42 protein-coding genes and 2 tRNA genes (2 of these 44 cut by a window edge) are annotated in these 57,671 nt (G+C 74.2%); 18 read left to right on the top strand and 26 right to left on the bottom strand.

The features are described 5' to 3' along the window. Both xylB and ACSLIC_RS24215 read left to right on the top strand, forming a co-directional pair. A protein-coding gene (gene xylB, locus ACSLIC_RS24220) for a xylulokinase (RefSeq protein ID WP_436739815.1) crosses the window boundary here: on the top strand, positions 1-724 show its 3' portion. Its footprint begins 707 nt before the window's first position; only the last 724 of its 1,431 coding nucleotides appear in the window; the start codon falls outside the window, past its left edge; the stop codon is at positions 722-724. 300 nt (positions 725-1,024) lie between these two features. After that, positions 1,025-1,627 carry an N-acetylmuramoyl-L-alanine amidase gene (locus ACSLIC_RS24215; RefSeq protein ID WP_436739814.1) on the top strand — a complete coding sequence of 201 codons (603 nt, stop codon included), beginning with the start codon at positions 1,025-1,027 and terminating at the stop codon, positions 1,625-1,627. Between the two features lie 52 nt (positions 1,628-1,679). On the opposite strand, the gene ACSLIC_RS24210 is transcribed toward ACSLIC_RS24215, so the two are convergent. From ACSLIC_RS24210 to ACSLIC_RS24185, 6 genes are all read right to left on the bottom strand, one after another. Continuing rightward, positions 1,680-2,879 (bottom strand): cytochrome P450, encoded by a 1,200-nt coding sequence (locus ACSLIC_RS24210; RefSeq protein ID WP_436739813.1) that lies wholly within the window; start codon positions 2,877-2,879, stop codon positions 1,680-1,682. 58 nt (positions 2,880-2,937) lie between these two features. Beyond that, complete coding sequence (locus ACSLIC_RS24205) at positions 2,938-3,993, bottom strand: MDR family NADP-dependent oxidoreductase (RefSeq protein ID WP_436739812.1); 1,056 nt, start codon at positions 3,991-3,993, stop codon at positions 2,938-2,940. After that, positions 3,990-5,663, bottom strand: coding sequence for a phytoene desaturase family protein (locus tag ACSLIC_RS24200; protein ID WP_436740468.1), 1,674 nt, complete (start codon positions 5,661-5,663; stop codon positions 3,990-3,992). Before ACSLIC_RS24200 ends, ACSLIC_RS24205 begins: the two co-directional genes overlap by 4 nt. 50 nt (positions 5,664-5,713) lie before the next feature. After that, complete coding sequence (locus ACSLIC_RS24195; protein WP_436739811.1) at positions 5,714-7,396, bottom strand: phytoene desaturase family protein; 1,683 nt, start codon at positions 7,394-7,396, stop codon at positions 5,714-5,716. After that, positions 7,386-16,808, bottom strand: coding sequence for a non-ribosomal peptide synthetase/type I polyketide synthase (locus ACSLIC_RS24190; RefSeq protein WP_436739810.1), 9,423 nt, complete (start codon positions 16,806-16,808; stop codon positions 7,386-7,388). Before ACSLIC_RS24190 ends, ACSLIC_RS24195 begins: the two co-directional genes overlap by 11 nt. Positions 16,809-16,873: 65 nt before the next feature. Next, positions 16,874-17,722: a sterol desaturase family protein gene (locus ACSLIC_RS24185; protein WP_436739809.1), complete on the bottom strand. Its 849-nt coding sequence runs from the start codon at positions 17,720-17,722 to the stop codon at positions 16,874-16,876. A 1,085-nt stretch (positions 17,723-18,807) separates the two neighbouring features. On the opposite strand from ACSLIC_RS24185, the gene ACSLIC_RS24180 reads away from it, so the two are divergent. Beyond that, positions 18,808-19,692, top strand: coding sequence for a lysozyme (locus ACSLIC_RS24180; protein ID WP_436739808.1), 885 nt, complete (start codon positions 18,808-18,810; stop codon positions 19,690-19,692). A gap of 67 nt (positions 19,693-19,759) precedes the next feature. On the opposite strand, the gene ACSLIC_RS24175 is transcribed toward ACSLIC_RS24180, so the two are convergent. The 4 genes from ACSLIC_RS24175 to ACSLIC_RS24160 form a co-directional block, all read right to left on the bottom strand. Further along, the gene (locus ACSLIC_RS24175) at positions 19,760-22,261 is read right to left on the bottom strand and encodes an SCO7613 C-terminal domain-containing membrane protein (protein ID WP_436739807.1); all 2,502 of its coding nucleotides are present in this window, start codon (positions 22,259-22,261) and stop codon (positions 19,760-19,762) included. A 208-nt stretch (positions 22,262-22,469) separates the two neighbouring features. Continuing rightward, a complete protein-coding gene (locus ACSLIC_RS24170) occupies positions 22,470-23,360 on the bottom strand; it encodes a S1 family peptidase (protein ID WP_436739806.1) in 891 nt (296 codons plus the stop codon). 344 nt (positions 23,361-23,704) lie between these two features. Next, positions 23,705-23,778: transfer RNA gene (locus ACSLIC_RS24165), tRNA-Pro, on the bottom strand. 87 nt (positions 23,779-23,865) lie between these two features. Beyond that, positions 23,866-26,490, bottom strand: a complete 2,625-nt coding sequence (locus tag ACSLIC_RS24160; protein ID WP_436739805.1) for an ATP-binding protein — start codon at positions 26,488-26,490, stop codon at positions 23,866-23,868. Positions 26,491-26,658: 168 nt separating this feature from the next. Here ACSLIC_RS24160 and ACSLIC_RS24155 point away from each other — a divergent pair, with 168 nt between their 5' ends. Beyond that, the gene (locus ACSLIC_RS24155; RefSeq protein WP_436739804.1) at positions 26,659-27,219 is read left to right on the top strand and encodes a DUF309 domain-containing protein; all 561 of its coding nucleotides are present in this window, start codon (positions 26,659-26,661) and stop codon (positions 27,217-27,219) included. A gap of 70 nt (positions 27,220-27,289) precedes the next feature. Continuing rightward, positions 27,290-29,374 carry a DHA2 family efflux MFS transporter permease subunit gene (locus ACSLIC_RS24150; protein WP_436739803.1) on the top strand — a complete coding sequence of 695 codons (2,085 nt, stop codon included), beginning with the start codon at positions 27,290-27,292 and terminating at the stop codon, positions 29,372-29,374. Between the two features lie 78 nt (positions 29,375-29,452). On the opposite strand, the gene ACSLIC_RS24145 is transcribed toward ACSLIC_RS24150, so the two are convergent. From ACSLIC_RS24145 to ACSLIC_RS24130, 4 genes are all read right to left on the bottom strand, one after another. Then, positions 29,453-29,911, bottom strand: a complete 459-nt coding sequence (locus ACSLIC_RS24145) for a MaoC family dehydratase (RefSeq protein WP_436739802.1) — start codon at positions 29,909-29,911, stop codon at positions 29,453-29,455. A 35-nt stretch (positions 29,912-29,946) separates the two neighbouring features. After that, entirely contained in the window at positions 29,947-31,281 is a 1,335-nt protein-coding gene (locus ACSLIC_RS24140; protein ID WP_436739801.1) for an MFS transporter, read from the bottom strand. Between the two features lie 207 nt (positions 31,282-31,488). After that, positions 31,489-32,727 carry an acetyl-CoA C-acetyltransferase gene (locus ACSLIC_RS24135; RefSeq protein ID WP_436739800.1) on the bottom strand — a complete coding sequence of 413 codons (1,239 nt, stop codon included), beginning with the start codon at positions 32,725-32,727 and terminating at the stop codon, positions 31,489-31,491. A gap of 135 nt (positions 32,728-32,862) precedes the next feature. Then, the gene (locus ACSLIC_RS24130) at positions 32,863-33,768 is read right to left on the bottom strand and encodes a LysR family transcriptional regulator (RefSeq protein WP_436739799.1); all 906 of its coding nucleotides are present in this window, start codon (positions 33,766-33,768) and stop codon (positions 32,863-32,865) included. 199 nt (positions 33,769-33,967) lie between these two features. On the opposite strand from ACSLIC_RS24130, the gene ACSLIC_RS24125 reads away from it, so the two are divergent. The 5 genes from ACSLIC_RS24125 (at position 33,968) to ACSLIC_RS24105 (ending at position 40,254) form a co-directional block, all read left to right on the top strand. Further along, positions 33,968-34,885 carry a CoA transferase subunit A gene (locus ACSLIC_RS24125; protein ID WP_436740467.1) on the top strand — a complete coding sequence of 306 codons (918 nt, stop codon included), beginning with the start codon at positions 33,968-33,970 and terminating at the stop codon, positions 34,883-34,885. A 70-nt stretch (positions 34,886-34,955) separates the two neighbouring features. Then, positions 34,956-35,765 (top strand): CoA-transferase subunit beta, encoded by an 810-nt coding sequence (locus tag ACSLIC_RS24120; RefSeq protein ID WP_436739798.1) that lies wholly within the window; start codon positions 34,956-34,958, stop codon positions 35,763-35,765. Between the two features lie 62 nt (positions 35,766-35,827). Beyond that, on the top strand, positions 35,828-37,348 hold the full coding sequence (locus tag ACSLIC_RS24115) for a 3-hydroxyacyl-CoA dehydrogenase NAD-binding domain-containing protein (RefSeq protein WP_436739797.1): 1,521 nt from the start codon (positions 35,828-35,830) through the stop codon (positions 37,346-37,348). Positions 37,349-37,434: 86 nt separating this feature from the next. After that, a complete protein-coding gene (locus ACSLIC_RS24110) occupies positions 37,435-38,595 on the top strand; it encodes an acyl-CoA dehydrogenase family protein (protein ID WP_436739796.1) in 1,161 nt (386 codons plus the stop codon). 378 nt (positions 38,596-38,973) lie between these two features. After that, positions 38,974-40,254 (top strand): YeeE/YedE family protein, encoded by a 1,281-nt coding sequence (locus tag ACSLIC_RS24105; protein WP_436739795.1) that lies wholly within the window; start codon positions 38,974-38,976, stop codon positions 40,252-40,254. Between the two features lie 36 nt (positions 40,255-40,290). Here ACSLIC_RS24105 and ACSLIC_RS24100 read toward each other — a convergent pair whose 3' ends face one another. Then, complete coding sequence (locus tag ACSLIC_RS24100) at positions 40,291-41,313, bottom strand: DUF5937 family protein (RefSeq protein WP_436739794.1); 1,023 nt, start codon at positions 41,311-41,313, stop codon at positions 40,291-40,293. Between the two features lie 396 nt (positions 41,314-41,709). On the opposite strand from ACSLIC_RS24100, the gene ACSLIC_RS24095 reads away from it, so the two are divergent. From ACSLIC_RS24095 to ACSLIC_RS24085, 3 genes are all read left to right on the top strand, one after another. Further along, positions 41,710-43,695, top strand: a complete 1,986-nt coding sequence (locus ACSLIC_RS24095; RefSeq protein WP_436739793.1) for a hypothetical protein — start codon at positions 41,710-41,712, stop codon at positions 43,693-43,695. Between the two features lie 7 nt (positions 43,696-43,702). Further along, on the top strand, positions 43,703-45,187 hold the full coding sequence (locus tag ACSLIC_RS24090; protein WP_436739792.1) for an ABC transporter substrate-binding protein: 1,485 nt from the start codon (positions 43,703-43,705) through the stop codon (positions 45,185-45,187). Between the two features lie 93 nt (positions 45,188-45,280). Then, on the top strand, positions 45,281-46,492 hold the full coding sequence (locus ACSLIC_RS24085; protein WP_436739791.1) for a CaiB/BaiF CoA transferase family protein: 1,212 nt from the start codon (positions 45,281-45,283) through the stop codon (positions 46,490-46,492). 247 nt (positions 46,493-46,739) lie between these two features. On the opposite strand, the gene ACSLIC_RS24080 is transcribed toward ACSLIC_RS24085, so the two are convergent. Beyond that, positions 46,740-47,294, bottom strand: coding sequence for a type 1 glutamine amidotransferase domain-containing protein (locus tag ACSLIC_RS24080; RefSeq protein ID WP_436739790.1), 555 nt, complete (start codon positions 47,292-47,294; stop codon positions 46,740-46,742). A gap of 414 nt (positions 47,295-47,708) precedes the next feature. Between ACSLIC_RS24080 and ACSLIC_RS24075 the strand changes: the two genes are divergently transcribed. Further along, positions 47,709-48,572, top strand: a complete 864-nt coding sequence (locus ACSLIC_RS24075) for a glycoside hydrolase family 16 protein (RefSeq protein ID WP_436739789.1) — start codon at positions 47,709-47,711, stop codon at positions 48,570-48,572. A 172-nt stretch (positions 48,573-48,744) separates the two neighbouring features. Continuing rightward, positions 48,745-49,185 (top strand): helix-turn-helix domain-containing protein, encoded by a 441-nt coding sequence (locus ACSLIC_RS24070; protein WP_436739788.1) that lies wholly within the window; start codon positions 48,745-48,747, stop codon positions 49,183-49,185. A 44-nt stretch (positions 49,186-49,229) separates the two neighbouring features. On the opposite strand, the gene ACSLIC_RS24065 is transcribed toward ACSLIC_RS24070, so the two are convergent. From ACSLIC_RS24065 to ACSLIC_RS24055, 3 genes are all read right to left on the bottom strand, one after another. Then, entirely contained in the window at positions 49,230-49,832 is a 603-nt protein-coding gene (locus ACSLIC_RS24065) for a ClpP family protease (RefSeq protein WP_436739787.1), read from the bottom strand. A 1-nt stretch (position 49,833) separates the two neighbouring features. After that, positions 49,834-50,469 (bottom strand): ATP-dependent Clp protease proteolytic subunit, encoded by a 636-nt coding sequence (locus ACSLIC_RS24060; protein WP_436739786.1) that lies wholly within the window; start codon positions 50,467-50,469, stop codon positions 49,834-49,836. Between the two features lie 299 nt (positions 50,470-50,768). Then, a tRNA-Pro gene (locus tag ACSLIC_RS24055) sits at positions 50,769-50,842 on the bottom strand. 137 nt (positions 50,843-50,979) lie between these two features. Here ACSLIC_RS24055 and ACSLIC_RS24050 point away from each other — a divergent pair. Further along, the gene (locus ACSLIC_RS24050; protein WP_436739785.1) at positions 50,980-51,675 is read left to right on the top strand and encodes a transketolase; all 696 of its coding nucleotides are present in this window, start codon (positions 50,980-50,982) and stop codon (positions 51,673-51,675) included. A gap of 59 nt (positions 51,676-51,734) precedes the next feature. Then, the gene (locus ACSLIC_RS24045) at positions 51,735-52,646 is read left to right on the top strand and encodes a transketolase family protein (protein WP_436739784.1); all 912 of its coding nucleotides are present in this window, start codon (positions 51,735-51,737) and stop codon (positions 52,644-52,646) included. Here ACSLIC_RS24045 and ACSLIC_RS24040 read toward each other — a convergent pair. The 3 genes from ACSLIC_RS24040 to ACSLIC_RS24030 all read right to left on the bottom strand — a co-directional run bounded on the left by ACSLIC_RS24040 (position 52,624) and on the right by ACSLIC_RS24030 (position 55,407). Further along, positions 52,624-53,937 (bottom strand): MFS transporter, encoded by a 1,314-nt coding sequence (locus ACSLIC_RS24040; protein ID WP_436739783.1) that lies wholly within the window; start codon positions 53,935-53,937, stop codon positions 52,624-52,626. The two genes, ACSLIC_RS24045 and ACSLIC_RS24040, sit on opposite strands and share 23 nt — an antisense overlap. Before the next feature lie 120 nt (positions 53,938-54,057). Then, positions 54,058-54,417, bottom strand: a complete 360-nt coding sequence (locus ACSLIC_RS24035) for an MmcQ/YjbR family DNA-binding protein (protein WP_436739782.1) — start codon at positions 54,415-54,417, stop codon at positions 54,058-54,060. Positions 54,418-54,459: 42 nt separating this feature from the next. Then, positions 54,460-55,407, bottom strand: a complete 948-nt coding sequence (locus tag ACSLIC_RS24030) for an alpha/beta fold hydrolase (protein WP_436739781.1) — start codon at positions 55,405-55,407, stop codon at positions 54,460-54,462. Between the two features lie 184 nt (positions 55,408-55,591). Here ACSLIC_RS24030 and ACSLIC_RS24025 point away from each other — a divergent pair, with 184 nt between their 5' ends. Then, positions 55,592-56,116 (top strand): DinB family protein, encoded by a 525-nt coding sequence (locus ACSLIC_RS24025; RefSeq protein ID WP_436739780.1) that lies wholly within the window; start codon positions 55,592-55,594, stop codon positions 56,114-56,116. Positions 56,117-56,125: 9 nt separating this feature from the next. On the opposite strand, the gene ACSLIC_RS24020 is transcribed toward ACSLIC_RS24025, so the two are convergent. The 4 genes in view from ACSLIC_RS24020 to ACSLIC_RS24005 are tightly spaced (at most 3 nt apart) and all read right to left on the bottom strand, a layout consistent with a single transcriptional unit that may run on beyond the window. After that, a complete protein-coding gene (locus tag ACSLIC_RS24020; protein WP_436739779.1) occupies positions 56,126-56,680 on the bottom strand; it encodes a GAF domain-containing protein in 555 nt (184 codons plus the stop codon). Beyond that, positions 56,677-57,270, bottom strand: coding sequence for a GTP-binding protein (locus ACSLIC_RS24015; RefSeq protein ID WP_436739778.1), 594 nt, complete (start codon positions 57,268-57,270; stop codon positions 56,677-56,679). Before ACSLIC_RS24015 ends, ACSLIC_RS24020 begins: the two co-directional genes overlap by 4 nt. After that, on the bottom strand, positions 57,248-57,619 hold the full coding sequence (locus ACSLIC_RS24010) for a DUF742 domain-containing protein (RefSeq protein ID WP_003952099.1): 372 nt from the start codon (positions 57,617-57,619) through the stop codon (positions 57,248-57,250). Before ACSLIC_RS24010 ends, ACSLIC_RS24015 begins: the two co-directional genes overlap by 23 nt. 3 nt (positions 57,620-57,622) lie before the next feature. Further along, on the bottom strand, positions 57,623-57,671 hold the 3' portion of the coding sequence (locus ACSLIC_RS24005; RefSeq protein WP_436739777.1) for a roadblock/LC7 domain-containing protein. 386 nt of this gene lie beyond the right edge of the window; only the last 49 of its 435 coding nucleotides appear in the window; its start codon lies off the right edge, out of view; it ends in the stop codon at positions 57,623-57,625.

Here is a 57,671-nt window from a genome sequence, read left to right as displayed (position 1 = left end):
CGGCGACAACGCGGCGGCCGCGCTCGGCCTCGGGCTGCGCCCCGGCACCCCGGTGCTGAGCCTGGGCACCTCGGGCACGGCCTACGCCGTCTCCACGCGCCGGCCCGCCGATCCGACCGGGACGGTCGCGGGCTTCGCGGACGCCCGAGGCGACTGGCTGCCACTGGCCTGCACCCTCAACTGCACCCAGGCCGTGGACCGCGTCGCCGCCCTCTTCGGCCTGGACCGCGAGGCCGTCGAACCGGGGAGCACGGCCACCTTCCTGCCGTACCTCGACGGCGAGCGCACCCCGGACCTCCCGCACGCCTCGGGCCTGCTGACGGGGCTGAGGCACGACACGACACCGGGCCAGATCCTCCAGGCCGCCTACGACGGCGCCGTGCACTCCCTGCTCGACGCGCTCGGCCTGGTCCTCGACGCCGACGCCGACCCGGCTGAGCCGGTGCTGCTCATCGGCGGCGGCGCCCGGGGCGGTGCCTGGCAGCAGACGGTACGGCGGCTGACCGGCCGCCCGGTCCGGGTGCCGCACGCCGCCGAACTGGTCGCGCTCGGCGCCGCCGCGCAGGCCGCGGGGCTGCTGACCGGGGAGGACCCGGCCGCCGTGGCCCGCCGCTGGGGCACCGCGGACGGCCCGCTGCTCGACCCGCTGCCCCGGGACGAGGCGACGGCCGACCGGATCGCGGGCGCGGTCCGGGACGCGGGGGCGCTCTGGGCCGAGGACTGAGCCCGCCGCCCTGACTGCGTCGAGCGGCAACGTCCCCTGGCGCACCGGCTGTTCGAGGCGGAGGAGTGACGGGTTCGGCGATCGCGCCGTACCCGTCACCGCTCCCCCGTACCCCCTACCGCGCCGTCATCTACGCGCGTACCGTGCTGTCGTCGCCGCACCGACGCGCACGCCCGGCTCGCGGTGGCACCCGCACCCCTCGTACGCACGCCCCGCCCCGGTACCCCATGCCCGGGGCCGGCGGTTCAGCGGGCTGCCGTGCAGGCGGCCCGGTTCCCCCCACCGAGAGGCAGGACCGACGTGGAACGTCCCCGAACCTCCCTTGCCCGCAGAAGACTGCTGAAGGGGGCGGCCGCCCTGCCGGCCGTGCTCCTCGCCGGGTCGGCCGGGCCCGCCTTCGCGAGCCGGGCGCAGACCCGGCAGCGCCCGGACGCCGACTGGGTGCCGGCCGCCCCCGGCAACTACACGGTGGCCAACCGGCCGCGCGAGTACCCGGTGGACTTCGTCGTCATCCACGTGACGCAGGAGACCTACGCCGACACCCTCGGCATCTTCCAGAACCCGGCCAAGCAGGTCTCGGCCCATTACCTCGTGCGCTCCGCCGACGGGCGGGTGGCCCAGTGCGTGCGGGAGGCGGACATCGCCTGGCACGCGGGCAACTGGGACTACAACTCCCGCAGCGTCGGCATCGAGCACGAGGGGTGGGTCGACAAGCCGGAGTACTTCACCGACGCGCTGTACTCCGCCTCGGCCGCGCTCACCGCGGCCGTCTGCGACTCGTACGCCATCCCGAGGACCCGCGCGCACATCATCGGCCACCACGAGGTGCCGGGCGCCACCCACACCGATCCGGGTCCGCTGTGGGACTGGGACCGTTACATCCGGCTCGTCAAGGCCGCCTGAGCGGTCGGCCCGCGGGGTGCGTGCGTCGGCGCGCACCCCGCGGGGCTCCGCGCTACCAGGTGACCAGGAGCTGTTCGGGGCTGCGCGAGGTGCCGGCCGGCCGCCAGCGGACCGGCTGCTCCGGCTCCGCGAGCCGCAGCCCGGGGAAGCGTACGGCCAGCCGGTGCAGGGCCAGGTGGAGTTCGAGCCGGGCCAGCCAGGCGCCCAGGCAGTAGTGCGGTCCGGCGCCGAAGGAGAGCGTGGGCGCCGGGAGCGGGGTGAACAGGGCCTCGGTCTGCCCGGCGGGGAAGACCGCCGGATCACGGTTGGCGGTGACGGAGTCGGCGAGCACCACCGCGCCGGCCGGGATGAGCACGCCGCCGACCTCCGCGTCCTCGGTGGCGCAGCGGGTGCTGCCCGGGTCGTCGCCGAGCGGGATCAGGTGGATCAGGCGCGCGGCGGCCAGTTCCGCCGACGCCTCGTCGGCCAGCCGGGGCCAGACCTCCGGCCGTTCCGCGAGCAGGTAGAGCAGGGAGTTGCCGAGCATCGTCATGGTGCTGTCGTGGCCGCCCGCCACCAGGCCGCACACCAGGCTGACGAGGCGGTCCTCGGGAATGCCGCCCTCGGTGTCGGCGGCCCGGACCAGGCTGCTGACCAGGTCGTCGCCGGGGGCGCGGCGCCGCTGGGCCAGCAGCCCGGCGCCGAAGGCGGAGAACTCCGCGAGCGCCGCGTCCACCTCCTGACGGGGCCGGGTGCCGTCGGAGAAGGCGTGCTCGCTCCAGTGGCGCATCCGGCCGCGCACCGAGGCGTCCAGGCCCATCAGGCGGCTGATCACGGCGACGGGCAGCGGCAGGGTGAACAGGGCCACCGCGTCCACCGGCCCGCCGCGCGCGGCTAGGTCGTCCAGCAGCTGGTCGACGATCGAGGCGATCCAGGGGCGCCACCGGGAGACCGCCCTCGGGGTGAACGCCCGGCGCAGGGTGCGGCGCAGCCGCAGGTGCTCGACGCCGTCCTGGTTGAACATCAGCTCGGGGTCGTCCACCAGCCCGGCCGCCTGGGAGCGGGAGGGGCCGTCCTGGACGTAGAGCCCGGCGCGGCCGAACCGGCTGTCGCTGAGGACCTGCCGCACGTCGGCGTACCGGTCGACCAGCCAGCCGGGGGAACCGTCGGGCAGGGTGCACGGCCGGGGCGGTCCCGGTTCGGCGGGGCCGCGGCGGTGGAGCGGGGCGGGCGGCGGGACGGTCTCGGCACTGGTGGGGATCGCGGCGGTCAAGATACCTCCGGGCGGTGGTCGTACGGGGCGGGGCGGTGGGCGGTGTCCCCGGCGCCGGTCACAGGGCGACCAGGACTTTGCCGAAGTTGCCGGTGCGGTCGTGGTAGAGGCTGGCGTAGGCGTCGGGGATGGCGTCGAACCCCTGGTGCAGGGTGTGGTCGCAGACGACCTCCTCGCGGCGCAGGCGGCCGCCCAGATCGGCGTGGAGGGCCTGCCAGTTGGCCTCGGTGAACCACTCCAGCGAGAAGATCCCGCGGACCGTCGTCCGGGGGAACATGATGTACGGCAGGAGCCGTGGCCCGACCGCCTCGCGGCCCACCTGGGTCGCCCACTGCCAGCAGATGGCGACCTTGCTGCCGACGTTGAGCCGGGCGAAGACCGCGTCGGTGACCGCGCCGCCGAGGTTGTCGAAGTAGTGGTCGACGCCGTCGGGCGCGGCCCGGTCCAGCGCTTCCCGTACCTGGTCCACGCTGTCGCCGTGCCGGTAGCGGACGACCTCGTCGAAGCCGAGCCCGGCCAGGTAGTCCGCCTTCGCCGGGCTGGAGGTGGTGCCGACCACGCGGGCGCCGGCGAGCCGGGCGAGCTGGCCGACCAGGGTGCCGACGGCTCCGGAGGCGCCGCTGACCACGAGGGTCTGGCCCGGCCGGGGGTCCAGGAAGGTGGTCAGGGTGGCCCAGGCGGTCATCCCGGGGCCGCCCATCGCGCTGAGCGCCGTCTGCAGCGGCAGCACCTCGTCGTACCAGTCCCGGCGCAGGCGGCGGTAGGCGGGGAAGACCATCGGGAAGGTGCCGGTCTGCCAGAGCCTGGGGGCGCCGTCGCTGATCACGTGGGACTGCCAGCCGCCGAAGCCCTGCACCAGGTCGCCGGGCCGGTGGGCGGCGCGCGGCCCGGCCGCCAGCACCTCCATGATCGAGTCGGCTCCCATGTGACCGCCGACGGGGGTGTCGAGGGCGATGCCCTGGAGGTAGGGGTCGACCGAGACGTACAGGGTCTTGAGCAGCATCTCGTCGGGGGCGAGGTCGACGGTGACGTCCTCGGTCACCTTCTCGTAGAGCCGCCTGACGTCCGGGGTGCCCTCGACGTGCTCGCGGACCACCCACTTGCTGATCTTCACTGCGGCTCCTTCGGCGCGGGGGCGGGGCCTTCCTGCGGCCCTACGGGGATGACGAGGTGGGTGGGGGGCGGGGCGGAGGTGTCGACGGAGGCGGTGAAGGGCAGGCCGTCGTCCCGGCAGACGAACTGCATGACGTGGCGGCCGGCGGCGGCGGCGCGGATCAGGCCGCCGGTGGTCGCCCAGACGCCGGACTGGTAGAAGTCGGCGAGACCGGGCAGTCCGGGGCCGTGTTTCTTCACCAGTTCCTCCAGCGTCTCGCCGCTCTCCACGAACGGCTGCCAGCCGAGCACCGACCCGTCGTAGTTGCCGGTGTAGCGGACCTGGGTGAGGGGGCTGGAGACGTCGCGTACGGCGATGGACTCCTCCAGGCCGGGGAACCGCTCCTCCAGGAACTTCACGAGCGCGACCCTGGCCCGGCGTTTGGCCGCGTAGTAGCCACGGCCGTGGCGGACGGGGAGGGTGTGCAGTTCCTGTCCGCCCCGGCGGCGGGTGGCCTGCTCGGGGCCCTCGTCCAGGGCGCGCCAGGGGGCGATGTCGCAGAAGTAGGTGGCGTAGACGACGCTCGTGCCCGGCGGGGACAGCTCGGGGTAGTGCCGGTCGCGGAACTGGACGTTGATGCTCGGGTGGCGGATGCCGGTCAGCTCGGCGGCCTGCTCGTCGGTGAGGAGGTAGGTGGTGCAGGGGTCGGCTGCGGGGAAGCTCCGTTTGAGGCCGAGGAAGAGGGTGAAGTAGCCGGGGAAGACCATGCCGGGCTGGTGGAGGGTCTCGGTGTAGAGCCGCCGGTAGTCGTCGTCGAGGTAGCGACCGCCGAGGAACTTGTTCATGGTGGTGGGGCCGTCGGCCGCCGACACCACGATGTCGGCCCGCAGTTCGCGGCCGTCGCTCAGACGCACCCCGGCCGCCCGGTCGTTCTCGACGATCACCTCCTCGACCTTGGTGTTGTAGGCGACCTCGCCGCCGAGCCCGAGGTACCGCCGCTCGATCGACCGCGCGACGCCGAGCGAGCCGCCTTCGGGGACGCCCGCCGAGAGGTTGGCGTGCGAGGCGAGCTGGAAGTGGGTGGGCAGGACGGGGAAGTTGGGGTGCTTCTCGTAGAGGACGAAGTTGAACGCCTGGCGCAGCAGCGGGTCCTTGAACCGGCCCGAGTACTGGGCCATCAGCACCGAGATGGTCTTGCGGACGGCGCCCGCGTACGGGACGAAGGAGGCCAGCATGCGCAGCCGCTCGACACGGCCCATCAGGCCGACCGGCTTGAGGAAGGGGTAGACGGTGAGTGCCTTGCGGAAGGCGCGCAGGTGGCCGCAGAACTCCTTGATCTGCTTGGCGTCGGCGGGTGAGAGAGCGGTGAGGTGGGCCTGGAGGCGGTCGGGGTCGGAGTAGAAGTACACCGCGCGCCCGTCGTGTCCGCGCACGACGTTGAAGACGTCGAAGTGGCGGACCTCCTTGCCCTGGAGGGCGCCCAGCTCCAGCCAGATCTGGTGCATCTCGTTGCCCGGCCCGCTGCCCAGCATCCAGCTGACGCAGGCGTCCAGGGTGTAGTCGCCGCGCTCCCAGGAGGTGCAGCAGCCGCCGGGGATCTCGTGCATCTCCAGGATCTTGGTGCGGTAGCCGTTCATCTGGGCGTAGCAGCCGGTGGAGAGGCCGCCGAGCCCCGCACCGATGATGATCATGGTTTCCCTGCGGTCCGGTCCCGGCCGGGTGGTCCGCTCCCCCGCTGTCGTCATGAACCGCGCCTTTCCTTGGCGTACCAGCGGTCGAGCTGCGGGAGCCGGCCGAGTCGGCCGGGGTGCCAGGGCTCGGTGCCGGTGCTCTCGTGGGCGCGGAACGGCAGGCCCAGTTCCGCGCAGAGGTACTGGACGGCGAAGCGGCCGGTGGAGGCGGCGCGGATCAGGCCGCCCATCCCCACCCACTGCCCGGCCATGGAGAACCCGGCCAGTCCGGGCAGCCGCATCCGGTCCTTGCCGACCAGGCCGGCCGCGAGGTCGTCGGCGTCGGAGAACGCCTTCCAGGCGAGGATCGAGCCGTTGTGGTTGCCGGTGTAGCGCCGGGTGGTGGCCGGGGTGGCGACGTCCACCAGCTCGATCCGGTCCGCGGCGTCGGGCCAGCGGCGGGCGAGGAAATCCCGCACGAAGCCGGCGACGTGGCGCTTCTCCTCGCGGTAGCGCCGGCGGTCGGTGCGGCGCAGTTCGGCCCAGTGGGCGTAGTCGCTGAAGTAGGTGCAGTGCACCACCGACTTGCCGGGCGGGGCGAAGCCCTCGGAGTAGCGGGAGCGCAGCTGGACGACGAGGCTGTCCTGGAGGGCGCCGGGCAGCGCCGCGGCCTCCTCGGTGTCGAGCAGGTACGTGGTGCTGTGCGCGTCCTCCTCGGGGAGGGGGCCCTCGATGCCGACGAAGGCGGAGACCACGGCGGGGAAGAGGGTGCCGGGCTTCTCCAGCAGTTCGTCGTAGAGCTTGTCGACGCGCGGTCCGGTGTACCTTCCGCCGAGCAGGCCGCGGATGGTGGTGTGGCCGTCGCAGGCGGAGACGACGTGCTCGGCGTAGTAGCGGCGGCCGCCGCGCAGTTCGACGCCGATCGCCCGGTCGTTCTCCACCAGGATCTTCTCGGTGCGCGCGCGGTAGCTGACGGTGCCGCCGAGCCCGGTGTACCGCTCCTCGACCGACCGGGCCAGGCCCAGCGAACCGCCTTGCGGGAAGCCCGCGTTGCCGTGGTGGGCGGCGGCCATGTTGAAGAGGTAGGGCAGCACCGGGAAGCCCTCGGGGTCCTGGAAGAAGATGTTGCGGAACGCCTTGCGCAGCAGCGGGTCCTCGAACCGGTCGGCGAACCGGTGCATCGGGGTGGCGGCGGTGCGCCAGAAGAGGCGGAAGGCGGGCAGGACGGTGCGCAGGGTGGCGGCCCGTTCGCGCACCGTCCTGAGGGCGGGGGCGGTGAGGAAGGGGTAGAGGTCGATCTCGGTGAACCGCCGCAGGTCGCGGCAGAAGGAGCGGATCAGGCGGGCGTCGCCCGGGGAGACCTCCAGCAGGTGGGCCTGGAGCCGGTCGGGGTCGTTGTAGAAGACCACCGACCTGCCGGTCTCGTCGGTGACCTTGTTGAACAGCTCGAAGTTGGTGACGGTCTTCCCGTCGAGCGCGCCCAGCTCCCGCCAGACCTGGTGGGCGTCGTTGCCCTCGGCGGTGCCGATCAGCCACTCGATGCAGTAGTCGAAGAGGTAGCCGTCCCGGGACCAGGCGGTGCAGCAGCCGCCGGGGAGCACGTGCTTCTCGAAGATGCGGGTGCGCATGCCGCTCATCTGGGCGTAGCAGCCGGTGGAGAGGCCGGCCATGCCGGCGCCCACGATGATGACGCGCGGCGGGCTGCCCGGCGCGGGCTCGCGCCGGGTCCACTCGGTGTCCTCCTCACGCGGCACGGCCGGCCTCCCCCGTCAGCAGGGCGCGGACCAGGGCGGCGTTGCGCGGGAGGTGGTCGGCGTCGAGCATGTCGGCGTGCTTGCCGGAGCCGCGCAGGACGCGGTGGCCGGTGGTGGAGCTGCCGTGCCAGGCGCCGGGGACGCCGGCCGCGTACAGCTCGGTCTTCTCCTCGTCGGACAGCACGCTCACCGGGGCGCCGACGGTGCCGGTGTTGGGGTTGCGGCCGCAGAAGCCCAGGTACTCGGCGGCGTGTTCCAGCACCGTGCTGGTGACGATCTCCGAACCGGTGTGCTTGTAGAGGTGGCCGCCGAGTTCCGCCTCGAACGCCTTGAGTCCGTCGGCGCCCGGTTCGAACGCCTCGGTGACGCGCCGGGAGTCGAGGATCACCACATGGCCGACGCTCCGGCCGCGGGCCTCCAGTTCGCGGGCCACCTCGAAGGCGAGGTTGCCGCCGAGGGAGTAGCCGAGCAGCCGGCACTCCCCCGTGGGCCGGGCGGCCTCCACCAGATCGGCGTAGCGCGCCACCTTGTCCTCGCCCGGCAGGTAGTTGAAGGCGAGGACGCGGTACTCGGGGAGGTGGGCGGCGAGGCCGCGGTAGACCAGGCCGTGGCCGCCGGCGGGCGGGAAGCAGAAGAGGGGGTCGGGGGCGGCCTCGTTGAAGGTGAGGTGGGGCAGTTCTTCGGCGGTGGTGCCGGTGACGCGTTCCTCGACGGCGGCGGCCATCCCGTGCAGGGTCGTCACCTGGTAGAGGCGGCTGACCGGGACGGTGACGCCGAACTCGGTGCGCAGGTGGTGGAGGAGTTCGATGAGTTTGATGGAGCTGCCCCCGGATTCGAAGAAGTCGTCGCCGAGCCCGGCCCGCTCCAGGCCGAGCAGGGACTCCCAGTGGCGGGCCATGCTCACCTCGTAGAGGGTCACGGGCGCCTCGTACGCCTGGTGCCGCTCGCCGTGCGGCTGGGGCAGGGCGCGGAGGTCGACCTTGCCGTGCGCGGTCAGCGGCAGCGCGGAGACCTCGGCGAGGTGGGAGGGGACCATGTGCGAGGGCAGGACGGTGGCGAGGTGGCGGCGCAGCGCTCGGATGTCCAGGGTCGCTCCGGGTTCGGGGACGCAGTAGGCGCACAGGACGGCCTCGCCGGTGGCGTCGGCGCGGACGGCGGCCACGGCCCGGGCGACGCCCGGCCGGGTGGTGAGGTGGGCCTCGACCTCGCCGGTCTCGATCCGGTGGCCGCGCAGTTTGACCTGGCCGTCCTGGCGTCCGAGGAGGTGGACGCGGCCCTCGGCGTCCCAGCGGGCGAGGTCGCCGGTCCGGTAGAGGCGCACGGGCCGGGCGCCGGGCTCGCGGCTCAGGGTGCGGGTGGTGAAGCGGCGCGCGGTCAGCTCAGGGTCGCCCGCGTAGCCGAGGGAGACACCGTCGCCGCCGATCCACAGCTCACCGGTGACGCCCGGGGGCACGGGGGCACCGGCCGCGTCGAGGATGTACAGGGCGGCATGGGGCAGGGGGCGTCCGATCGGCACGGTCAGGCCCGGTTCCAGGCCCTCGGCGGGGCCTTCGAAGCAGGCGCTGTCGATGGTGGCCTCGGTGACGCCGTAGGAGTTGAGGACGCGGGTGCCGGGGCCGCAGAGCTCGCGCAGCCGCTGGTACTCGGCGACCTTCCAGGTGTCGGAGCCGACGACCAGCAGCTTGAGGAAGTCGAGCCGCTCGCCCTCGCGGGCGCAGTGGTCCATGAGGCCGCGCGCCAGGGCGGGGACCAGTTCGGCGCAGTCGACGCGCTCGGCGCGCAGGGTGCGGTACAGACGGGCGGTGTCGAAGACCAGGTCGCGGTCGGCGAGGACCAGGGTGCCGCCCGAGCACAGGGCGCGCACCAGGTCGCCGGTGAAGACGTCGAAGGAGGGCTGGGCGGTCTGGAGGTGGACCCGCACGTCCCGCTCCAGGCGGTAGGCGGTGCGCCAGGCCGCGTAGGCGGCGGCGAGGTTGCGGTGGCTGACCCGGACGGCCTTGGGGACGCCGGTGGAGCCGGAGGTGTGGATGACGTACGCCGGGGCGTCCGGGGCGTCGGCGGTCTCGGGGGCGGGCCCGTCGCTCTCGGCGGCGCGGAGCTGGTCGGGGGTGACGGCCGGGCAGGGCAGTGCGGTGGACGTGCCGGCCGTACCCGGGCCGGTGACCAGCAGGGCGGCTCCGGCGCCGGTGAGGACCTGGGCGGTGCGGTCGGCGGGGAGGGCCGGGTCGAGGGGGAGGTAGGCGCCGCCGGCCTTGAGGACGGCGAGCAGCGTGATGATCAGTTCCGGGGTCTTGTCGAGCCGGACGCCGACCACCGTGCCGGGCCCGACGCCGAGGGCGCGCAGCCGCCGCGCCCGGGTGCGGGCCCTCCGTTCGAGTTCCCCGTACGTGAGGTGGGCGGAGGCGCCGTAGGGGGCGGGGACGGTGACGGCGGTGGCCCAGGGGCGGGCGGCGGCGGCCTCGGCGATCAGCCGGTGGACCGGCCGGTGGGCGCCGGCTGCCCGCTGCGCGGCGGCCTCCTCCCGGGCGCCGCTCCATTCCCCGACGAGCCGCTCGCGCTCCTCGGCGCCGAGCATCTCCAGTTCGGGGGTGGGGGTCTGGGGCCGGGCGCGGGTCATGCTGTCGAGCAGGTGGACGTAGTGTCCGGCCATCCGGCGGACGGTCTGCGGGTCGAACAGGTCGGTGTTGTACTTGAGGACGGAGTGGAAGCGGCCTTCCGCCTCGTCCTCGTAGACCGAGAGGGTGAGGTCGAACTGGCCCTCCTCCTCGGGCAGTTCGATGTACTCCAGCCGGTAGCCGTACTGCTCGGTGGCGACCTTGTGGGTGAGCAGGATGAACATCGCCTGGAAGACGGCCGAGCGGCTGGGGTCGTGCTGGAGCCCCAGCTCCTCCACGAGCAGGACGAACGGGTACTCCTGGTTGTCCAGGCCGTTCAGGACGGTGGAGCGCACCTGGTCCAGGAGTTCGGCCACGGAGGGTGCGCCGGAGAGGTCGGCGTGGAGCGGCAGCGGGTTGACGAAGTAGCCGTAGACCGAGGCGAACTCCTGCTGGGTGCGGCCGGTCACCGGGGAGCCGACGATGACGTGGTCCTGGCCCGAGTAGCGGTGCAGGAGCAGGTAGTAGGCGCAGATCAGCACCATGAACGGGGTGACGCCGTGGCGCTGGGCGAGGGCGTGGACGCGGGCGCTCAGCTCCTCGTCGAGGACGAAGAACTCGGAGGCGCCGTTGTGGGTCTGCACGGCCGGGCGGGGCCGGTCGGTGGGCAGGTCCAGCAGCGGGACCTCGGCGGGGAGGCGGGAGCGCCAGTGGTCGAGCATGGCGCCGGCCTCGGGGCTCGCCAGGAAGCGGTTCTGCTCGTTGAGGAAGTCCACGTAGCGGGCGGTCACCGGTGGCAGGGACGGCTCCCGCCCCTGCTTCAACGCCTCGTGCACGGCGAGGAGTTCCTCGATGAAGGTGAAGGTGGAGACGGCGTCCGAGACGATGTGGTGGACGGCCTTCATGATGATCCAGCGGTCGTCGCCGCGCCGGAAGAGGCGGAAGCGGACCAGCGCGTCCCGCTCCAGGTCGTACTGCTCGCGGTACTCGCGGATGATGGTCCGCCGGATCTCCTCCCACTCCTGGCCCTCGACGTCGAAGAGGGCGAGGTCGGGCTCGACCTCGGCGGCGACGCGCTGCACCGGCCGGCCCTCGCTCAGGTGGAAGGTGGTGCGCAGCGCGGGGTGGCGGGCGACCAGCCGGCGGACCGCCTCGAACATCAGCTCCGGGTCGAGTGCGGCCCGCACCTCGACGGCGCCGCCGATGTTGTAGGCGTAGCCGTCCGGGTTGAGCTGCTTGAGGAACCAGAGGGCCTTCTGGTTCTGGGTCAGTGGGTGGTCGCCCTCGTCGGTGAAGAGCTCCACGGCCGCGGCCGTGCCGCCCCCCTGGTCGGTGGCGACCCGTTCGGCGAGCCCGTCGTGGAGCCGGTCGGCGAGTTCGCCGACCGGGGTGCCGCTGAGCAGGGCGACGACGGGCAGTGCGACGCCGAACTCGGCCTGCGCCTTGGCCCGTACCTCCATGGCGAGCAGCGAGTCGAGGCCGAGGGCGCCGAGCCCGCCGGCCGGGTCGACGTCCTGGACCGGGGTGCGCAGCACGGTGGCGACCAGGTGGGTGAAGCGCTCGGCGACCAGGGCACGGCGCCGGTCACCGTCGGCGGCGCGGAAGGTGTCGAGGAAGCCGCCGCCGCTGGCGGCTGCGGCGTCGCCGGCCGCCGCGAGGTCGGCGACGAGCGAGGGCGGGGTGTCGTACCAGGCGAGGAAGGTCCGCCAGTCGACGACGGTGGCGACGACGAGTTGGGCCCGGTCCTGCCCGAGGACGCGTTCCAGCACGCTCATGCCGACGTCCGGGGTGAGGCTGCTCATGCCCCGGCTGTGCAGGTAGTGCTCGACCAGGCCGAGTTCCTCGATCATGCCGGTGGCCCAGGGGCCCCAGTCGAGGCTGAGGGCGGGCCGGCCCTCGGCTCGGCGGCGGTGGGCGAGGGCGTCGAGGAAGGCGTTGCCCGCGGCGTAGTTGGTCTGCCCGGCGGTGGTCAGCAGGGAGGCGACGGAGGCGAACAGGACGAAGTGGTCGAGCGGTTCGTCCCGCAGGTGTTTGTCGAGCAGGTACGCGCCGACGGTCTTCGGGTCGTGGACGGCGTCGAAGGAGGCCCGGTCCAGGTCGGCGATCCGGGTGTCCCTGACCTGCCCGGCCAGGTGGAAGACGCCGCGCAGGGGCGGCGGGTCGCCCTGCCGGTACGCGTCGAGCCAGGCGGTCAGCGCGGCCTCGTCGGTGACGTCGACCGGGGCGCAGACCGGGTGCGCGCCGAGTGCCTCCAGCTCCTTCAGGAGGGCGACGGCGCGGCCCTGGGCGCTCGCGGGGTCGGTGCGCCGCCATTCGCGGCGGGGCGGCAGCGGGGTGCGGCCCATCAGGACGAGGTGCCGGGCCCCGCGCTTGACCAGGGTGCGGCAGAGCAGGCGGCCGAGCGCGCCGAAGGCGCCGGTGACCAGGTAGCTGCCGTCGGCGCGCAGCCGCGGCGGCAGGGGGCGGGTGAGGTCGTCGGCGGGGCGCAGGCGGCTGGTGGCGCGGTGGGTGCCGCGCAGCCCGATCTCCTCCTCGTCGTCGGTGCGGAACTCGCGCAGCAGCGCCATGGCCTCGGCCCGGGCCCCGCCGGGGTCGTGCGCCGGGTCGAGGTCGATCAGCTTGCCCCGGTGCCCGGTGAGTTCCTGGTGGCGCAGGACACGGGTGACGCCCCAGGCGGGCGCCCCGAGTGGTTCTACGGCCTCGCCGGGGACGACGGGCTGCGCTCCCCGGGTGACGACGTGCAGCGCGCAGGGCTCGGGCCGGGCCTGGAGCACCTTGGCCAGGGCCACGAGCGCGTAGGCGCCGCCGCCGGCCGCCCGCCGCAGGGCGTCGCGTGCGCACGTCTCGTACGGCGGCAGTGCCAGGCCGCCGAGGTGCACGACCGTGCCCCGGAAGGGCCCGGTGTCCGCGTCGAGGTCGGCGAAGAGGCGGGCGAGGTGGCCGTCGCAGTCCGGGGCGAGGGTGAAGTCGGTGCCGTCGGCGCTCCTGCTGTACGTGGCGGCGGGCCGGACGGTGCGGCAGCGGTGGCCGAGGCTGGTCACCAGGGCGGCGAAGGCGGCGCCGACGCCGGCGGGGTCGCCGTCGGTGAACAGCAGCCAGTCGCCGTCGCCCGCGCCGGGCGCCTTGGTCGCCTCGTCCTCGGGCAGCGGGCGGCCGGTCCAGGTGGGAACGGCCAGCCAGGAGTCGATGGTGGCCCGGGAGACGGTGGTGGACGCCTTCTCCACATCGGCGGCGCGGAACCCGCCGAGGCGGCCGAGGGCGGTGCCGTCCTCGGCGTACAGGGCGAGGTCGGCGACGAGTTCGTCCCCGTCGTCGCGGGTGATGACGCCGTGCGCCCACAGGGTCCGGTCACCGACCGGGGCGAGGCTCAGCTCGGCGAGCGAGAGCGGCAGGCGGATGCCGGTGCCGGGAGCCGGGGCGCCCTCGGCCGGGATCTGGCGGGTCAGCAGCGACTGGAAGCAGGCGTCGAGGAGGACCGGGTGGAGGTGGTGGCGGGCGGCGTCGTCGCCGAGGGACTCGGGCGGGCTGACGCGGGCCAGGACCTCGCCGTCGCCGATCCAGACCTCGTCGAGCGCCTGGAACGCCGGGCCGTACTGGTAGCCGAGGGCGGCGAGTCCGGCGTAGCACTCCGGGCCGGTGAGCCGGCGGTGGCTGCGGGCCTGGACGGCGGCGGGGTCCAGCGAGGGCCCGGCGGTGGGGTGCTGGACGGTGCGGACGACACCGGTGGCGTGGACGGTCCGTTCGCCTCCGGGGCCCGCCGGAACGGAGGCGATGGCGAAGTCCGCGCTCTCCGGGTCGATGGTCAGGTGCACGGTCCTGGTCTCGTCCTCGGCGAGGAAGAGCGCCTTGCGCAGGTCCACGTCGGCGAGGACCGCCGAGGTCGAGCCGGTGAGCGCCAGGACGGCCTGGGTGGCCATCTCCAGGTAGCCGGCGGCGGGGAAGACCACGGAGTCCTGGATGCGGTGGTCGGCGAGATAGGGCAGCCGCTCGGTGTCGAGGCCCGACTGCCAGGCGGGGCCCGCGTGGTCGGTGCGGCGGCCCAGGAGGGGGTGGTCGAGGCGGCCGAGGCGGACCCGCGCGACGTTCTCGGGCTCGGTCCAGTGGCGGTCGCGGCGCCAGGGGTAGCGCGGCAGCGGGACGGTCCGGCCGACGGGCTGGAGCACGTCCCAGTCGACGGCGACGCCGAGGTTGTGCAGGGTGGCGAGGGAGGCCGCGAACCGCTCGGGTTCGTCCTCCTCGCGGCGGACCGAGGGCACCGTGACAGCCGTCCGCCCGGTGGCTTCGAGGCATTCGCCAAGGGAGTGGGCGAGGGCCGGGTGCGGCCCGATCTCCAGGAAGAGGCGGTGGCCCTCGTCGGCCAGCCGGTCCACGGCGGCGCGGAAGGCGACCCGGTCGCGGACGTTCCGCCACCAGTAGGCGGCGTCCAGCACCACCCCGTCGGCCGGCCCCTCGATCGCGGTGAGGTGGACGGGCACCTTGGCCGGGCGCGGCGCGAGCCCCGCGAGCGAGGCGAGCAGCTCGTCCTTGATCCGGTCCATCCGGGGGCTGTGGTAAGGGACTTGGACGGTCAGGAGCTTGGCGAAGATCTGCTCGGCGCGGAGCGCTTCGGCCAGCTGGACGAGCGTGTCGCGGTCACCGGCCAGGGTGACCCCGGTGGGGCTGTTGACGGCGGCGACGCAGACCCGGTCGGCGTAGGGCCGTACCCGGCGCTCGGCCTCCTCCTCGGAGAGGCTGACGGCGAGCATGCCTCCGGTTCCGGCGAGGGTGTGCTGGAGGCGGCTGCGGTGGACGGCGATCCCCACGGCCTCCTCCAGGGAGTAGACGCCCGCCTCGTGGAAGGCGGCGATCTCCCCGGTGCTGTGGCCGACGACGGCGTCGGGCGTGACCCCGTACGAGCGCCAGAGGGCGGCCAGGCCCGCCTGGACGGCGAAGTTGGCGGGCTGGGCGAGCCAGGTCTCCGCCATCCGGGAGGTCTCGGCGCCGGCCGCCATCTCGTCGAGGAGCGACCAGCCGGCGATGCGGCGGATCTCCCGGTCGCAGGCGGTGACGACGTCCCGGAAGACGGGCTCGCTCGCCAGCAGCCCACGGCCCATCCCCCACCACTGCGGCCCCATACCGGTGAAGACCCAGACCAGGCGCCGGTCCTCGGGCTCCAGCCGCCGTCCCTGGACCACCCGGGGGTGGGGGTCGCCGCGCAGGTGGGCGTCGAGGGCCTCGGCGAGGGAGGCACGTGAGGAGTACACGACGGAGAGCCGTGACTCCAGGTGCTGGCGCCGGTGGGCGAGGGTGTGGCCGAGGTCGGCGAGGGCGGGCCTGGCGCCGTTGCCGCCGTCGAGTTCGCGCCGGATGCCCGCGGCCGTCTCGGCGAGGGCGTCGGGGTGGCGGGTGGTCAGCGGGAGGATGCTCCAGCCCGGCCCGCCGGGACGCGCGGACTCCTCGGGGAGGCTCTGCGCGGCGATCCGCCCGGCTTCGGGGGCGGGCGCCGGGGCGGCCGGGCGGGCCGGTGGCTCCTCCAGGACGATGTGGGCGTTGGTGCCGCCGAAGCCGAAGGAGTTGACCCCGGCCCGCGCGGGCCCCTCGTGCGCGGGCCAGGCGGTGGCCGCGGTCGGAATGGTGAACGGCGAACTCTCGTACGCGATGGCCGGGTTGACGGTGTCGAGGTTGATGTGGGGCGGGATCACCCGGTGCTTCAGGGCCAGCGCGGTCTTGATGAGCCCGGCGATGCCCGCCGCCGACTCGGTGTGGCCGATGTTGGTCTTGACCGAACCGACGTAGCAGGCGGCGCCCGGGGCGCGGCCCTCGGCGAGGACCTGGGCCAGGGCGTTGGCCTCGATGGGGTCGCCGACGGGCGTGGAGGTGCCGTGGGCCTCCACGTACTGGAGGTCGCCCGGGGTGACGCCGGCCTCGGCGCACACCCGGCGGACCAGGGAGATCTGGGCGTCGGCACTGGGCACGGTGATGCCGTTGGTGCGGCCGTCCTGGTTGACGCCGCTGCCCAGGATCACGGCGTGCACCGGGTCGCCGTCGGCCAGCGCGTCCTCCAGCCGCTTGAGGGCGACCAGGCCGACGCCCTCGGCGCGTACGTACCCCTCGGCGGCGGCGTCGAAGGCCCGGGAGCGACCGCTCGGCGAGAGGAAGCCGCCCTTGGTCTCGGCGATCGTGTACTGGGGTGCCGAGTGCAGCAGGACGCCCCCCGCGAGCGCCAGGTCGCTCTCGCCCCGCAGGAGGCTCTGGCACGCCAGGTGGACGGTCACCAGGGAGGAGCTGCACGCCGTGTCGACGGTGAGGCTCGGGCCCCGGAAGTCGAAGCAGTGCGAGATCCGGTTCGACACCATCGTCATCATGGTGCCGGTCGCCGTGTGCGCCGCGAGGGTCTCGAAGCTCAGGTCGGCGAACTGGAGGATCTTGTAGTCCAGGGTGAACGCGCCCACGTAGACACCGGTGTCGCTGCCCGCCAGTTCGGCCGGGCGCTGCCCGGCGTCCTCCAGCGCCTCCCAGGCCACCTCCAGCAGTTTGCGCTGCTGCGGGTCCATGTGGTCGGCCTCGCGGGGGCTGATGCCGAAGAAGGCCGGTTCGAACTCGTCGAAGCCGTCGATGTACCCGCCCCGGCCCGCCGCCAGCTTCCCGGCCTTGTCCCGGTGCCGGCTGGCCAGGGTGGCGGCGTCGTAGCGGTCGGGCGGGGTGGGGGTGAGGCAGTCCTTGCCCCTGAGCAGGTTCCGCCAGAAGCGGCGGTGGTCGTCGGCTCCGCCGGGCAGGCGGCAGCCGATACCGATGATCGCCACCTTGCCCGTCGGGGCGTCGTTGATCGCGTCAGCCAAGTTCGCACACTCCTCAGGTGGTCGCGCCGCGAGGGGCGGCGCGGTCGGCGGTACGGCGAGCCGGGTCAGGCTCGGCCGCTCCGGCGCCGCTTCGCGCGGTGGAGGGGATGGAGCAGACTGGCGAGGATCTCGCCGGTCGCGGGGAACGACGTGGGGTCGTGGAGTCCGACGGCGGCCGGCTCGCGGCCGGGGTGCCAGGTGAAACTGCCGAAGAGGTGGTCCCAGCAGGAGAGGTCGGAGCCGTAGTGGCCCGCCTCGTCCAGGTCGGTGCTGTGGTGCAGACGGTGCTGCTCCGGGCTGGCCAGGACGTGGTTGAGGCGGCCGATGCGGACGTCGATGTTGGCGTGGACGAAGTAGCCCTGGGCGGCCGTGAACAGGCCGGCCGCGAGGACCGATTTTTGGGAGAAGCCGACGAGGGCGAGGGTGAGCTGGACGGCTCCCTGGGCGACGACGATGTCCAGGACGTGGTTGACGCCGTTGTTGGCGACGTTGACCTTCTGCGGGACGTGGTGGACGCCGTGCAGCCGCCACAGCCACCGGTTGGTGTGGCCCAGGCGGTGCGCCAGGTAGCCGACGAGGGAACCGCTCAGCAGGGCGGCCGGGATCTCGGCCCCCAGCGGAAGCGCCGGATCAGCCGGCGCCACCACGCCGACGGCGGTCGTCACCAGCGTCTGCGCCACCGCGCTGCCCACCATGGTCAGCAGGAAGTACACGCCGTACCAGCGCCATTCGGCGGTGCTGGGGTGCCAGTCGCGCTGGTGCGGGATCAGCCGCTCCAGCACGGTCAGGTAGAGCAGCACGCCCATCAGGAAGAGCGGGCTGACCCGCGCGGGGTCCCACCGCAGGCTCAGCGCGAGGCCGGCCACCGCGACGGTCGCCGCGAGGAGCAGCGGATACGCGGCGACGCGCAGCACGGCCCGGGCCCGCCCGGCGAGTGGTAAGGAAACAGGAATTCCTTCGGGAAGGATTCCGTCCGGGGCAATACCATCGGGTTCCGGATCGCTATGGGACATGCACAACACCCCCAGGAATGCAATCGTCGACAGAAAGGCCGGCGCACGGACACGCGAAAGGATCCGCGGAAATCGGGGAAACCGCGGGAAAGACGCGGGACACCATGGAAAGACGAGAGGAACACCGACAAGAACCCGGCACTACGCTGTGCTTTCGGGAGACGGGCGAGGAATCCGGCCTCACCCGGACGCATCCGGCCCTTCACCCGGAGCGAGCCCGAGTGATTCTTATCCTCTTCCGGCGGCTTCAACCCCCCACCAAAGAGTGGTTCACCGCGGTCGGAACCGACGTGATTTCCCTTCGCGCACATTGAACAGGACGCCGGGCGGGGCAGGGCGGAAATGCGGCTCGCAGTCGCCGATGTGAGTTACTTAATACGCTTATCCGAACGGGAAGCGGGGTCGCACCCCGGGGCGCATGGAGCCGCCGGTCGCACGGCGAGACCGACGAGGCGGCGCCGACGGGAGCGGACGATGACGGGAGCGGACGATGACGACAGCCCAGCCGCCCGCCGGGGCGGCGGGGCCCTGCGCACCGCGGACGACCAGCGGCCCCGGTCCGAGAGGTACGCCCGGTTCAGACCCTGGCGAAGCGGGTCCGGCAGGTGACGGGCGAGCGGCCCGGAACCGCCGCACCTGGTTCCGGGCCGCGGTCCTGGCGCAGGTGCCGCGACTCGCACCCGGTCCGACAGGGGCCGCGCACGACGCCGGGGCGAGGCGCGGTTCCGGCCGCTGGAGCCTCCTGGATGGGCCCCAGGGCCTCCATGGCGAAAACTTTCACGGCCGCCGGGAACGTAGCGGCAGGTCAGGAGCGCCGCCAGTGATGTAGACCAGCGGAGCCGACGGGTGGGTCTTTACGGGGGTCTACGCGCGTGCATTACTTGTGTCGTGCTCATGGCGAGCGGCCCGTTCCCTCCGGGCGCCTGCGCCCGGGCACGGTCATCCGCGCGATCCCTGCTTCACCCCCCTCGTGCCTGGAGGCAGTCATGTCCGCGTACAGATCCTTCGCACGCCGCGGCCGCAGACCCGCGGTCGCCCTCCTCGGCGGTCTCGTCAGCGCGTCCCTGGCGCTCACCCTGGCGCCCACCGCCGCCGCCGCTTCGTCGGCTCCCCCGCCCGGCAAGGACCTCGCACCCGGCAAGGCGTACATGGGTGTCGGCACCCGCGTCGAGCAGGGGCTCGGCGCCGGCCCCGACGAGCGCACCATCGGCCCGGCCGACACCAGCGGTGTCCAGGGCATCGACGTGTCGAACTGGCAGGGCTCCATCAACTGGAGCTCGGTGAAGGCGTCCGGGATGTCCTTCGCCTACATCAAGGCCACCGAGGGCACCAACTTCAAGGACGCCCGGTTCAACGCGAACTACACCAACGCGTACAACGCCGGGGTCATCCGCGGCGCCTACCACTTCGCCCGCCCGAACGCCTCCACCGGCACGGCGCAGGCCGACTACTTCGCCAGCAACGGCGGCGGCTGGTCCCGTGACAACCGGACCCTGCCCGGCGTCCTGGACATCGAGCACAACCCCTCGGGCGCCATGTGCTACGGCCTGTCCACCACGCAGATGCGGACCTGGATCAACGACTTCCACGCCCGGTACAAGGCCCGTACCTCCCGCGACGTCGTCATCTACACGACGGCGAACTGGTGGAACACCTGCACCGGCAGCTGGACCGGCATGGCGGCCAAGTCCCCGTTCTGGGTGGCCCACTGGGGCGTGAGCGCCCCGACGGTGCCGAGCGGCTTCCCGACGTGGACGTTCTGGCAGTACTCGGCGACCGGCCGGGTCGGCGGTGTCGGCGGCGACGTCGACCGCAACAAGTTCAACGGCTCCGCCGCCCGTCTGCTGGCCCTGGCCAACAACACGGCGTGAGACGGCCGGAGGGCCGGGGGTACGGCGCTCACGCCGTACCCCCGGCCCTCCCCCGCGCCCACCGGACCTACCGCATCCGGCCGAGGCGCTCGCGCAGTCGGCGCGCGTCACGCAGCCGCTGCTCGTAGGTGGCGCCGAGCGCGAGGAGCAGCAGCCCGGCGAGGGCCGGGAACACCCAGCGCGGCAGGGCGTCGAGCACCTGGGCCACGTGCGGCGCCAGTTCGTGCAGAGCGACCAGTGCCAGCGCGCCGCCGCCCAGCAGCAGCGGGGCCTGGAGCCTGCGCATCGCCCCGGCCAGCGTCACCGCCAGCGCCGCCGCGCCCAGCAGCAGCGGGCGCTGCCAGTGCGGGTCGGACCAGAGCGCCAGCAGGCTCGGCAGCAGCGTCACCCCCAGCCCGGGACCGTACGCCGCCCACGAAGACACCTCCGGGTCCGTCCGCCGGCGCAGGTACCCGACGGCGCAGGCGATCACCGAGACCGGCAAGGTGTACGCCTCCGGGTGCGCCACCCCGGCAGAGACGAGCCGGACCCAGGTCGCCAGGGCGAGGAGTGCCGCCGCCAGGTAGCCCGCGCCGGGTCTGCGCTCCGGGCGCACCGCGGTCGCCGCCGCCAGCACCCCGCAGAGCGCCAGCACCAGGGCGAGGCAGGGCCCGTCGGTCAGCGCCAGCCCGAGCGCGACCAGCGCGCCGAACGCCCCGCCCGCCTCCAGGGACACCACCACCTCGGGCGTCCGGAGCCACACTCCCAGCACCACCGCGACCGCCGGAACGGCGAGGACCAGCACGGCGGTGCGTGCCGCGCCCAGCTCCAGCGACGCCCCGGCCGCCAGCGCCACCACCAGCGCGCACACCACCGAGAGCACCACGGTGACCACCCGGTCCACGACCGCCTCCGACCGCGCCGCCGCCCCCGCGAAGAGCACCAGGAGGACGCCGAAGGCCGCGTACGTGGCGGGCTCGGCGGCGAGCGCGAGCAGGCCCACGTGGGCCGCCACGGCCACCGCACACCACAGCGCGGTCCCGGCCGGCGCCGCGGGCACCCGGCCCACCACGGCCACCGCCAGCAGCCCCGCGACCAGCAGCAGATCCACCGCCAGGGCCGCCGCGTACGGGACGTCGGCCGTCACCAGCAGCACCGGCACCGCCCCCGAGGCGAGACCGACCGCCACGGCTGCGACGGCTGCCCGGCGGCCCGCTACCGGCCGGCCCTCCTGGACGAGGGAGGCGTACACCGCCCCGAGCAGCACGGCCGCCACCAGCAGCACCACCGGTACGGAGACGGCGTCCGGCCACGCCCACGCCCCGGCGGCCCCGTCCCGCACTCCGTCCGGCACTGCGGCCCACGGCCCCGCCAGCACCGTGCCCGGGCCGAGCAGCGCCGCCGCCGCGGAGGGCAGCACCGCCAGCACCGCCAGCACCGTCACCCCCGCCGCCGTACCCAGCAGCCCGTGCCGCACCGGCTTCGGCACCGCGGTGACCCGCGCCACCGGCGCCAGCGCCACCCCGCACAGCAGGTGGACCACGACCACCCAGCTCCACGGCACCTCGGTGCGCAGCACCCCGCCGACACCGACGACCGCCGCCAGGCCGGCCACCACTCCCCCGGTCACGGCCACCTCCTGAGGAGCCCGCCAGGCGGCGGCCAGCGCCACCGCCGCGGCACCCAGCAGCAGTGCACCGGGCCCCGCCGCGGCGAGCGGACCGCTCGCCGACAAGGAGGTCCCCCCGCCGGTCAGCAGCGCGCAGGCCCAGGTCGTCCCGGCCCCCACCCAGGCGGTGACCCGCACCGCGAGCCCCGGCCCGCGCACCGCGACCAGGACGCCTCCGGCGGCCGTCGCCAGCAGCGCCCAGCCGACCACCAGCGCGGAACCACCTGCCGCCCACGCCCCCAGCACCAGGGGGAACTGCCCCGCGACCACGGCGGCGGGCAACGGCAGCCGCAACCGCCCCAGCCCCGCCCCGTACGCCGTCCACCCCGCCGCCAGCGCCCCGGAGGCGAACGCCGCGTACCCCGCGCCGTCGGTGCCGGGCAGTACCGCCGCATGCAGCGCGTACGCGTCGAGCACCGTCAGCAGCAGCGCCACCGCGGCCACCACCTCCGCCGTCGCGACGAGCCCCCGGCGCAGCAGCGCCGCGGGCGCCGCCAGCACTCCCGCCGTCACCACGGCCAGCACGGTGGCCCGACCCGCGATCCCCAACTGGCCCCAGCCGACCAGGGTGAACGCGATGGCGGCGACGGCGAGCAGCAGTCCGCCGAGGACCAGCAGCACATGCTGCGCACCCGGTGCGGCGGCGGGGTCCGGGGGGATCGCCGCCGGGGCGGGACGCGGTGCGGGGGCGGGCGCCCAGCCGGCCGGCGCGGCCTGCGGCCAGGCGGCGGGCGGCGGCCAGGCGGCGGGCGGCGGCCAGGCGGCGGGCGGCGGGCGCCACCCCCGCGTGTGCTGCGCACGCAGCGCGGCCCTCAACCAGGCGCGGCGGCGGAGCAACTGCGCCCGGCGGGCGTCCAGCCAGACCAGCTCACGGTCGAGGAGCACCAGTTCCTCGGCGGGGGGCGACGGCAGAGGTGTCATGCCAGGGAGTGTGGGGGCGGCGGGGCGGGGCGGGCATGGGGGCGGGTACTCAGTTCGGCGGTGAGTAGGTGGGCGAGGGGGCGTCCGGCGCGGTTCGGGGCGACCCCCGCCGCCTGGCGCGGCCCGGCAACGCGCACTGCCCCCGCCGGCGAACCGGACGGGGGCAGTGCTCAGGCCCGGCGGAGAAGGACCCTGATCGGTGCGGGGATCAGATGATGCTCACGCCGTAGACGCTGAGCGCCTCGGTGACGGGCTGGAAGAACGTGGTGCCGCCGGAGGAGCAGTTGCCGCTGCCGCCCGAGGTGAGGCCGAGCGCGGTGCTGCCGGAGAAGAGCGCGCCGCCGCTGTCGCCGGGCTCGGCGCAGACGTTGGTCTGGATGAGGCCGCTGACGATGCCGTCGGCCCCGTAGTTGACGGTGGCGTTGAGGCCGGTGACCGAGCCGCCGTGTACGCCGGTGGTGCTGCCGCTGCGCTTGACGGACTGGCCGACCGAGGCGTTCCCGGCGCCGGTGATCTCCTGGTAGCTGCCGTTGTAGAGGGAGACACGGCCGTCAGCGGCGCTCTGGTTGGAGTGCCGGATGATGCCGTAGTCGTTGCCCGGGAAGCTGGAGCCGGCGGTGGTGCCGATCGACCACGAGCTGCCGATGTTGGTGCAGTGGCCGGCGGTCAGCGCGAACTTGGTCCCCGCGCTGTCCTGCACGTTGAAGCCCAGGGAGCACCGGGAACCACCCGTGGTGATGGCCTCGCCGCCCGCGATGAGCTTGGAGAACGTGCCGGGCGCGTGGTTGACCTCCAGGGCGTCGGCGTTGGCGCCGGCCACGTCCTTGATCTCGGCGATCTCGGCCTTGCTGACCGTGCTGTCGACCGTGACGACGACCTTGCCCGACTCGGCGTCGACGTACCAGGCGGTGCCGGCGACGTCCGCGGTCCGCACGGAGTCGGCCGTCTGCTTGAGCTCGCTGGTACTGAACGTCTTCGGGGCCGGCTGGGCGGTCGCGGTGGCGGCGGGCACGACGAGCGCCGCGGAGGCGGCCAGGGCGGTGGCCCCGGTGATGAGTCGTGCTCGTCTCGAAAGGCTGTGGGGGCGGGGGAGTCGCACGGGAAGTCCTCCAGATGGTGGGGGGAACTCAGGGCGTCGGGTGGACGCCCGGGGCGCGTCGTCAGGAGCAGCGCAGACAGACGTGTCCCTGACAACTTTGTTCAATGCTGTACAGCCTGGAGGGCCTGCACAAGCCCCCGGGAACGGGCCTGGCCGAGAAGTGGTTCCCCCACGGGAACCAGACACCCTCAAACCGGTGGATCAGCAGCCGGGAAGGGGAGGGCGGAATGACGGAAAACAAGCAGTGGGGGGCCGGGGCCGTACAACGGCGAGCGGCCTTCGGAAACCATCAGGGCCGGTTTCGGAGTTATCCGAAACCGGCCCTGATCTACGACTCTCACGAGTCGGGACGACAGGATTTGAACCTGCGACCCCTTGACCCCCAGTCAAGTGCGCTACCAAGCTGCGCCACGTCCCGGTGCGCGGTCTGCGGTGGTGCTGCCGACCGCGCGAGAAGAACTTTACCGCACGTCCGGGGGTGGTTCCGCACCCGAGGGGTGAGGGCTCAGGCGAGGGCTCTGCGGGCCTGTTCGGCGAGGGCGTCGGCGCCGCAGGTGCGGGCCAGTACCAGGGCGCGGCCCAGTTGGTCGCGGTCGCCGGTGGCGAGGCCGAGGGCGAGGCGGGCACGGGCCAGTTCGTCGTGGGCCGGGGACTCCTCCAGGTGGGCGACGGCACGGGCGTGCAGGTCCGGGGCGGCGTCGGGCGGGGCGAGGGCGGCCTCGCAGCCCAGGGCCATGCCGAGCGCGGTGGGGGTGCCGAAGCGTTCGGCGTCCATGCGCAGACGGCGGGTGAGGGCGCGGGCTCGCTCGGGGTCGCGGCCGGCCAGGGCGGCGGCCAGGTCGCGGGGCCAGGGCGCCCAGACCGGGTTGTGACGGCCCCGTTCGGCCATGGCGGAGGCGGCTTCGAGTTCGGCCACGGCCTCGTCGGTGCGGCCCAGGGCGAGCAGCAGACGGCCGCGGACGCTGGCGGCGTCGGGGAGGATCATCGCGTCGGGGTAGGGCGGGCCGAAGCCGCGGGCCTCCGCGAGGCGCTGGGCGTCGGCGGTGCGTCCGCGCGCCAGGAGGGTGTCGACGAGGAGGCAGGCGGCGTCCCAGTGGACGGGGAGCCCGGTGCCGATGCGGTCGGCGAGCCGCAGCGCCTCACCCAGGCGGGCCTCGGCCTCGGCGAGGCGGCCGCGCCTGCGCAGCACAGCGCCGGCGAGCGTGTGGGCGAAGGCGAGGTGGCCGCCGCTCCAGCCGGAGATCTCGTACGCGCGCACGGCCTCGGCGAAGAGCTCCTCGGCGCGGTCGAGTTCGTCGATCCAGACGTAGGTGATCCCGGCGAGGCACGGGTACTCGAAGCCCCAAGTGGTGTCGGTCCAGCCGAGGCCCGGGGCGGGGCGGCCGTCGGTGAGGGCCCGCTCGCAGAACTCGGCGACGACGGTGTGGTTCTCGCCCCGCAGCATGCCGTCGAAGGCCCGCAGGGTGAGCAGGGCGCGTTCGGCGTTGTCCTCGCCGGTCAGCGGGTCGGCGAGCTGGGCCAGGCGGCGCGAGCGGCCGGGGCCGTCGTCCTCGGTGGCGCGGAACGCGTCGAACATGTAATGGGCGGCCTGGAGGCGTAGCCGTTCGGGGCCCGGTTCGGTGGTGGCGGCGGCGAAGGCCACGCTGAGGGACGCCTCGCGCATCTGCTGGTTGTGGGCGAGGGCCTGGGCGAGGCGGAAGGTGGCATCGGCGCGCAGGGTGTCGTCGAGGCCGGGGAGTTCGAGGGCCGTGCGCAGATGGCGGACGGTGTCGGCGGGCGAGGTGAGCAGGGCGGCGCAGCCCAGTTCGTGGTGGACGAGGGCGCGCAGGTGGTGCTCGGGTGGTTCGCGCAGGGCACGTTCGAGGCAGCGGCGGGCGGCGTCGGGCGCGCCGACGGCCAGGTGCTCGCGGGCAGCCCGGCGTAACTGCTCGACCAGGCCGGGGTCCTGGTCGGGGTGGACCTCCAGGAGGTGGCGGGCGGCGGCGGCCGGGCCCATGCCCTCGATGGTCAGGAGCCAGGCGGCGCGGCCGTGGAAGGCGGTGCGCAGGGCGCGCGGTACGGCGTCGTAGACGGCTCCGGCGACCAGTGGGTGGGTGAAGTCGACGGTGTCGCCGGGGTTCAGGACGCGGGCGGCACGCAGCCGCCCGGTGGCGGTGGCGCGCTGGTCGGGGGAGAGCCCGGCGAGGCTGCCGGCAAGGCGCAGCGGGACGCCGGCGCCGAGGACGGCGGCGGCCCAGGCGAGCCGGGCGGCGTCGGGGCCGAGGTCGCCGAGGCGGTCGGCGAGCCGGTGGCCGCGAACGGTAGCCGCGAGTTCCCGGACGGCGGCGGCCCGGTCGGCGCCGGGGTCCAGGGGGCGGTCGCGCAGGCGGGCGAGGAGTTCGGCCAGTTCGTAGGGGCTCCCGCCGGTGGCGGCCCACAGGTCATGTCCGAGGGGGGCGGCGCCGGGGCCCAGGGTGCGGCGGGTGAGGTCCCCGGCGGCCTCGGGGGTCAGGGCGCGCAGGGTGACGCGCAGGCGGGCGGCGGTGCCGAGCGCGTCGAGGTGGGGGCGGTTCTCCTCGGCGGCGTGCCCGGTGGGCCGGTGGGCGACGACCAGGAGGAGCGGGAGGCGGGCCAGCCGGGGGCTGAGGGCGGCGAGCCAGCCGAGGGACTCGCCGTCGGCCCAGTGGGCGTCGTCGAGGACGAGGACCAGCGGGCGGGCGCGGTGGCGGCGGGCGGCGCGGGCGGCCAGCTCGACGAGGGCGTCCCGGACGCCCTGCGGGTCTGCGGGCTCGGTGCCGGGCGCCGTGAGGCCGAGGGCGGGGCCGACGAGGGCGCGGTGCGGGCCGAGCAGTCCGGAGAGGCCCTCGGTGTCGGCGAGGTCGGTGGCGAACAGGGAGCGGGCGGTGTGGAAGGGGACGGCGGTGGTGCCGGGGTCGGCGCGGGCGGCACGGACGGTGCAGCGGTCGGCCGCCCGGGCGCGGACGCGGGTGAGGACGGAGGTCTTGCCTATGCCGGCCGCGCCGCTGTAGACGAGCAGGCCGCCTTCGGGGCGGGTGCGGCACAGGGCGTCGACCGCGCGGTCCGCCGCCGCGAGTTCCAGCTCGCGTTCGAGCAGCGGGTCGCCGGGCCACGGGGGCGGCGTGGTCGTCATGCCTGTCCAAGGGGGCTCGTACGGGGGGCAGTTACGCCGACGAGCCTAGTCGTCCCGGTGGTGCGGACAACATACTTCGCCCTCTTCCGGGCGCCGGGCGCACTCGGGCGCGCGGGGAGCGTGCGCGGTGGCGCGCCCGGGCTGCGGGGTGGCGGGCAGGATGGAGGTATGGAATCCAGGAATGGCAGGAGCGCGGGGGCCGGCGAGGAGCACGCGGCGGTGCGGCCGGACCGGGGGCGGGACCGGGACGCCGAGGGCAGGGCGCGCAACGCCCGCCCCCGGGACGGGCTGGGCCGCCCCCTGTCGTACGACGCGCCGGGGGTGCCGCGGGCGCCGGAGGGGGTCGTCCGGACGGCGGGGGCCTCGGTGGACGAGGCGCAGGAGCTGCTGCGGGCCGGGCGGCCCTTCCACGCGCACGAGGTGTTCGAGGACGCGTGGAAGTCGGGGCCCACCGGGCAGCGCGCCCTGTGGCGCGGGCTGGCCCAGACGGCGGTCGGGCTCACCCACGCGGCGCGGGGGAACACCACCGGCGGGGCCCGGCTGCTGCGGCGCGGCGCGGACGAGGTGGAGCGGTGGGCGGCTTCCGGCGGGGCGGTGGGAGCCTCGCCGGGCGGGCTGGACGCCGGCGGGGTGGTGGCGTGGGCGCGGGCGCTGGCGGACCGGGTGGACGCCGAGGGCCCGGTGGCGGACGCGGCGGCGGTGGCGCCGCAGTTGCGCGCCCCGTGCTGAGCGGGGCTGCGTCACCGGTGCGGACCGGGTCCGGGTGCGCCGACGGTGGGCCGGTGTGAGGCTGGCGGATGTGACGATCACCGATGAGTCCGTGCCGCAGGCCGTTGCTCCGCCGGTGCTGGACCGGCGACGGCGCAACATCGTCTTCGTCACGGTCACGCTGGGAGTGCTGCTGGCGGCGCTGGACCAGACGATCGTGGGGACGGCGCTGCCGACGATCGTCGCGGAGCTGGGCGGGGCCTCCCACATGTCGTGGGTGGTCACCTCCTACCTGCTGGCCGAGACGGTGGCGACGGTACTGGTCGGCAAGTTCGGCGACCTGTTCGGCCGCAAGCTGGTCTTCCAGGTCTCGGCGGTCGTCTTCATCACCGGTTCCTTCCTGTGCGGCCTCGCCACCGACATGCTGCTGCTGATCACCTGGCGCGCGGTGCAGGGAGTCGGCGCGGGCGGGCTGATGGTGACGGCGATGGCGCTGATCGCCGACGTCATCCCGCTGCGGGAACGCGGCAAGTACCAGGGCGCGATGGGCGCCGTCTTCGGTGTCTCGACGGTGGTCGGCCCCTTGCTCGGGGGCCTCTTCACGGACCATCTGACCTGGCGGTGGGCGTTCTACGTCAACGTCCCGATCGCCATCGTCGTGGTGATCGCCGCCGCCCGGACGATCCCCGCGGTACGCGCGGCGCACAAGCCGAAGATCGACTACCTGGGGATCGCGCTGGTCGCGGTCGGCGCGAGCGCGCTGATCCTGGCGACCGCCTGGGGCGGCAACGAGTACGCCTGGGGCTCGCCGGTGATCATCGGCCTGTTCGCGGGCGGCCTGGTGGCGCTCGCACTGTTCTGCCTGGTGGAGACCAGGGCGCGGGAGCCGATGCTGCCGATGCGGCTCTTCCGCAACCCGGTGTTCAGCGTCTGCGCGGTGCTCAGCTTCATCGTGGGCTTCGCGATGCTGGGCGCGCTGACCTTCCTGCCGACCTATCTCCAGTACGTCGACGGGGACTCGGCGACCTTCTCCGGGGTGCGGACCCTGCCCATGGTGGTGGCGCTGCTGGCGGCGTCGGTGCTGAGCGGCACCGTGGTGGGGCGGACCGGGCGGTACCGGATCTTCCCGGTGGTGGGGTCGCTGGTGATGGCGCTCGGGCTGTTCCTGCTGTCGCGGATGGAGGCGGACACCAGCGACTGGCTGGAGTCGCTGTACATGGTGGTGCTCGGTGCCGGGATCGGCCTGTCGATGCAGGTGCTGACGATCGTCGTGCAGAACACCGTGGACTACGCGGACCTGGGCACGGCGACCTCGGGCGTCACCTTCTTCCGCACCCTCGGCAGCGCCTTCGGCACGGCCGTCTTCGGCACCATCTACGCCTCGGCGCTCGGCCCCAACCTCGCCGAGGGGGTGCGCTCGGCGGCCGGCGCCGACGGGGTGGACCCGGCGGCGCTGCTGCGGGCGGCGCAGAGTCCGCAGGGGGTGCACGGGTTGCCGGGGCCGGCGCGCGGCCCGGTGGTGGAGGCGTACGCGCAGACGCTGCACACGGTGTTCCTGTGGACGGTGCCGGTGGCGCTGCTCGGGTTCGTGGTGGCGCTCTTCCTCAAGGAGGTCCGGCTGCGGGACAGCGCCCGGCACGGCTCGACGGACATGGGCGAGGGGTTCGCGACGCCGGGCACGGCCGACTCGGAGCGGCTGCTGGAGTGGGAGGTGGCCAACGTGCTGCGGTCGGCGGACGCCCGTACGGCGCGGAGCATCGTGGCCGGGTCGGACACCCGGCTGGACGCGGCCGGGGCGTGGACGGTGATGCAGGTGGACCTGTTCATCCGGCTGGTGGGCCACGCGCGGATCGGGCTGATCGCGGCCCGCCACCAGATGCCGCCGGAGGTGCTGGTACCGGTCTTCGACCGGATGGTGGCCGAGGGGTACCTGACGCGTCAGGGAACCCTGTTCGACCTGACGCCCGCCGGCGCCCGGGAGGCCGACGTCATCACCGCGGCGTGGGCACGGTGGCTGCGGTCACGGCTGGACGAGGACCGCGGGGTACCGGCCGACCGGGACCTGCGCCGCGCGGTGGACGCCATCACCAAGCGGCTCCTCGCGGAGGACCTGGCGCTGGGGCTGACGGAGCAGCGCGGGCCGGTGGGGTCGACGTCGGCGAGGGCGGTGTTCTGACCGTGCGGGGCTCCTCCCCGCCCAGACGGCCTCCGCCCGGTGCGGGGCGGAGGCCGTGCCGTGGTGGCCCGTCAGCCGTCACGGGTAGAAGTGGGTCAGCGACTCGGCGACGCAGACCGGCTTGTCGGTGCCTTCGCGTTCGAAGGTGAAGGCACGGGCCATCTGTACGCCGCCGCGCTTGACGGGCTCCACCGAGGCCACCCTGGCGTGCAGGCGGACGCGGCTGCCGACGGGGACCGGGGCCGGGAAGCGGACCTTGTTGACGCCGTAGTTGAGGGCCATGCCGACCCCGGTGACCCGGAGCAGTTCGGCGAACATCGGGATGCCCCAGCTCAGCACCAGGTAGCCGTGGGCGATGGTGCGCCCGAACGGGCCCTCGGCGGCGCGGGCGGTGTCGGTGTGGACCCACTGGTGGTCTCCGGAGACCGCGGCGAAGGTGTCGATGGTCTCCTGGCTCACCTCCCACCAGCGGGAGTGGCCGAGGTCCTGGCCGGCGAGGGCGGTGATCTCGTCGATGCCGTGGGCGGTGCGGGGCACGGGTGCCGCCTTTCTGCGAGCGGGGAGGGGCCGGGTCAGGCCGTGGCGACGGCGGGGGCGGCGGCGCGGGGCGCCTCGTCCTCCTGCTCGTAGTTGCGGCGCTTGAGCAGCAGGAGCATGCAGCCGAGGGTGAGGGCGACCTGGAGGACGGCGTAGGCGATGACGGCGGTGATGGAGCCGGTCTGGTTGAGGAGGAACTGGCCGATGATCGGGGTGGTGCCGCCGAGCAGGGTGCCGCAGAGCTGGTAGCAGAGCGAGATGCCGGTGTACCGCAGGTGGGCGGGGAAGCGGCTGGCGAGCATTCCGGCGAGGGCGGCGTAGTAGAGGCAGTGCGGGATGGTGGCGACGGCGACGCCGACCATGGCCAGGCCGTAGCTCTCGGTGCCGATGAGGACGAACATCAGTGGCATCAGGACCAGTTCGGGCACCAGCATGAAGGTGACCGCCCGCGACCAGCTGCGCATCCGGGTGGCGAGGACCGCGCCGAAGGGCTGGGCGATGATCTGGGTGATGTTGGCGACCAGGATGATCGTGAGGAAGGAACTACGGTCGAAGCTCAGCTCGGTGGTGGCCCAGGAGAGCGCGAAGGTCGACTTGAAGTAGGTGGCGGAGAGGCCGATGGTGCAGGCGCCGATGCCGAGGACGATCAGCATGGGGTGGCTGCGCAGGACCTCGGAGAGCGGCACCTTGGCGGTCTCGCGCTTCTCGATGACGCGGGCCATCGCGGGCGACTCGGTGACCTTGAGCCGGACGAAGAGGCCGACGACGACCAGCAGCGCCGAGGCGAGGAAGGGCACCCGCCAGCCCCAGGCGACGAAGGCGTCGTCGGGGAGCTGGCTGATGGCGAGGAAGCTGAGGGTGGAGAGGGTGTTGCCGACCGGGGAGCCCTGCTGGGCGAAGGCGCCGTAGAGGATCGACTTGCCCTTGGGGGCGTGCTCGGAGGCGATGAGGACGGAGCCGCCCCACTCGCCGCCGAGGCCGATGCCCTGGATCATGCGGATGCAGACCAGCAGGATCGGGGCGGTGATGCCGATGCTGGCGTAGCTGGGCAGCAGGCCGATCGCGGTGGTCGAGACGCCCATCAGGAGCAGGGTGATGACCAGGGTGGTCTTACGTCCGAGCTTGTCGCCGAAGTGGCCGAAGACGATGCCGCCGAGCGGGCGGGCGAGGAAGCCGACCCAGAAGGTGGCGAAGGCGACGAGGGTGCCGAGGGCGCCTTCGAGTTCGGGGAAGAACACCTTGTCGAAGACGAGGGCGGCGGCGGTTCCGTAGATGTAGAAGTCGAACCACTCGATGGTGGAGCCGATGAAGGCTCCGATTCCCGCTCGGCGGGCGGTTCTGCTCCGCGCCTGGTCGGCGGTGGTGCTCATGACGGCTCCCATGGGCAGCGTTGATCGCGGAAGGATGACTGGGTGGGGGCGGGCCTTGGGGGGGGCGGCCTCGGTACACGGAGCTTCAGGGCGTCCCGCCCCGGTGGCCTCCGGTGTGATGGCCGCTACGGTGCCAGGCGGTACCGAGAGCGGTCCAATACCAAATAGCTGATGCAGTGAGACGGTCCCGGTATCACCGGGAGGACGTCAGGCGCGGGCGAGGACCGCGGCGAGTCCCTGGCCGCCGCCGATGCACAGGGTCTCCAGGCCCCAGCGCGCCTCCCGGCGGCGCATCTCGTGGGCGAGGGTGGCGAGGATGCGGGCGCCGGTGGCGCCGACGGGGTGGCCGAGCGAGATGCCGGAGCCGTTGACGTTGATCCGCGCGTGGTCGTCGGCGGTGAGCCCCATCAGGCGGGTGCAGGCCAGGGTCTGGGCGGCGAACGCCTCGTTCAGCTCGATCAGGTCGAGGTCGGCGAGGGTCAGGCCGGCCTTCTCCAGCGCGGCGGCGGTGGCGGCGACGGGGCCGAGCCCCATGGTCTCGGCGGGCACGCCGGCGCGGGCGAAGGAGACCAGGTGGACCAGGGGGGTCAGGCCGAGCCGTTCGGCGGTGGCCCGGCTGGTGACCAGGCAGGCCGCGGCGGCGTCGTTCTGGCCGCTGGCGTTGCCGGCCGTGACGGTGGCCCCGGGGTCGGTGGCGCGCAGGACGGGCTTGAGCGCGGCCAGTTGCTCGGCGGTGGTGTCGGGCCGGGGGTGCTCGTCTGCGTCGACGAGGGTCTCGCCCCGGCGGGTGCGGACCGGCACGGGCACCGTCTCGTCGGCGAACCGGCCCGCGGCGACGGCGTCGGCGGCACGGCGCTGGGAGCTGAGGGCCAGCGCGTCCTGGTCCTCGCGGGACACCGCGTAGGCGCGGCGCAGGTTCTCGGCGGTCTCGATCATGCCGCCGGGTATCGGGTGGTGGACGCCGCCCGCCTCGGTGCGCCCGCGCGCCAGGGAGTCGTGGAGCTGGAGGCCGGGGCCGCGGATGCCCCAGCGGCCCTCGTGCGTGTAGTAGGGGGCGGCGCTCATCACGTCGACGCCACCGGCGATCACGACCTCGCTGAAGCCGCCGCCGATCTGGAGGGCGGCGTCGATGACGGCCTGGAGCCCGGAGCCGCAGCGCCGGTCGATCTGGACGCCCGTCACCCGGTCGGGCAGGCCCGCGTCGAGCGCCGCGACGCGGCCGATGGCCGGGGCGTCGCTGGTCGGGTAGGCGTGCCCGAGGATCACCTCGTCGATGCGTGCGGGATCGACGCCGCTTTGTTCGACGACGGCCGAGACGATGTGCGCGGCGAGCGCGGCGGGGCGCTCCCCGGCCAGCGCCCCGCCGAACCGGCCGATGGGGGTGCGCAGCGGTGAGCAGACGACGATGTCGTCCCGGGACGGGACGGGGGTCGGGGCAGCGGACATGGACGGGCCTCCGGGGGTGCGTGCGGGTGCGCGGGCCGCCCCCGTTCGGGGCGGGGGCGGCCCGCGTCGACCTTCGCACTGGCGGGCCCGCGACTTCCAATACTCAGTTACTCGTTGACTGAGACGCCCGGCGTCTCAATCGGCGACGCCGGACGGGGTGGGCAGCGCCTGCTCGGCCACCAGGAGGACGCTGCGCAGGGCGGCCGAGGGGTTGTCGGCACGCCAGGCGAGCGCCGCGTGCAGCCGGACCGGCTCGGCGTCCAGGGGGCGGTAGACGAGGCCGGTGGACTGGACGTGCTGTACCGAGGTGAGGGTGAGGGTGACGCCGACGCCGGCGGCGACCAGGGCGAGGATGGTGTGCGAGTCGGGGGCCTCCTGGACGACGCGCGGGGTGAACCCGGCGCTCTCGCAGGCGCGGACCATGGCGTCGCGGAGGCTGGAGCCCGCGTTGGCCGGGAAGCTGACGAAGGGCTGGTCGGCGAGGTCGGTGAGGGCGATGCGCTCACGGGTGGCGAGCGGGTGGTCGCCGGGCAGGGCGCAGATCAGCTCCTCCTCGCCGATGACCCGGGTGCGCACGCCCGGCCGGGAGGCCGGCAGGCGGACGAAGCCGAGGTCGAGGCTGCCCTCCGCGACGCGGGCCAGCGCGACGTCGGCATAGGTCTGGCCGGTGAGGATCAGCTCGATGCCGGGGTGGGCGGCGCGGACCGCGCCGGTGAGCAGCGGCAGCGCCTCGTGGCTGGAGGCCCCGGCGAAGCCGACGGTGACCCGGCCGTACTCGCCGCGCCCGGCCGCCTTGACGGCGCGGACCGCGAGGTCGAGGTCGTCCAGAACGGTGCGGACGGGGCCGAGGAAGGACTCTCCGGCGCTGGTGAGGCGGACCGAGCGGGTGTTGCGTTCGAAGAGCTGGGCGCCCAGTTCCTTCTCCAGCTGGCGGATCTGCTGGCTCAGCGGGGGCTGTGCCATCTGGAGCCGCTTGGCGGCGCGTCCGAAGTGCAGTTCCTCGGCGACGGCCACGAAGGCGGTGAGATAGCGCAGTTCCACGGTGTTCCTCAGAGGATTGTTCAGCTGGGCGTCTTGATGTGACCTTAATTCGGTATTGGACGGCAATCAATGGTCGCTGGCACCGTGAGACCCGGCCGCCGTGCGGGTCGTCGCAGACACCCGGGGCGCGCCCTTTCGATCCGTACGCGCCGAGGAGCTGCCTGCCGTGGAACGATCCGTGGCCCCGCCGGACAAGACCATGTCGATGAGGGACGCCGTGGCGGCGTTCGTCGGCGACGGGGACACGGTCTGCCTGGAGGGCTTCACCCACCTCATCCCCACGGCCGCCGGGCACGAGATCATCCGGCAGCGCCGCCGCGATCTGACGGTGGTGCGGATGACCGCCGACATCGTGGTCGACCAGATGCTGGCGGGCGGCTGCGTCAAGCGCCTGGTCTCGTCGTTCGTCGGCAACTCCTCCGCCGGTTCCCTCGGCGAGCTGCGCCGCCGGATCGAGCGGGCCGACCCCGAGCCGCTGGAGTTCGAGGAGTACAGCCACCACGGCATGGTCTGCCGCTACCAGGCCGGCGCCCAGCGCCTCCCCTTCCTCCCGCTGCGCTCCTACGCCGGCAGCGACCTGCCCGGCGTCAACCCGGCGCTGCGCAAGGTCACCTCCCCCTACCCCGGCCCGGACGGCGAGCCCGAGCAGATCTACGTGGTCCCGCCGGTCAACCCGGACGTCACCTTCATCCACGCCCAGCGCGCCGACCGGCTCGGCAACACGCAGATCTGGGGACTGACCGGCGTCCAGGCGGAGGCGGTGTACGCGGCGAAGCGGGCCGTGGTGGTGGTCGAGGAGGTCGTCGACGACGAGGTGATCCGCGCCGACCCGAACCGCACCGTGGTCCCCGCGCACGCGGTGGACGCGGTGGTGCACTGCCCGCGCGGCGCCCACCCCTCCTTCGCCCAGGGCTACTACGACCGGGACAACGCCTTCTACCGCTCCTGGTCCCACATCAGCAAGGATGCCCAGCGGCTGCGCGCCTGGCTGGACGAGTGGGTGTACGGCACCCGCGACCACGCCGAGTACGCCGCCAAGCTCGCCGACCACTTCCGCGACCACCTCGCCGTGGGCGAGGCACTGAGCGGGCAGGTCGACTACGGGCGGCGGCTGTGAGCGCGGCCCGGCCCGCCCCGGCCGCAGCCCCCGCCCCGTCCTCCCCCGCGCCGCCGAAGGAGTCCCGCCGATGACCACCGCTCCCCCGCCCGCCGCCTTTGGAGCCGCCGGCGCCCCCTCGTCCGGCGTGACCTCCTCCGAACTGCTCGCCGTCGTCGCCTCCCGCGCCCTGGCCGGCCGCCGCACCGTCTTCGCCGGGATCGGCCTGCCGACCCTGGCCGCCTCCCTGGCCCATCTGACGGTGGCGCCCGGGCTGGAGATCGTCTACGAGTCGGGGGTGTGCGGCGCGCACCCCGCCCAGCTGCCCGAGACCATCGCCGACGCGGTGCTCATCACCGGCGCCGAGGCGGTGCTGCCGATGGCGACGCTCTTCGGCGCGGTGCTCCAGGGCGGCCACATCGACGTCGGGTTCCTCGGCGCCGCCCAGATCGACCGCTGGGGCAACCTCAACTCCTCGGTGATCGGCGAGTGGGAGCGCCCGCAGGTGCGGCTGCCGGGGGCGGGCGGCGCGATGGAGGTGATGGCCAACGCGCGGGAGATCTTCGTGGTGATGCGCCGTCACACGCCGCGCTCGTTCACCGCCGAGCTGGACTTCTGCACCTCGCCGGGGCCCGACCGGGCGCTGGCCGACGGCATCCGGCCGCTGGGCTCGGGGGTCACCCGGGTCGTCACGGACCTCGGGCTGCTGGAGCGGTCCGGGGCCGGCGAGGAGCTGCGGCTGACCGCCGTCCACCCCGGGGTCACCGTCGGCCAGGTACGGGAGGCGACCGGCTGGGAGCTGGCCGTCGCCGACGAGGTCGCGGTGATCGAGCCGCCCTCCGCCGCCGAACTGCGGCTGCTGCGCGAGGACGTCGACCCGGGCCGGGTCTACCTCCGCTGAGCGCGGCCCCCGCCGCTCTCACCCTCCCCTTCACCGTCACCCCTACCGAGGAGCACCCCGTCATGCGCATCAGAGTCGTCGGCGCCGGAGTCATGGGCCGGGGCATCGCCCAGTGGGCGGTGACCGCCGGGCACACCGTGGAGTTGGGCGACGCCCGCCGGGAGTCGGTGGACGAGGCCCTCGCCTTCGTCGGCCGGATGCTGGACCGGGCCGCCGAGAAGGGCCGGCTGAGCCGGGCCGAGGCGGACGGCGCGGTGGCGCGGCTCGTACCGCTGGAGGCTCCGGACGCGCAGGGTGACGGCGTGGAGCTGGTGATCGAGGCGGTCCTGGAGGACCTGGCCGTCAAGACGGAGCTGTTCCGCCGCCTGGAGGAGGTGCTGCCGGCCACCGCCGTCCTCGCCACCAACACCTCCTCGCTGCCGGTCACCCGGATCGCCGCCGGGCTCAGGGAGCCGGAGCGGCTGGTGGGGCTGCACTTCTTCAACCCGGTGCCGCTGATGAAGGTGGTCGAGGTGATCCCCGGCGCCCTCACCCGGCCGGGGCTCACCGAGCAGTTGGCCGGCATGGTCCGGGCGAGCGGACACGCGGCCGTCACCGTCGCCGACACGCCGGGCTTCCTCATCAACCACGCGGGCCGGGGCCTGGCCACCGAGGCACTGGCGCTGCTGGAGGAGCGGGTGGCTCCGGTGGAGGCGGTGGACCGGATCGCGCGGGATGTGCTGGGCCTGCGGATGGGCCCGTTCGAGCTGATGGACCTGACCGGTCTCGACGTCACGTCGAAGGTGATCGACACGATCTGGGAGGGGTTCCGGTACTCCGAGCGGCTGCGCCCCTCCTTCCTCACCCCCAACCGGGTCACCGCCGGGCTGCACGGCCGCAAGACCGGCGAGGGCTTCTACCGGTACGGGCCCGACGCGCCCGGCCCCGCCCCCGAGCCGCCGGTGACCGGCGACGCCCGGCGCCCTGTGCGCGTCGCCGGGACCGGGCCGGACGCCCGCGCACTGCGCGAGGCCCTCGCGGCGGACGGCGCCGCGCTGCTGCCCGAGGGGCAGGACGCACCGGACGCCCTGGTGCTGGTCCCCGTCTGGGGCGACAGCGTGGCGCGGGCCGTGGCCGGGTCGGGACTGCCGGGCGGGCGGAGTTTCGGCGTCGACCCGCTCTCGGTGGGCCGGCCGCGCCGGGTGCTCTCGGTGACCCCGGCCGCCGATCCGCTGGCGGCCCGGGACGCCCGGGCGGTGCTGGCGGCGGGTGGGCACACCGTCACGCCGGTGCGTGACACGGCGGGTTCGGTGGCGCAGCGGCTGCTCTCCTCGATCGTCTCGGTCGCCGCCTCCGTCGCCGAGCGTGGACTGGCCCGGCCCGCCGACATCGACACCGCCGTCACCGCCGGTCTCGGCTACCCCCGCGGCCCGCTCGCCTGGGGCGACCTGGTAGGCCCCGGCCGTCTGCTGGAACTCCAGTCGGCGCTGCTCGCCGCGACCGGCGACCCGCGCCATCGGCCGACCCGCTGGGTCGCCGAACGCGCCCGGCTGGGCATGGCGCTCACCGATCCGGGCACCGGCCCCGAGGCGGCGTACGCCTGACCGGCAGGACGGCGCCCGGCCCGCACCCGACCCCACCCGCCCCTCCGGCGCACCGCACGTGCCGGAGCCCTGAAGGAGAACACACCGTGCTGACAAGGGATTTCGGCCTCACCGAGACCCAGCGCGACTTCCGGTCCCTGGCCGCGGAGTTCGTCGACAACGAGATCGTGCCGCATGCGCGCGACTGGGACCGGGCCGAGCGTGTCGACCCCGGCATCGTCAGGCGCCTGGGCGAACTGGGCATCCTCGGCCTGACGCTGCCCGAGGAGTACGGGGGCGTGGAGGCCGACATGCTCTCGTACGCTCTGGTCACCGAGGAGCTGGGGCGTGGCGACTCCTCCGTGCGCGGGATCGTCTCGGTCTCGCTCGGGCTGGTGTCGAAGACGATCGCCACCCACGGCACCGACGGGCAGAAGGCCCAGTGGCTGCCCCGGCTGGCTGCGGGCGAGGCGCTGGGCTGCTTCGCGCTGACCGAGCCGGGGACCGGGTCGGACGCCGGGTCGGTGTCCACCCGCGCGGTCCGCGACGGCGGTGACTGGGTCATCGACGGCGCCAAGATCTTCATCACCAACGGCACCGTCGCCGACGTGGCGCTGGTCTTCGCCCGGACCGGCGAGAAGGGCCTGACGGCCTTCCTGGTCCCGACCGACACCCCCGGCTTCACCGCCACCGAGATCCACGGCAAGCTCGGCCTGCGCGGCCAGGCCACCGCCGAGCTGGCCCTGGAGGGCGTCCGCGTCCCCGACGCGGCACGGCTCGGCGAGGAGGGCCGGGGCCTGGGCATCGCCCTCGGCACCCTCTCGCGCGGCCGGATCTCGGTCGCGGCGGGTGCGGTCGGCCTCGCCCAGGGCGCCGTCGACGCGGCTGTCAGGTACGCCGGGGAGCGCACCCAGTTCGGCAAACCGATCGCCTCGTTCCAGCTGGTCCAGGAGTTGCTGGCCGACTCCGAGGTGGATGTGCGCGCCGCCCGGCTGCTGACCCACCAGGTGGCCCGCATGGCGGACGCCGGGGCGAGCCCGAAGGAGTACGCGACAGACGCCTCGGTCGCCAAGTACCACGCGAGCGAGGCCGCCGTACGCGTCAGCAACAACTGCCTCCAGGTCTTCGGCGGTTACGGCTACATCGACGAGTACCCGGTCGGCAAGTACCTCCGCGACGCCCGCGTCCTCACCCTCTACGAGGGCACCAGCCAGGTCCAGAAGCTGATCATCGGCCGCGCCCTGACCGGCGTGGACGCGATGGGCTGAGCCGTACGGCTCCGTCCGGCCGGGCGCCCGCATCCTGGACAGGGAGTGCGGGCGCCCGGCCTTCTCGTGGGCGCGCCCGGTCCACTGCGCGGCGATCCGCTCCGCCCCGCCCCCTCACCCGGGAGTTCCCGCCCTCACCTCTCCCCTTGTCTCATATCCCTTCTCGCCATACGAGACGCCTTTCCCTGATCGCCCGCACCGTCCTTACAGTGGCCACATGTTCGGACCCGCACGCCGTCTGGCGCTCGCCCTCTTCGCGGCCACGCCGTGGAGCGTGGACGACGCGCTCTGTCGCAGCTGACGACCCCACGCGCCCCCTCCCGGGATGCGCGACCGCCCGTGCCGTCCGGCCTCCTCACCTCTTCCCGGAGTACCGCTGTGACCACCGCTCCCCCCGCCGGGGCGCCGCCCCGAGCCGCCCTGCTCTCCCCCTCCCCCACCTCCGCACCGGCCCCGGAGGCACCCCCCGCCCCCGCCGTGCGCCGCGTGCCGCTGACCGTCGCCGCCGCCATCGGCGTGCTGCTCTGCGCGTACGTCTTCGCGCGGCACGGCGCCAAGCCCGGAGTGCTGCTCCTGCTGGGCACCGGCCTCGGCTACGCCCTGTTCCACTCCCGCTTCGGCTTCACCTCGGCCTGGCGGCAGCTGGTCGCCGTCGGCAACGGGACCGGGCTGCGTGCCCACACCCTGCTGCTCGGCACCACCGCCACCCTCTTCGCGCTGGTCATCGGCACCGGGACGGGCCTGTTCGGCTCCACCCCGGCGCCCAGCGCGGGCCCGCTGGGCATCGGCCTGCTGATCGGGGCGTTCGTCTTCGCGGTCGGGATGCAACTCGGCGGCGCCTGCGCCTCGGGCACGCTCTTCGCGGTCGGCTCGGGCCAGTCCTCCATCCTGCTGACCCTCTTCGGCTTCATCGCCGGATCGACGCTGGCCGCCTGGCAGTTCGGCCTGTGGAGCGGCCTCCCGGCGCTCGACCCGGTCCTCCTCTCCGACCACGTGGGCTGGTTCGGCTCCTGGGCCGTGACCGTACTGGCGCTGGCCGCCGTCTGGTGGGTCGCCCGTACCGTCCAGGCCCGCCGCAACCCGCCGCCGGTCGGCGCGCCGCCCTCGGCACACGGCACGCTGGCACGCATGGTGCGCGGCTCGTGGCCGCTGGCCGCCGGCGCGGTGGTTCTCGCGGTGCTCGGCGCGGCCGTGCTGCTCGTCTCGGGCGGTGCCTGGGGCGTCACCAGCGCCTTCGCCCTGTGGGGCTCGAAGCTGGTGGGCCTCCTCGGCGGTTCCCCGGAGACCTGGGTGTTCTGGCAGCAGCCGGGCAGCGCCGCCCAGCTCTCCGGCCCGGTGCTGGCCGACAAGAACAGCCTGACCGACATCGGCATCATGGTCGGCGCGGCGCTCGCCTCGGCGGCCGGCGGTGTCTGGACCCTGCACCGGGGCATCCCAGGGAAGACCGCCGTGGCCGCCGTGCTCGGCGGGGTGCTGATGGGCATCGGCGCCCGGCTGGCGGGCGGCTGCAACATCGGCGCCTACCTCGCGGGCATCGCCTCGGGCTCCCTGCACGGCTGGCTCTGGGGCGCCGTCGCCATCGCCGGCACCTGGGCGGGCCTCAGGCTCCGCCCCTTCTTCGGCCTCGGCAACCCGAAGCCGACCGACAGCGTCTGCTGACACCCCGCCCGCCCGGCCCCCTCGCCCCTGTCCCGTTCACCGGGGCGGGGGCGCGGCCGTTGCCGGCTCCTCGCCACCGCGCAGCAGCGCCAGGCCGAGCGGCGTACGCGCGTACGCCACGGCGCGCCCGATCCGGCGCCGGGTGACCAGGCCGCTCTCGCGCAGCGCGGTGAGATGGGCGGAGACGGTGGCGGGGCTGAGGCCGTGGGCGCGGGCGAGCCGTGAGGTGGTGGCCGGCTCGTCCAGGGCCGCCAGGAGCCGGGCCCGGGTCCGCCCGAGGAGGCGGGCGAGCGCGCGGGGCGCGGCCGGACCGCCTTCGCGCCACAGCTCGCCGACGCCGCGCGCCGGGTAGATGAGGGTGGGCTGCCACGGCGGGTCGGTGACCACGGTGAGCGCCGGCCAGACGAAGGCGCTCGGCAGGAGCAGCAGCCCCGCCCCGCCGAGCCGCCGCACCGCCCGGTGCGGAGCGTCGACCCGGAGGGTCCCCGGCTCCTCCCAGCCGACCGCCGGGTGGAGGCCGGTGAGGGTGCGTCGCAGTCCGGCCGCGGCCAGCTCCCGGGAGCGTACGGCGATGTCGGCCTCCAGGAGGTCCCGCACCCGCGCCCACCGGGGTGCCAGCAGGTTCCGCCAGCAGTCGCGCAGGAGTTCCGTCAGCTCCCGCAGCGTGCGGCCGGGGTCGGCGAGCAGGCGGGCGGCGGCCTGGGCCGGGGGCGGCCCGTCCCGGCCGGGCCCGTGCAGGGTGCGCCGCAGTTCCGCCTCGACCTGGACCAGCGGGGTGGCGGCGACCCGGCCGAGCTCCTCCTCGATGTCCGCGTGCGGTCCGGTGGGCGGCGGGGTGAGGAAGTCGGGGGTGCTCCCGGTGCGCGGCAGCAGCAGGGCGAGCGGCGCGGTGCGGGCGGGGTCGTGCCCGGCGGCCACCTCGCGCAGCCACGGCCGGTGGTACGCCTGGCGGCGTGGCTCGGCCAGCGTGCGCACGGCGGCCACCGTCTCCCACAGCGGTGAGAGCGCGAACCGGCAGCGCAGCAGGTCCGCGCTGCCCACTTCGAGACGTACGGACACCCGCGCCCCCTCCGGCGGCCGGGTCGTCGAGGATGCGGCCCGGAAACGAGTCCATTGAACCGGGTGCCGCCGCTGGGTTTCGCGTTCCGTCCGGGGCTCGCGATCGCCGCCGCGCTGCTGGTGGCCGGACCCGGGCCCCTCGACTGCCTGACTTTCCAACACCCGTGCGCCTTAAGGTATTTCGCAAGTGCGAGCTACGCGCGTACCATCGCGGACCACCGTCGCGCAGGCGTCCCGGGTGGCGGCGGAGGGTACGGGAAGCGCAAGGGGCGCGCCCCGGCCGGACAGGCCACGGGGAAGCGGGACCGCGCCGGACGCTCGGCGGTGCCGGACCGGGACCGCGCTTTGGGGGCCGGGCCGGAGCGGGAAGAGCACGGACGAGGGGGACTCGGCAAGGTGACGGATTCGGCGGTGGGCGCGGGCGTCCTGGGGCGCTGGGGGATCGTCACCCTGGCGGGTGAGGCGCTGGGCCGCCCACCTCAGGAGGAACGGCCGGTGACCGTCCTGCTCGGTCCGCGCGGCAGCGGCGCCAGCGAGACCCACAGCGCCCTGATGGAGCGGTACGGGCCCTCCTACCCCTTCGCCTACCTGCGGTTCGCCCCCGGTCAGGCGCTGCTGCCCCGGTACGCGCTGGGGTTGCTGGCCCGGCAGTTGGAGCGGCGGCTGCCGCAGTACCGCCGGATGTCGTTCCCGCTGCTCACCCTCGGTCTGCTCGCCTCCGACGAGGACCTGTCGATGGCCTCGCTGGAGGAGGGGCGGCGCTCCATCCAGCAGCGGCTGCGTCATTTCCAGCATCAGGCGGAGAGCCGCTACGGCGACTACCTGGCAGCCTTCTTCGAGGTGGCGGGCGGCGCGATCGGCGCCCCCGAGGGGGCCTCCACGGCGGCCCTCGCGCTTCTCAACGACGCGCTGCGGCAAGGCCGTCGGCGGCTGCCCGGCGGCAACCGCTTCGGGCACGCCGCGCACTGGTACGGCGCCCATCCGCTCACCCGGGCCCAGGACCGCTGGGAGGCGCTGACCGAGCTGAACTCCTGGCGCCACCGGGGTAACGAGGAGGACCGGGACCGGCTGGACCGCATCCTGTTCTCCGCGTTCCTGGAGGATCTGCGGCGGGGCGCGGCGCCGTCGTTCTCGCCCCGGTCGTTCCTGCTCCTGCTCGACCAGGCCGACACGCGGTACGGGCGCCGCTTCCTGGACCTGCTGCTGCGTGCCCGGCACGACGACACCGTGGTGGCGAGCGGCCCCTGCGACCCGCTGACGGTGGTGGCGAGCTGCAACCGGTGGCTGCCGCGCTGGGGCCCCGCCTCGGGCGAGCAGTGGCCGTGGCAGCTGCGGGTGCCGGACGGGGCGTCGCTGGAGGACTGGCGGGCGCACCGGCCGCCCCGGGACGGCGAGGACACCTGGTGGTACCCGGTCCGGCTGCGCGACCTCCAGCAGGAGGAGGTGCACACCCTCGTGGAGAAGCAACTGCACACCCACCCGGGCCTGTCGCCCTTCACCCGGCTGACCCCCTTCATCCACCGGCTCACCGGCGGGCTGCCGAAGGGCGTCAGCCAGGTCCTCCAGGCGCTCCAGCGGGCCGACGGCGAGCGGGCGCCCGGCCCGGCCCAGGAGCGCTGGCTCAGGACGCTGCCGGACCGGATCGTGCTGGTCGGCGAGGAGCAGCGGACGCTGGCCGACGCGGCGCTGGACTCGCTGCTCGACGGCTTCGACGGGCGGGAGCGGGACCGGCTCGCCGAGTGCGCGGCCGCGCCCGACCTGTACGTCGGCACCCAGGTGCTCGGGCACGGCGAGGCGCTCTTCACCCAGTTGCGCATCCGCCGCCTGATCGACGGGCCGGGGGCGTTCACCCCGGCCCTCCATCCGTGGCTGCGGCGGCTGCTGCTGTGGAAGCTGGCCGGGCGGCCCAGTGACTGGGACGCCGCCCACGACCTGCTGGCGGAGCACGCCCGGGAGGCCGGCAGGACGTCCGGCCGGATGTACCACCTGCTGGCGACCGGCCGCCTGGAGGAGGTCAGCGACCACCTGCTGGGCCGTTTCGACACGCTGCCGGCGACGACCTGGATCAGCGAGTTCGACAAGGTCACGGCGGCGCCCAACCGGCTGACGAGCGTGGGCGGGCCGCTGGAGCTGCTCGCCACCCTGGCGCCGCCGGAGCCGGGCGGCGCGGTGACGGGCCGCTCGGTGGTGCGCGGCCTGGTGGCGGCGCGCTGGCTGTGGAGTGATCCGCTGGCGGACCCGGGCATGCGGCTGGGCCATGTACTGGCGGACGGATTCATCCAGCTCTCGCGGCTGGGGAGGAGCGACAACGTGGCCCTGCTGAACGAGTCGGAGCGCTATCTGCACTGGCGTCCCTCGCGTACGACGACGGACGGGAGCTGAGGGCCGGATGCGCAGGATCGAATGGCCGCTGCACCTGGTGGTCCGCACCGTGGTGGGGGTCGTGGCCGCCGGAGCGCTGGTGGCGGCGGGTGTGGTGGCGTGGAACTGGTGGCAGGAGTCGCGGGCCATCTGCCACGAGGACGTCGTCCGGCGCGGGCCGCACGACGAGTGCGTCGGGGTGACGGCCGGCGACTACGTCTTCGCCCCGCACCTTCAGGACGTGCAGAAGCGGATCGCGAAGGAGAACGCGCGCGTCGAGGCGGAGGGCGAGGAGCACCCGTACGTCTCGGTGGCGTACCTGACCTCGTTCACCCTCACCGACGACGACAGCAACTCGGAGGACTCGGTCCGGCACGAACTGGAAGGCGCCTACCTGGCGCAGTACCGGCACAACCAGGGCGACCTCTCCGCCTCGCCGAAGATCCGGCTGCTGGTGGCCAACACGGGCAGCGACTCCACCCAGTGGGAGTACGCGGTCGACCGGCTGCTGGAGCGCAGGGACGGGCCGGACCGGCTGGTCGCCGTGACCGGGCTCGGACCGAGCACCGAGCGGAACCTCGACGCGCTGGAGAAGCTCTCCGAGAACAGGGTGGCGACGGTGGCGAGCATCATGACGGCCACCAACATCAAGGACATAGACGGCTTCGTGCGGGTCGCGCCGACCAACGTCGACGAGGCGCGGGCGGGCGCCGCGTACCTCAAACGGGAAGGGTTCAGGACGGCGGCGATCGTCCAGGACGACGCGAAGTCCAACCTGTACGCCGCGACCCTGGCGCAGGCGTTCCGCGAGGAGTACCCGGACGGCGAGCACCGGCTGGTCGGCGACTCGCTGTCGTACGACTCCTCGGTCTCCAGCGCCTGGGAGGGCGAGCTGCGGTACATCCCCGGCCACCTCTGCGAGGAGAAGCCGGAGGCGGTGTACTTCGCCGGGCGCGGCCGGCATCTGGCGCACTTCCTCAACGCACTGGCCAACCGCAGCAGTTGCAAGGACCGCGAGTTCACCGTGCTGACCGGCGACGACACCACCAACCTGACACCGCAGCAGCTCGCCGACGCGGCGCGGACCGGGGTGCAGGTGTACTACACGGGCCTGGCGCACCAGGACATGTACCGGAAGAACCCGCAGGCGGTGTCGAAGCTGTCGGCCGGCCACTTCCTGCCGGGCGGCCAGATGGACGAGTGGTTCCCGGACGACCCCCGGTACGACGGGCAGGACATCATCGGCCACGACGCGGTGCTCACCGCCGCGAAGGGCGTCGAGATGGCCTCCAAGTGGCAGGGGCAGGCCAAGGTGACCGGGCCTTCGGTGGCGCGGATGTTCCGCCAGATGTCCGGCGCGCAGCAGGTGGCGGGGGCCAGCGGCTTCCTCTCGTTCAAGGAGAACGGCGACCCGCGTGACAAGGCGGTGCCCATCCTGCGGCTCACCCCCTCGGGCCGCTCGGTCCTGGCCGACGTCTCCTCCGCCACGGGTGAACCGGCCCACGAGGACTGACGCGCCGCCCGTACGGCGCCGCCCCGCACCGGGTGCCGTACGGGCCGTGGGTACGGTGGGGGCCTTTGCCGCCGAGCCCGCCAGGAGCCCGCCATGCCCGCCCCGCCGCCCCTCCCCCTCGCCGGTGTGACGGTCGTCAGCGTCGAGCAGGCGGTGGCGGCGCCCTACGCGACCCGGCAACTGGCCGATCTGGGCGCGCGGGTGGTCAAGGTCGAGCGCACCGGCGGCGGCGACTTCGCCCGGCGGTACGACACCACCGTGCACGGCCAGGCCAGTTACTTCGTCTGGCTCAACCGCTCCAAGGAGTCGGTCTGCCTGGACCTGAAGTCTCCCGAGGGGCGGGAGATCCTGGAGGAACTGCTCACCGGGGCCGACGTCTTCGTGCAGAATCTGGCGCCGGGCGCCGCCGACCGCCTGGGTCTGGGCCCCGAGCAGCTCCAGTCCCGCCACCCCTCACTGATCCCGTGCCGGATCACCGGCTGGGGCGCCAGCGGCCCGTGGTCCGACCGCAAGGCGTACGACCTGCTGGCGCAGTGCCAGACGGGGCTGCTGTCGATCACCGGCACGCCCGGGGAGGCGGTCCGCTCGGGCATCTCGGTGGCCGACATCGCCGCCGGGATGTACGCCTACAGCGGCATCCTCACCGCGCTGTACACCCGGGCGGTGACCGGCCGCGCGCCGGCCGTCGACGTCTCCCTCTTCGAGGCGCTGGCGGAGTGGATGGGGCAGCCTGCCCTCTACACGGAGTACGGGGGCACGCCGCCGCCCCGGGCAGGAGCGCGGCACGCGACGATCGCGCCGTACGGCCCGTTCACCACCGCCGAGGGCAAGGACGTGCTGCTGTCGGTGCAGAACGAACGGGAGTGGGCGGCGCTGTGCACGGTGGTGCTGGGCACCCCGGAGCTGGCGGTGGACCCGCGTTTCGCGACCGGCCCGGACCGGGTCGCGCACCGGGAGGCGGTGGAGGAGCGGGTGGCGGAGCGTTTCGCCGCGCTCGCCACCGAGGAGGCGCTGGAACTGCTGACGGACGCCGGGATCGCGGCGGCCGGGGTCAACTCGGTGCCGGAGTTCCTGGACCACCCGGTTCTGACCGGCCGGGACCGCTGGCGGCGCGTCGAGGTGCCCGGGGCGCCGGCGCCGGTCCGGGCGCTGCTGCCCCCGGCCGACCTCGGCGGCGTCGAGCCGCGCATGGACCCGGTCCCGGCGGCGGGCGCGCACACCCGCCAGATCCTGGCCGCGCTCGGCCGCGCCCCCGAGGAGATCATCCGCTTGCTGGCGGCGGGGGTGGCGGAGGCCGACGACTGACCAGCCCGCCCCGCCGACAGACCCCTGGCGCAACGCGACGCGAAGGGGAACTGACGGCCCGGCTTGCGGTGGTCGGTGGGAGTGCCGGCGGGCTGGCGACAGCGCTCACGCCGGGGCGGCGGGGCGGCGGCGGGGCCATCGGGTCACGGTGTCGGACGGCGATCCGACCCGGGGCGCGCTGAGGGGTCCGGCGGTCTTCGAGGCCGTCGCCCGGCGCTTCCCCGGTCCCGCCACCCGCGCGGCCCGGTCAGGCGGTCAGGGTGGCGTCGATCTCGCGGAGGAACTCCTTCAGGTCACCGGGGTCCCGCGAGGTGATCAGGGTCCAGCCGCCGGTGTCGTCGGTCACCACGGCCTCGTCCACCCACTCGCCCCCGGCGTTGCGCACGTCGGTCCGGAGCGAGGCGTACGAGGTGAGGCGCTTGCCCTGGACCGCTCCGGTCTCCACCAGGGCCCACGGCCCGTGGCAGATGGCGGCGACGGGCCGGCCCGAGGAGGTGAAGGCGCGGACGATCTCCATGGCCTTGCCGTCGAGCCGCAGCGAGTCGGCGTTGAGGGTGCCGCCGGGGATGAGCAGCAGGTCGTAGCCGGAGGGGTCGACGTCGGCGAGGGCGAGGTCGGCCGTGCCGGAGTCGCCCGGGTCCTTGTCGCCGACCAGGGTGCGGATCTCGCCGGCAAGGACTCCGGCCACGTCGACCGGGGTGCCGTGGTCGCGCAGGTGCCGGACCGGCACCAGCAGTTCGTCCTGTTCGACACCGTAGTTGGTCACGATCGCCAGGACACGGCTCGGGTCGTTGTCACTCATGGTCATCCTTCCGGGTTTACGTCGTCGGGCAGGGATTCTCCCCCCTCAAAGTAAGACATTCCTCGCAGGTGCGGGCGTTCATCGCATCCCGTCGGGCTCGCGACCACCTGCCCGTGGCGCCCGGCGACACACCCCCCTCCGGGCACGATCAGCCTTCGCCGCGAACTCGCAGCCCACCCCTTCCACCCGCTTCACGACCTGAACCCCACCCGGCGCGATCCTCGCCCTCGCGAGTCAAAAGCTTCCGGGACACGCTTCCTTGACGCCCATCCAGGGCAAGGCTCAACCAACCCGTGAACGAACGGACCGGACCCCCACCCCGGCCCGCGCACCCCTCGGGCACGACTCCGCGACATCCGGCAGCCCCCACCGCATGACAGACCACGACGAACCGTGAAGCGATGTGATGCCACCGTGCACCGTTCCCGACGCCTCCCCACCGCCCTCTGGGCGGCCTCCCTCCTGTGCTGCGCGGGCCTTCTGGCCCCGTCGGCCACCGCGGCGGCCGACGAGTCGGCCGCCGCCGCCCGCACCATGGCCGTCACCTTCGAGGACACCTTCGACGGACCCGCCGGCTCGGCGGTCGACGGCGGGCGCTGGCAGTTGGAGACCGGCGACAACGTCAACAACCACGAGGACCAGTACTACACACCGGGCGCCGACAACGCCGCGCTCGACGGCAAGGGCAACCTGGTCATCACCGCCCGCAAGGAGAACCCCCACGACTACCAGTGCTGGTACGGGCGGTGCGAGTACACCTCGGCCCGGCTCAACACCGCCGAGCGGTTCAACGCCGAGTACGGCCACGTCGAGACCCGGCTGAAGGTGCCGCGCGGCCAGGGCATGTGGCCGGCCTTCTGGATGCTCGGCGCCGACTTCGGCCAGGTGGGCTGGCCCGCCTCGGGCGAGATCGACGTCATGGAGAACGTCGGCCACGAACCGTCGACGGTCCACGGCACCCTGCACGGCCCCGGCTACTCCGGCGGCGGAGGCATCGGCGCCGGGTACACCCTGCCCGACGGCGGGCAGTTCGCCGACGGCTTCCACACCTTCGCGGTGGACTGGGCGCCGGACCGCATCAGCTGGTCGGTGGACGGCCAGGTGTACCAGACCCGCACCCCCGCCGACACCGGCGGCAACCCGTGGGTCTTCAACAAGCCGTTCTTCCTGATCCTCAACCTCGCGGTCGGCGGCGACTGGCCCGGCAGCCCCGACGAGAACACCGCCTTCCCGGCGGAACTCGTCGTCGACCACGTCCGGGTGACGACCAGCGGCTGACCTGGCCAGTTCCTCCCCTGGAGGCCCGCCCCGGCACCGGAACCGCTCGGCGGTGCCGGGGCCGGGGACGTTCCCGGCGAGGGAGCGACCGGAATGCCCCGCTCCGCCTGGTTCGCCGCGGGCGGAACGCCGGACGGTGCGCGGGCGGCCGGGCCGCTCCTAGGCTGGGACGGTGAGCAACCACTCGGCGCACCAGAAGCGAGACGCCCGCCCCGGCCCCGGCCCCCGCCCCCGTGACCGGGCGGCGAAGGAGCCCCTCTGGCGGCAGGTGGTGGGTGGGGCGCTGCGCGGTGAGCGCCGAGCGCAGGGCCGCACCCTCAAGGAGGTCTCCGAAGCCGCGCGGATCTCCATGCCGTACCTCTCGGAGATCGAACGGGGCCGCAAGGAGGCGTCCTCGGAGGTGCTGGCCGCCGCCGCCGGGGCCCTCGGGCTGAGCCTCGCGGATCTGCTCGCCCTGGCCCAGCGCGACCTGGTCCCGGCCGAGCGGCGCGCCCGGCCCGAGGCACCGTCCGCACCGGCGGCGACGCTCCGGGTGGCGTCCGTGACCCGGCTGCCCGGCCGCCCGCCGGCGGGGAGCGGCCCGGCCCGCGCCGAGGTCCGGCTGGCCGCCTGAGTTCCCGGGTGGTGCCCCGGACCCCCGTACCAGGGCACCACCTCTCAGACCTGCGGCCGCCTGCGGGTGAGTACCTCGTCCGCCAGGCCGTAGGCGACGGCCTCCTCGGCGGTGAACACCTTGTCGCGGTCCAGGTCGGCCCGCAGCCGCTCCACGCTGTGCCCGGTGTGGCGGGAAAGGACCTCTTCGGTCTGGCTGCGGACCCGCGCCACCTCCTTGGCCTGCACGCTCAGGTCGGAGACGGTCCCCTGGCTGCCCCCGCTGGCCGGCTGACCGAGCAGCACCCGGGCGTGCTCCAGGATCAGCCGCCGCCCCGGATCTCCGCCCGCGAGCAGCACGGCGGCGGTGGAGGCGGCCTGGCCGACGCAGAAGGTCGACAGGGGCGCCGACACGAAGGTCATCGTGTCGTAGACCGCCATCAGTGAGGTGTACGAGCCGCCGGGCGAGTTGATGTACAGCGAGATCTCCCGGTCGGGCGCGACCGACTCCAGGTGCAGGAGCTGGGCGATGACGACGTTGGCGACGCCGTCGTCGATCTCGGTGCCGAGGAAGATGATCCGCTCCGAGAGCAGGCTGCTGTAGATGTCGAAGGCCCGCTCACCGCGCGCGGTGTGCTCGACGACGGTCGGGATGGTGTACTGCGCCATGTCAGATCCCCGCCTTCCGCCGCGCGCCGGAGGGGCGGACGTCCTCCAGGGTGCGGACGACCCGGTCCACCATCCCGTACTCCTTGGCCTGTTCGGCGGTGAACCAGCGGTCACGGTCGCTGTCCCGGCTGATCTCGGCCTCGCCGCGCCCGGTGTGCTCGGCCGTCAGCCGCTCGATGGCGCGCTTGGTGAACTCCAGGTTCTCGGCCTGGATGGCGATGTCGGCTGCCGATCCGCCGATGCCCGCCGACGGCTGGTGCATCATGATGCGCGCGTTGGGCAGCGCGAACCGCTTGCCGGCCGTCCCCACCGTCAGCAGGAACTGGCCCATGCTGGCGGCGAACCCCATGGCGAGCGTCGACACGTCGTTGGGGATCAGGCGCATCGTGTCGTAGATGGCGAGCCCGGCGGTGACCGAGCCGCCGGGGCTGTTGATGTAGAGGCTGATGTCGGTGCGCGGGTCCTCCGCCGACAGCAGGAGCAGTTGGGCGCAGACGCGGTTGGCGGAGGTCTCGTCGACCTGGGTGCCGAGCAGGACGATGCGCTGGGTGAGCAGCTGGCCGGCGAGCTGGTCGTCGTAACGGGTGGGGGCGGTCTCCGCGTCAGCGGCCGGCCAGGCGGGGTGCGAGGGGGCCATGTCCGTTCTCCTCAGATCCGGTGCGGGACGCCGATGCGCCCCGGTGACCTCACTCTGGCCGCCACCGGACGGCCGGAACCGGTTCTCTGCCCGGAGCAGATTCGCCACGGGCAGAGCGGCCCCCTCCGAAGCCGTCGCCGGCCTCTCGCCGCCCGCCCGGACGGCATGGCACCCCGGCACGAGAAGTACGCCTACTACGAGACCGGGCACCGGGCCGGCCGACCTCCCGGCCTCGGCCGGGACACGACGAAGGGCCGGTTCGGATCTCTCCGAACCGGCCCTTCCACGACTCTCACGAGTCGGGACGACAGGATTTGAACCTGCGACCCCTTGACCCCCAGTCAAGTGCGCTACCAAGCTGCGCCACGTCCCGGTGCCCGTCTGACCTGGGGTTTCCCCCTGGTTGAACGCGCAGGAAAACCATACCTCACTCGAGACCGTGGTCGCGCACCCCTTTCCCGGAGGGGGCGCTCTTGACCTCAAGTGAAGTTGAGGTCGCACGCTGACCGCATGACGATCACCACTTCGGGCACGGCCCCGTCCTACTCCGACATCCCCCGCCTCATGAGCCTCCAGACCGGCGACGAGAAGCACGGCGCGGCGGCCACCTCCACGCTCGATCCGCTCTGGGTGCTCTACGACCGGGTACTCCGGGTCACCCCGCAGACCGCCGAGGACCCGCGCCGGGACCGGTTCCTGCTCTCCAAGGGCCACGGCCCGATGGCGTACTACGCGGTCCTGGCCGCCCGCGGCTTCTTCCCCGAGGCGTGGCTGAGCGGTTTCGGCGGGTTCACCTCGCGGCTCGGCCACCACCCGGACCGGACGCTGGTGCCGGGCGTGGAGATCGGCAGCGGGTCGCTCGGGCACGGGCTGCCGATCGGCGTCGGGGTGGCGCTCGGACTGCGGGCGCAGGGGCTGACCGAGCCGAAGGTCTGGGTGATGACAGGGGACGCCGAGCTGGACGAGGGGTCCAACGACGAGGCGATCACCTTCGCGGGGCTGACCGGGCTGGACGCCCTGCACACCGTGGTGGTCGACAACGCCTCCGCCAGCCACGCGGCCCCCGGGCACCTCGCGGCCCGCTTCGCCGTGGCCGGCTGGTCCGCCGAGACCGTCGACGGCCACGACCACGAGGCGCTGTACCGGGCCTTCACCACGCCCCACGCGGGCCGCCCGCACGTCGTGGTCGCCCAGGTCGGCCGCTGACCGGTCGCTCCACCCGCCCCCCCTCCCCGCCACCGCCCCCCTTTCCGAAAGGACCTCCAGTGGACTCCATGCGCGACCGTTTCGCGGACACCGTGCACCAGCTGATGGACGCGGACCCGCGTGTCGCCCTGGTCATCGCCGAGATCAGCCGGGACCGGCTCCAGGGCGCCATCACCGCCCACCCGGACCGCGCCGTCAACGTCGGCATCCGGGAGCAGCTCCTCGTCTCCGCCGGCGCCGGGCTCGCCCTGTCGGGGCTGCGCCCGGTGCTGCACAGCTTCGCGTCGTTCCTGGTGGAGCGGCCGTTCGAGCAGGTCAAGCTCGACTTCGGCCACCAGGGGGTGGGCGGGGTGCTGGTCAGCTCCGGCGCCTCCTACGACAGGGCGTCCGGCGGCTACACCCACATGTCCCCTGGCGACGTGGCCCTCCTCGACACCCTCCCCGGCTGGACCGTGCACGTCCCGGGCCACGCCGACGAGGCCGAGGCACTGGTCCGCGCCGCCGTCGCCGCCGGGGACGACAAGGTGTACGTACGCCTCTCCGAGCGGGCCAACGCCGAGGGGCGGGCGCTGGACGGTACCCGGTTCCGGCAGGTGCGCGAGGGGCGTTCGGGGGCGGCCGTGGTCGCCGTGGGACCGATGCTGGACGCGGTCCTGGCGGCGACCGAGGGGCTGGACCTGACCGTGCTGTACGCGACGACGGTGCGCCCGTTCGACGGGGCCGGGCTGCGCCGGACGGCGGTCGACCCGGTCCGGGGGACGGCCCAAGTGGTGCTGGTCGAGCCGTACCTGGCGGGAACCTCGGTACGCGCCGCAGACGAGGCGCTCGCCGTGGTGCCGCACCGGCTGCTGGGGCTCGGCGTGGGCAAGGAGGAGCTGCGGCGTTACGGGCGGCCCGAGGAGCACGACGTGGCGCACGGTCTGGACCCGGCCTCGCTGCGCCGGGACATCAGCGCGTTCCTGGCACCGTAGCGGGGCTGGCCCCGGCGGGCCCGGGAGAACCCGCCACGGGCCGGTCCTCGGCGCGCTCCAGGTTCCGGATGGCGGGGACCGAGAGCAGGAGGGCGCCGACGACCAGGGTCAGCAGGCCGCCGGAGACGAGGATCACGTCGGTGCCGAGGAGGTCGGCGGCGGGACCCGCGAGGGCCTGGCCGACGGGCATCATCGCGAGCGAGCCGGCCACGTCGTAGGCGTGGATGCGGTTGAGCACCTCGGGGCGTACCTGCGTCTGGACGCTGGTGGCCCACATCACGCCCCAGAAGGACATGCCCGCACCCGCCACGGCCGCCCCGGCGCACATCGCGGGCACCCCCAGCCCCGCCCCGACGGTGCCGGGGAAGAGGCCGAAGGCGAGGACGGCGCAGGCCCCGGCGCGCAGCATCCGGCGTGGCCGGGCGCGCAGCGCGAGCAGGCCGCCGACGACGGTGCCGGCGCCGAGGGCGGAGTTGACCAGGCCGTAGGCGCGCGGGCCGTGCTCCTGGACGACGTCGGCGGCGACCAGCGGGACGGCGGGGCCGGAGACCGCCAGCATGAACAGCCCCCAGATCGCGATGACGCCCCACAGCCAGGTGCGGGAGCGGAACTCCCGCCAGCCCTCGACGAGGTCCCGGCGGAAGGCGGCGCCGCCCCTGCCGGTGGAGGTGCGGGGCGCGGCGGGCGGCAGCCGCAGCAGGACCAGGCAGAGGGCGCTGAGGCCGTAGGTGGCCGCGTGGGCGGCGAAGACGCCGCCGGGTGAGGCGAAGGCGACGAGCATGCCGGCGGCGGCCGGTCCCGCCAGTGACATCACGGACTCGGCGACGCGGATGGCGCCGTTGGCGCCCTGCACGTCGCGGGCGAGCCGGGGCACGGTGCTGGCGACGCCGGGCTGGAAGAGGGCGGCGGCGGCACCGTTGAGGGCGCCGATCACGCAGAGCTGCCACAGGACGACGTGGCCGGTGAAGAACATCACCGCGGCGAGCGTCTGGGTGACCAGCCGGACGGCGTCGGCGCCGATCATCAGCAGCCGGGTGCTGACCCGGTCGGCGACGACCCCGCCGAAGATCACCAGTCCCGCGAAGCAGGCGACCGAGGAGGCCATGGCGAGGCCGACGGCGCCCGCGCCGTACCCGTGCAGGAGGAGGCCGGCGGCGAGGGCGACGGGGAGCATGGTGTCGCCGAGCTTGGCGACCGCGCGGGCGGTGAAGAAGAGGCCGAAGTCTCGGGACCAGAAGCCTCGGCGGGGCTCCGGGTCCGGGGCGTTCTCCGCCTCGGTCGCTGCCGCCATGGCCGTCCGCCCTCCTCGCCGTGGGGCAGCGCCTCGCGCGCGCCGCCCGGGCGGGATCATGCCACGGGCGGGCCGGGAGGGCGCGTGGTTTTCCGGCCCGTGCCTCAAGGCGCCCGCGCCTCAGCCGCCGCCCGGTGCGGCCAGCTCCGGGTGGGCCTGGAGGAGGCGGCCGGGGGCGGCCTGGCGCCAGGAGTCGGTGAGGATGTCGCGGAGTTCGGCGAGGTCGTCGACGGCGGCGAGCCGGACCCGGACCCAGGCCGAGGACGCCTCGTGGCCGGCGACCCAGAACTTGTCCGGTTCGGCGAGGACCAGTTCGCCGCGCTCCTCCTTGGGGCAGCGGACGGCGAGAGAGGTCTCGTCCTCGGGAAGGGTGGCGTACATCTTCCCCGCGACCCGGAAGGTCGGCATGGACCAGGCGGTCTTCTCGGTGGTCTCGGGGAGCGAGAGGGCGATGGTGCGGGCATCCTGGGCTTCGGCCATGGCGGGAGGCTAGACGACGGCACCGACAGCGGGCGCCGCCGGTCAGAGCGCGTGGGCGTCGAGCCAGCGGGTCAGGTCCTCGTGCACCTCGTCGCGGTTGGTCTCGTTGAGGATCTCGTGCCGGGCGCCCGCGTAGGCCTTCCAGGTGAGGTCCTGGACGCCGATGCCGCGCAGGTCGGCGAGGAGGGCGTCGACCTGGGCCATCGACTGGTGACAGGGGTCGTCGGAGCCGACCGCGACGTGCACGGGCAGGTCGGCGGGCGTCCGGGCGAGGTGGGCGGGGTCGTTGACCTTCTGGGAGGCGTGGACCCAGTCGAGGCTGAACCCGGCGCTGAAGGGGAACCCGCACGCCTCGTCGGCCGCGTAGGCGTCGACCTCAGCCTCGTCGCGGGAGAGCCATTCGTAGCCGGTGCGGGCGGCGTAGGGCGCGTTGAAGGAGGCGAAGAGTCCGGGGACGAAGGAGGAGAGGTGCGCGCGGCCGTGGTCGTCGATCTCCTGCTCCAGGCGGGCGGTATCACGTCCGGGGTCCGCTCCGGGCAGGGCGCGGAAGGTGCCGGTCAGCAGGAGCCCGGCGAGGTCGTCCGGGTACTCCTGGGCGTAGTCGCGGGCCAGCATCGAGCCCATGCTGTGGCCGAGCAGCAGGACGGGGACGCCCGGGTACAGCGCCCTGACCTGGTCGCCGACGGCCTTGAGGTCGGTGACGATGTCGCGCCAGCCGTCCTCGCCGGTGACGCCGAAGCCTCCGGTGAGCGGGGCGGTCGCGCCGTGGCCGCGGTGGTCGGAGGCGACGGCGCCGAAGCCGTGCGCGGTGAGGTGGCGGGCGAACCGGTCGTAGCGCTGGGCGTGTTCGGCAGCGCCGTGGGCGATCTGGACGAAGGCGCGGGGGCGTCCCTCGGGCAGCCAGGTGTAGGTGGCGACGGCCACCCCGTCGTGGGCGCTGAGGACACCGGGGCGGTGAGCGGTGCTGCCGGATGCGGGCTGGCTGGTCATCGGGTGCGCTCCCCTGGGTCGGCGTGCGGCGGTTCGGCACCCGGAGTGCTCCGGGCGCGCTCTGGCTGCCCCTCCCCGGTCGGCGGCCCGCTCATGCCTCGGCTGCGCCGCCGGCCTGACCGCGGTGGCCCGGCCGGCGGAAATCACGTCGCCGGGGGCGGGGCGCGCGTGCCAGGATCGCCCGATGACCACTTCGCGTACCGAGTTGCTGCGCTGGCAGTCCGAACTGACCTGGTCGCTGTTCACGTACCACCTGGACCGGCTGGAGCCCGATGACTTCCTCCGCGAGCCGGCCGCCGTGTGCTGGACGGTGCGCCAGGAGGCGGACGGCCGCTGGTGGCCGGACTGGGCGGAGACCGAACCGGACCCCGTGCCCGTCCCCACGATCGCCTGGCTGACCTGGCACATCGGCTGGTGGTGGACGACCGCCGCCGCCGCCGTGCGGGGCGCCGAGCCTCCCGAGCGGACGGAGGTCGCCTGGCCGGGGGACGGGGCGGCGGCCGTCGCCTGGCTGCGCGGCCTGCGCGAGGAGTGGGCGGCGGTCCTCGACGGCCTGGACGACGCGGCCCTGGACCGCCCCTCGGCATACCCCTGGGGCGCGGAGGCGGGGCTCACCGTGGGGCACACGGCGGCCTGGGTGAACGCCGAGCTGATGAAGAACGTCGCCGAGATCGGGCAGCTCCGGCTCCAGTACGCCGCGGGGCGGTGACGGCCGCGCTCAGGGGCCTCCCGGATCGCGGCGCTGGAGCTGCTCGGTCAGCTCGGCCGCCATCGCCTTGATCGTGTCGAGCCCTGCCCGGCCCCAGGGCCGCGGCTGGGTGTCCACCACGCAGACGGTGCCGAGCGCGATGCCGGTGCGGTCGATGAGCGGGGCGCCGAGGTAGGAGCGGATGCCTATCTCGTCGACCACCGGGTTCCCGGCGAACCGCGGGAAGTCGCAGACGTCCTCCAGCACCAGCGCCCTGCGCCGCACCACCACGTGCGGGCAGTAGCCGTGGTCGCGGGCCATGTGCCGGAAGGCGCTCGTGGGCGCGGCTCCCCCGGCGAGCGGTCCGGCCGGAGTGTGCAGCCCGGCGAAGAACTGCCCTCCGGTGCCTATGAAGTTGACCATGGCGTACGGCGCGCGGGTCAGGTCGGCGAGCCGGGTGGCGAACGCGTCGAGCCCGGCGTCGGCGTGGCGGCCGAGCCCGAGCCTGCCCAGCCGTTCCTCGCGCGCCGGCGCCTCGGGGTCAGTGGGGGTCAGGAGGAGATGGCCGAGCGGGTCGTACGTCACAGGGGTGCTCCTTGGCTCTCCGCGGGGTGCCCTGAGAGGAGATGCCGTACGAGGGTGAGCAGGGTCTGCACGGCCGAACTGGAGATGCGGGCGTCGCAGCGGACGACCGGGACGTGCACGCTGAGGTCGAGGGCGGCCCGCACCTCCTCGGGGCCGTAGCGGTGGGCGCCGTCGAACTCGTTGACGGCGACGACGAAGCTCATGCCGCGCTGTTCGAAGAAGTCGACGGCGGCGAAGCAGTCCTCCAGCCGCCGGGTGTCGGCGAGGACGACGGCGCCGAGCGCGCCCTCGGACAACTCGTCCCACATGAACCAGAAGCGTTCCTGTCCCGGCGTGCCGAACAGGTACAGGACGTGCCGGTTGTCGAGGGTGATGCGGCCGAAGTCCATGGCCACGGTGGTGGTCGTCTTGTTCTCCACGCCCTCCAGGCTGTCGGTCTCGGCGCTGATGGTGGTGAGGAGCTCCTCGGTGCTGAGCGGGGCGATCTCGCTGACCGCGCCCACGAAGGTGGTCTTCCCGGCCCCGAACCCGCCCGCGACCAGGATCTTGAGTGCGGTGGGAAAGGGGTCAGAGCCGTCGTCGTAGTCCATCGAGCACTGCCTCCAGCAGGGACCGGTCGGTGGGGTGGTGGAAGTAGTCGGGGGCCCGGGTGGTCAGGGCGCCGCAGTCGACCAGGTCGGAGAGGAGGACCTTGGTGACGACGGCGGGCAGCCGCAGCTGCCCGGCGACCTCGGCGACGGAGGTCGGCGCCTCGCAGAGCCCGAGGACGTCACTGTGTTCGGGACCGAGGTAGCCGAGCGGCTGGGTGCCGGTGGACATCACCAGGGACATCAGGTCCAGCGCGGTCGTCGGTCTGGTCCGGCCACCGCTCACGGTGTACGGGCGGACGAGGCGCCCGGCCGCGTCGTCCAGCCAGGGCCCGTCCTGCGGGAGGGCCATGGGTCAGTTCCTCATCGCCGTGGGTTCGGGGGCCTGACGGCGCGGCGGGGTG

The sequence above is a fragment of the Streptomyces sp. BBFR102 genome, from assembly GCF_051397025.1.
GTDB lineage: Bacteria > Actinomycetota > Actinomycetes > Streptomycetales > Streptomycetaceae > Streptomyces.
This window is presented reverse-complemented; position numbering and strand designations above follow the sequence as displayed.

Excerpts from the sequence above, each read along its gene's own strand:
- ACSLIC_RS24200 (WP_436740468.1), bottom strand. The coding sequence starts at position 5,663 with ATGATCATCATCGGTGCGGGGCTCGGCGGCCTCTCCACCGGCTGCTAC.
- ACSLIC_RS24180 (WP_436739808.1), top strand. The coding sequence starts at position 18,808 with ATGTCCGCGTACAGATCCTTCGCACGCCGCGGCCGCAGACCCGCGGTC.
- ACSLIC_RS24175 (WP_436739807.1), bottom strand. The coding sequence starts at position 22,261 with ATGACACCTCTGCCGTCGCCCCCCGCCGAGGAACTGGTGCTCCTCGAC.
- ACSLIC_RS24160 (WP_436739805.1), bottom strand. The coding sequence starts at position 26,490 with ATGACGACCACGCCGCCCCCGTGGCCCGGCGACCCGCTGCTCGAACGC.
- ACSLIC_RS24155 (WP_436739804.1), top strand. The coding sequence starts at position 26,659 with ATGGAATCCAGGAATGGCAGGAGCGCGGGGGCCGGCGAGGAGCACGCG.
- ACSLIC_RS24140 (WP_436739801.1), bottom strand. The coding sequence starts at position 31,281 with ATGAGCACCACCGCCGACCAGGCGCGGAGCAGAACCGCCCGCCGAGCG.
- ACSLIC_RS24135 (WP_436739800.1), bottom strand. The coding sequence starts at position 32,727 with ATGTCCGCTGCCCCGACCCCCGTCCCGTCCCGGGACGACATCGTCGTC.
- ACSLIC_RS24125 (WP_436740467.1), top strand. The coding sequence starts at position 33,968 with ATGTCGATGAGGGACGCCGTGGCGGCGTTCGTCGGCGACGGGGACACG.
- ACSLIC_RS24120 (WP_436739798.1), top strand. The coding sequence starts at position 34,956 with ATGACCACCGCTCCCCCGCCCGCCGCCTTTGGAGCCGCCGGCGCCCCC.
- ACSLIC_RS24115 (WP_436739797.1), top strand. The coding sequence starts at position 35,828 with ATGCGCATCAGAGTCGTCGGCGCCGGAGTCATGGGCCGGGGCATCGCC.
- ACSLIC_RS24090 (WP_436739792.1), top strand. The coding sequence starts at position 43,703 with ATGCGCAGGATCGAATGGCCGCTGCACCTGGTGGTCCGCACCGTGGTG.
- ACSLIC_RS24085 (WP_436739791.1), top strand. The coding sequence starts at position 45,281 with ATGCCCGCCCCGCCGCCCCTCCCCCTCGCCGGTGTGACGGTCGTCAGC.
- ACSLIC_RS24080 (WP_436739790.1), bottom strand. The coding sequence starts at position 47,294 with ATGAGTGACAACGACCCGAGCCGTGTCCTGGCGATCGTGACCAACTAC.
- ACSLIC_RS24065 (WP_436739787.1), bottom strand. The coding sequence starts at position 49,832 with ATGGCGCAGTACACCATCCCGACCGTCGTCGAGCACACCGCGCGCGGT.
- ACSLIC_RS24060 (WP_436739786.1), bottom strand. The coding sequence starts at position 50,469 with ATGGCCCCCTCGCACCCCGCCTGGCCGGCCGCTGACGCGGAGACCGCC.
- ACSLIC_RS24050 (WP_436739785.1), top strand. The coding sequence starts at position 50,980 with ATGACGATCACCACTTCGGGCACGGCCCCGTCCTACTCCGACATCCCC.
- ACSLIC_RS24040 (WP_436739783.1), bottom strand. The coding sequence starts at position 53,937 with ATGGCGGCAGCGACCGAGGCGGAGAACGCCCCGGACCCGGAGCCCCGC.
- ACSLIC_RS24035 (WP_436739782.1), bottom strand. The coding sequence starts at position 54,417 with ATGGCCGAAGCCCAGGATGCCCGCACCATCGCCCTCTCGCTCCCCGAG.
- ACSLIC_RS24030 (WP_436739781.1), bottom strand. The coding sequence starts at position 55,407 with ATGACCAGCCAGCCCGCATCCGGCAGCACCGCTCACCGCCCCGGTGTC.
- ACSLIC_RS24025 (WP_436739780.1), top strand. The coding sequence starts at position 55,592 with ATGACCACTTCGCGTACCGAGTTGCTGCGCTGGCAGTCCGAACTGACC.
- ACSLIC_RS24015 (WP_436739778.1), bottom strand. The coding sequence starts at position 57,270 with ATGGACTACGACGACGGCTCTGACCCCTTTCCCACCGCACTCAAGATC.
- ACSLIC_RS24010 (WP_003952099.1), bottom strand. The coding sequence starts at position 57,619 with ATGGCCCTCCCGCAGGACGGGCCCTGGCTGGACGACGCGGCCGGGCGC.